This is a genomic window from Rubricoccus marinus, assembly GCF_002257665.1.
Lineage (GTDB): Bacteria > Bacteroidota > Rhodothermia > Rhodothermales > Rubricoccaceae > Rubricoccus > Rubricoccus marinus.
The window spans coordinates 1,331,499-1,386,806 of record NZ_MQWB01000001.1 but is presented as its reverse complement, the minus strand read 5'-3'; the positions used below and the strand labels follow the sequence as shown (position 1 = coordinate 1,386,806).

Sequence of the window (55,308 nt, the reverse complement as noted above, 5' to 3'; positions counted from 1 at the left end):
CCAGACTTAGAAGTGGTACGCCGTGCTGGCGCGCGAGGCGCTCGGCGGCGAACGACGTGGGGACGCCCGCGATGTCCAGCCCTTCTTCGCGGACCCGGCGTCCGAGCGCCTCAATCGCGTACGCCGTCGTGGACCCGGTCCCGAGTCCGAGCCGCATTCCGGACTCGACGAGGGCCGCGGCGGCCTCGCCAGCAGCTCGTTTGGCGGCGTTTGCGTCAGTCTTGGCGTTGTCCACAGGACTTGGCAGAGGTGAGCCTCAAGCTAGCCGCCGCGCTCGGGCCTCTGGCGCCAGAGGCCGTGCAAGTCGTGAGGAGTTATTCGAACCGGAGCGCCTCGACCGGGCGTAGCCGCGAGGCCTTTACGGCGGGGTACACGCCGAACGTCAGCGCCACGACGGTCACGCCCGCGATCGCAGCGACGGCCCAGCCGATCGGGAACGCCGGCGCACTTTTGAACACCGCCGCGAGCACGTTTCCGACCACGAGGCCAAGCCCGATGCCCACGAGGCCGCCGAGCTGGCATAGCGCCACGGCTTCGAGCAGGAACTGAACGAGTACGTCTTTGCGCGTGGCTCCCAGCGACTTCCGCACGCCGATCTCGCGCGTGCGCTCGGCCACGCTTACCAGCATGATGTTCATCACGCCGACGCCTGCCGCCAACAGCGCGATCAGCCCCACTCCCGCGCCGCCCAACGCGAGCGCTCGCGAGAACCCTTTGAGCCCTTCAGCGAGCCCGTCGCTTGCGACGACGTCGAAGTCGTTGTCCGCCTCTGGCGGGAGGCCGCGGATCGCGCGCAAGAGGCCGATGGCTTCGTCCCTCGTGGCGGCGACAAGTTCCGGCTTCGGCGCGCGGATGTCGATCTGCACGTCTCGGTTGCCAAGGCCAAACGCCGGGATGGCGCGCGTAATCGGGAGGATGACCTGGTTGTTGACGTCAAACATGCCGAAGCCTCCGCTCTCCTCGCCCAACACGCCCACGACTGTAAAACGCCGCCCGTCGATGCGGACTTCCTTGCCCAGTGCTTCGCGCCCGGCGAACAACTCGTCCTCAACGCTCGTCCCGATAATGGCCACCGACCGGCTGGCCTGGACATCGTCGGTGTTGAGGAAGCGGCCCTGCGTCACTTCCAGGCCGTTGTTGGCCGCATAGGACTCGTCGGCTCCGATCAGAAGCACGTTGGGGTCCGTTTCCTCCCCACCACCTCGGATCTGCCGTCCGCCGGTCTGCACCGAGGGGCTCACGGACGAGGCCAGCGCCGATCGGCCCACGAGGCGCTCCGCGACCTCGATCGAGATCTGCGGACGTCTGAACTCCTCCTCGGTCGGTTGCCGGTTGCTGGGCAGGCGGGAAACGGTGATCGTCTGCGAGCCCATCGAGACGAGGTTGTCCAACAGCACGCCCTCCAGCACCGCTACGGCGGTGACGGACGCGATCACGGAGAACACGCCCACCGTGATGCCGAGCACGGTCAGGACGGAGCGGAGGCCGTTGCCTCGGAGGGCTCCGAGAGACATGCGGACGATGTCGCGAGGGGCGGTCATGCTGCCGGGTTCGACGTGGGGTGCCACCCGCCAGAGGCCTCTGGCGAACGCCCCGCTTTCTGCACGGGAGAGAGAGGCGCCTCTGGCGCCGGAGGCAGGGGGCCGCGGCTACTCATAGCGTAGCGCCTCAACGGGGCGAGCCTTTGCAGCCTGCCACGCTGGCGCGAGGCCGAACGTGAGGCCCACGAGAGCGCAGATGGCGAAGGCCACGAACACCGTCCCGAGAGTGAGTTGGGCGGTAAACACTTGGTTGATGCCCAGCGCCAGAAGCCCCGCAAGCGCCACGCCGATTGCGCCACCGACGAGGCAGATCACGACGGCCTCCACCAGGAACTGGATGAGTACGGCCCGCCGCGTCGCCCCCAGCGCTTTGCGAACGCCGATCTCGCGCGTGCGCTCTTTCACGCTCACGAACATGATGTTCATCACGCCGATTCCGCCGACGAGGAGCGAGAGCGCGGTGAGGAACAGCCCGACGCCGTAGGTGGTCACGCGCAGCGTTTGGAACAGCTGGCGGAACTGCTCCTGTCGGTTGATCGAGAAGTCGTCGTCTTCCAACGGGTCCAGGCCGCGGAACAGGCGCACGAGGCCACCCAGCTCCTCCTCAGCGGCTTCTAGTTGCGACATGTCCTCCACCTTCACCTTGATGGAGATGCTGGGGTCGGAGTCGAACAGCCGCGTATAGGTCTCCAGCGGGATCACCGCTCTGGCGTCTGCGGAGGCGAGGCCCATAAAGTTGCCGCGCTCCTCCAGCGTGCCGATCACCTCGAACCGCTTGCCGTTGATGCGGATGTCCTTTCCGACGGGATCCTCTGCCGGGAACAGAGCCTCCACCACGTCTGAGCCGATCACGGCCACAGGCCGGCCCGCTCGGGCCTCTACATCGGTAAAGAACCGGCCCTCTGCGAGGTCTGAGCCGCCGGTGTCGACGTAGTTGGGCGTGCTGGCCTCCACGCCGATCCCCCCGATCTCGTCGCGACCGCGGCGGAGCGTTCCCGCCACTCCCGTGATGGGCGCGACCGCCTCGGCATAGTCCGAGCGCTGTTGCAAGTAACCCGCCAGCTCGCTCGGGATTTCGGGCCTCTGGCGGTACTTCCACCAGTCGTCGAACGAGAAGAACCACGGCCGCTGCTCCACGAACAGCGCGTCGTCCCCGATGAGCGCCATCGAGCGGTCGAACTCCCCTTCGATCCCGTTGATGACCGTGAGCGTAGCCGTCACGGACACGATGCCGATGATGATGCCGAGCGTGGTCAACAGCGCGCGCATCTTGCTAGCCAGCAGGGCGCTGACGGCGATGCGGGCGCCTTCGGAGAACTCGGTAGCCGCTGAGGGCACGGATCGGAGGGTAAACGAGGGGGACGGCCCCGGCTACGCCAGAGGTGCACAGAGGTTACGGCCGAGGCGGCGCTAGTTTCGTCACCCCCCGCCGCACGTCCGCATGTCGAAAGTCCGCGTCCTCAGCGAGTTCTGGCTTTTCCTCCGTCAGCGCAAGAAGTTCTGGCTCGCGCCAATCGTGGTCGTGCTGCTCCTTCTCGGGCTGATGATCGTGGCCGTCCAGGGCTCCGCCCTCGCGCCGTTCATCTACGCGCTGTTCTAGGCGCTACGCCAGAGGCGTCTCTCTCTGTGCGATCCGCCTCTGGCGAACAACCGTCAGGCCGCCTTCGACGCTGACGTGCGCAGCGCCAGCAGGGACGCGAGCGCCTCTTTCATCTCGGCGCGGCGTACGGGCTTGGCCAGGAACGCGTCGAAGCCGGCCGCGAGGCACTGGTCCCGGTCCTCTGGCGCGACGTGCGCCGTGAGCGCGGCGGCGGGCAGGTAGGCGAGCTGAGAGTCGGCGCGGATCGCACGGATGGCGTCGAAGCCGTCCATCCCCCCGCCGTAGTTGATGTCCAGCAGAGCCGCTTCAAAGGGCCTCTGGCGGAGCACCTCGAGCGCTTCTTCCGCCGTGGATGCCGTGACGACCTCAAAGCTGCCACGGAGGTAGAGCGTGAACAGCTGGCGGTTTTCCGGGACGTCGTCCGCGACCAGGATCAGCGGCAGACGGTCTGAGGGCGTAGGAGGAGCTGGCACCGGCGAGGGGGCGGCGAACACGAGGTCACGGGCTGTGGTGGGGGCTAAGGGTATCGCCGCTCTGCGGCCGCGCTTAACCCCGTTCACCAGTTGTTTCCGAGCGCGAGGCGTACGCGCCTGCCAGAGGCCGGCACGCGTCCACGATGGCGGGGTGCAACGCCGGCGGCGCCGCCACGAGCCCCCCCGAGAAGACAGGGTGCGACGCTCCATCAATCCCGGTGACGGTCCCCCCACCCTCGCGCACGAGCAGCACGCCAGCGGCCACGTCCCAGGGCGCGAGCCCCGCCTCGAAAAACCCATCGAAGCGGCCGGCGGCTGTCCACGCGAGGTCCATCGCCGCCGAGCCATGGCGGCGGAGTCCTCGGGTGGCGTGGATCATGGTCTCGAACGTTTCGAGGTAGCCTCTGGCGTAGGAGTAGTCCCGAAACGGAAAGCCGGTGGCGATAAGCGCCTCGTCCAGGATCTCCGTGTGGGAAACGCTGGCGGGCGTGCCATCTACGGTGAGCCCCCCGCCGCGGGTGGCGCAGAACGTCTCGCCAGAGGTCACCTCGGCCACGACGCCGACAACGATCTCGCCGGCGTCTTCCAGCGCGATGGAGACGGCATACGGTGGGACGCCGTGCGCGAAGTTGGTCGTGCCGTCGAGCGGGTCCACGATCCAGCGGCGGCCCGACGCCAGAGGCCGCGCGCCGTCCCGCCCGCCCTCTTCGGCGAGGATGGCGTCTTCCGGGAACGCGCCACGGAGGCGTTCGAGGATGACGCGCTGAGCGGCTTCGTCCACATCAGTGACGAGGTCGTGCGTGGTCTTGGTGCGGGCGTCGCGGCGGTCGAATCCAGCGGAGCGGGCGCGGATCAGCGACGCGGCGTCGAGCGCGGCCTCGCGGGCGACGGAGAGTTCGGCGGAGAGCGGCATGTCAGGAGAAGGGGACGCGCCGTGAACCGCGCCTCAGCGGGCGGGTTCTCAGAGCGCGATCTTACCGCCCATGCGCTTCCTCCCCCTCCTGATCCTCGTCCTTTCGGCGTGCGCCGACGCGCCTTCCGTCGTCCCCGAGCGGGACGCCGAGGCCGACCGCCTTCTCGCCTTCGTCTCCGGCGATGCCTGGGACGATGCCTGGAAGGCATCCGAGGGGGCGTTCACGCAACGCGTCGGTGGCTTGCAGACGGTTCTGGACTCCGTCCACAACCCGCTCCCCGCGTTCCTCTCCGACGAGCCCCCGTACCTGGACGCCTCCGCGCGAGATCAGTACACGACCCGCGTGATTGGGGACACCCTCGTGGCGGGCCAGGCCGCGCGCTTGGTAGAGGCCCGCTTTGTCGCGGACAGCCGCCGGACGCAACCCATCCGCTACGTCCGCGCCGCGGTCTCGCCAGAGGCCGGCGAACTCCTGGCGGTCGTGGTGCAGCGCGAGATGGCGTCTGCCCTTTTCGACGAGACCAGCCAGCTCCGCGCCGAGCTCGCCTCCGGCGCCAGAGGTTTGGTGCCGGGCTCAGCCCGCATCGACGCGCGGACCGACGTGCCGCTCAGCGACGCGAGGGTCTCGACGGTGCAGTGGCAACGCGCGCAATGACGCCGCTTGACCTCGCGCTCCGCGGGCGGCTGCAGACGGTTCGCCTGGGGCGCGCCCACCGGCACCACGCCACAGTCGGGAGTACGCAGTCGGCTGCCGCCGAGTGGGCCGACGCGGGCGCTCCGACGGGCGCACTCGTTACCGCGGACCACCAGAGCGAAGGCCGCGGTCGCCTCGGACGTGTCTGGGCGGACGAACCCGGCCGCGACCTCGCGCTCTCACTCGTGCTGCGTCCCAAGCTCCGCCCTGAGCACCTCGGCCTCGTGCCTCTGGCGGCGGCCCTCGCGGTATGCGACGCGATCTCAGGAGCCAACGCGCGTCTCGCCTCTGGCGTCGCGCTCAAATGGCCCAACGACGTGCTCCTTGAAGGACAGAAGGTGGCCGGCGTGCTGGGCGAGACCCGCTGGCGAACGTGCGGCTCTGGAAGCCAGAGCCCGACCGTCCTGCTCGGAATTGGCGTCAACGTAAACCGGCGCACGTTCCCACCCGAGTTGGCCGCACGCGCCACGTCGCTCGCGCTCACCTCTGGCGCCGATCTCGACCGGAGCCAGATCCTCGCCGACCTCCTGCTTGCGCTCGAACGCCGCTTCGCGCTCTCGCCAGAGGCCATCGTGCATGCGGCGGAAGCCCAGATTCCCGCGCTCGGCAACACGCTACAGGTCGGGTTTCCCGGGACGGACCGCGCGCCCTTGATCGGCACCGCGCTCGGCCTCAGCCCCAGCGGTGCGCTCCGCCTCGAAGCCTCTGGCGAGATCGTAGACGTTCACGCGGGCGAGACGACCGTTCTGCCATGAGCGATTTCCTCGCCATCGACATCGGAAACAGCAGCGTCAAAGTCGCGCGCTACGCCGATGGGCAGTGGCGCGAAGCTGCCTCCTATCCTTCCAGCCTGGAAGCGCCGGCGGATGCCTGGGGACCCCGCCTCGCGAAGCTGGGCGCTCGCGCCAGCGGCGTGTGCTCTGTGGTCCCTAATCTGGAAGCGCGGCTGGTCCCGGCACTCGCCGAGGTTACCGGGCGCGATCCGTTCGTCGTCCGCGCCAGCAGCCCCCTTCCGTTCGCGATGGGGTACCGCACGCCCCACACGCTCGGCAACGACCGCATCGCCGCCGCCGCTGCCGCGTGGCTTTTATACGGACAACCTGCGCGTCGCCCTGTCCTCTCGTTCGACGCCGGGACAGCCATCACTCTAGACGCGGTCGATCTCCTCGCGGACGGACCCGTCTACCTGGGAGGTGCCATCCTGCCCGGCCCGCACACGCTCCGCCGCTCGCTCGCCAGAGGCACCGCGCAGTTGCCCGAGGTCGAGTGGGAGCGCCCCGAGCATGCCATCGGGCGAAGCACGTCAGAGGCGATCCAGTCCGGCCTGACCGCGCTCGTGTTGGACGGCATGGCGGCCCTCTTGCGCCGGGCCGCAGCCGAGCTCTCCGCCCCACCGCTCATCGTCGCCAGCGGCGGCTGGGGCGGCTGGATCGCCAAGCGGCTAGACATGGTGGACCACGTCGCGCCGAACCTCGTCTTGGACGGAATCCGACTGTTAGCCTCTGGCGAGATGGGGCGGTACGATTCGGCGCCAGAGGCCTAGCTGTCGGCCGCAAGAAGCGTCTGCACCCGCGCGAGCACCATGTCGATCGCCACGCGGTTCTGACCTCCGCGGGGAATGATGACGTCGGCGTGGCGCTTGGACGGCTCGACGAACTCCAGGTGCATCGGCCGAACCGTTCGGCGATACTGCCCGAGCACGGAGTCGATGGACCGCCCGCGCTCGTGCAAGTCGCGCTCGATCCGCCGCATGAGCCGCACGTCGTCGGGTGCGTCCACGTACAGCTTGATGTCCATCCGCTCCCGAAGCTCCTTTTCGGCAAGCACGAGGATCCCTTCCACGACGACGACCGGCATCGGGTCAACCCGCTCCGTTTCCTTTCGGCGGCTGTGGTTCGTGAAGTCGTACGTCGGCTTCTCGACGGCCTCGCCCGCTAGGAGCTGGTCGAGGTGAGCCACCATGAGCTCCGTTTCGAGCGCGTCCGGGTGGTCGAAGTTGAAGCGGCCGCGCTCCTCTGGCGCGAGGTGCTCCAAGTCGCGGTAGTACGCGTCGTGGTCCAGAAGCGCGATGCGGCGGGGCCCGAAGGCCTCCAGCACGCGCTTCTGCACGGTGGTTTTACCGGAGCCGGAGCCTCCGGCGATGCCGATGACGACAGACATGATGGGTTCGAATCGGGGCGCAAGAGGCCCGGTGGGTTGAGCCTCTGGCGGGCCTAATCGTCGTCTTCCTCGCGGGCCTTTTTGGCCGCTGCGGCTTCAGCCTCCGCCTCGCGGCGGGCCTTGCGGCGGGCGGCGCGGCGCTCTTCCCAGCCCGGGCTGGAGACCATCACGATGGTCCCACCTCCGGTCTCCTCGTCGATCTCCGAGTTGCCGAAGTCGACCTCGAAACCGTCCGGAGCCTCCCACTCATCGATGTCCTCGATGGTCTCAGGCAACTCGATCACGATGTGGTGTACCAAGGCGCCCCGAAGCTCCTTCAGGCCGTGCGAGACCGCCTTGCGCTCCCCGCTCTCGTCTTCGCGGTAGAACTTGACGTGGAACATCCGGGCGTAGGTCTCCTCGTCATCCCACGCCGCCGCGTGCGCGCCGGGAAGCAGATTCCATACGACTTGCCCCTCCAAGAGCTCGTTCAGCCGCTTCGAGATCAGCGGCTTCCAATACGACGAGACCTTTCCGATCTCGTTGACGGACGCGTCCATCTTGAGCCGGTAGTTCGGGATCAGGTCGTCCGGGCGCAAGAGGCCAAAGAGGCCGGAGAAAATGACGCCGTTCTCCAACAATCGCCGCTGAGCCCCGGTCGGAAGCTCGGGGAATTGCATCGCGGCGTACATGACGCCCGGGTTGTACCGGTCGATGGCAGCAATCAGGGGGCTCCGGTAGAGCTCCCCCGTCACGTCAACGGCCTGCTGCAGCGTGTCCCCCTTGACGCCGAAGAGCGTCTCCAACTCGTCAGCTTCGCCGGCCTTGACCTGCTTCTGGAGCGCGTCGATCAGTGCTCGACGCTCCGCGTTGAACTCGTTGAAGTAATTGAAGGTGTTCGACGAGCGGTAGTCGAACATGTCCGGGGCCAATGGATTGCCGCCGGTCTGCTTCCCCTCGGAAGCAGGAAGGAGGATGGAAAACCTCACGTAAAGCTAGGGGGTGGTTGTGGCGGCGCCAGAGTCGGCGGGACGGTCGGATGCGGGGCGGCGCGAGCGCGCGTCGGCGATCAGCGCATCGGCTTCGTCGAGAAGACGTGCGGCTTGCTCGCGGGCGTCGGCAACCAGGGCGTCGGCCCGTTCACGAGCGGCGCTGGATTCTCCGTCAGAGGTCTCCAGGCGGTCGAGCAGGCCGGAGAGATCGGCGGCCCACCGGTCGAGGAGGTAGGCAACGCGGCGGCGGAGTTGGCGTCCTTCATCGGGCGCGAGCAGCAAGCCCAGGGCGAACCCAGACGCGCCGCCGACGAGGAAGCCCAGAGTGGTCGAACGGACGGTTCGGCTACGGGTGCTCATGGCGAAAGGCGGGTGAGAGAGGGAGTGCGAAGATAGAACGTCGGGGCCCGACGGGCCCTCAGCGAGATCCCGAAACGAGGAAAGGCCGCATCCCTGGGGACGCGGCCTCTCGACGGGCGAACCGCCCGGCCGAAGCCGGACTAGCGGTTCTTCTTCTTGTGGCGGTTCTTACGAAGCCGCTTCTTGCGCTTGTGCGTCGCGATCTTGTGGCGCTTGCGCTTTTTTCCGCAGGGCATATAAAGAGGGGTTGGGTGGAGTATCGAGCCTAGCCGTGCAAATCTAGGGCCTCTGGCGCCAGAATTCCAACACCATGCCTGTTCTACCCCCTGCCTTCATGCGACCGCGCCCTAGACGCGCCCTGAGGGACAGCGTCAGAATGGCGCGTGGGCAGTAGCGTACACGTGACAGGACAGCGCAGGACAGCGGTGTCCACGGTCGTGGGCAGACATGTCTCCTCAGCCCTACCGTCAGCCGCCAGAGGCTTTCTGGCACGGCGGTTGCCTGCTAGCCGGGAGCAGCGCAGGAGGGTGAACAACTCCTGATGTTGCTCGAGCGACACATGCGCAATCAGGGCTTCGGCCCGCGCATCGTCGGGCGGACACGTTTGGGTGAGCGTGTCCGCCCGGCTCTTTTTTTGGCCCTGCGCGAAGGTGGTTCGTGCGGCTAGCATGTTGGAGACCTCCAGGAACCGTTGTGCTCCGTTTCGTTTTCGCGCTCGCGTTTATCGCCACCGGGTGCGCCCCCTCGCTCGCGCCCACCTACCGGGACTACCGGATCTCGCCAGAGGCCCAGCCGACCGCTACGGCCTCGGCTCAAACAGAGGCTTTGCCCCTAGCCTCTGGCGACGCCGCGCTGGAAGAGGAGTTGGTAGCGGCACTGCGCGAAGCCGGCTGGGCCGTCGTACCGCCCGACGCGGGGAACGTGATTTCGACCGACGTGCGGCGAATCGAAACGGGAGTGTTCTCTACAGTGGAAGCGTCGCTGGACCTTGCGCCTCTCAACGGCCGGTTCGTGCGGGTGTACGTTCACGCCGTGCGCCGGAACGTATTCGGCAGCCGATCCAAGTTGCCCTACCTCACGCGTGGTCTGCGCAATCGTGCGCTCGACGATGTGACGGCTGCGCTCGCTAACCGCGGCCTCGTAGCCCTTGATGCGCCCCGCGAGCGCGATGAAGAGGCGACGGACTAAGCGGGGCACGCAACACCGCAACGCCCCCCGCGTTGTAGGTTGTGTAAGACGGAGCACGCCTCTGGCGCTCGGTCCGCTCTTTTCCATACTGGGGATGACATGGTTTCGACGGGTGAGCAGGTCGGCAGGCTGCATGCCGGGGGGTTCTCGATACCCCCGTGACCCTCATCGAGAACTAGAATAGTTGCAAACGACTACTCTTACTCGCTCGCGGCATAACCAAACCCGCTAGCTGTCTCCGCCCGGATTTGCCTATCGGCCCGGGTAGAGGCACCATACTTAGATAGGATGCGCGCGGAGGTTCCGGCTGGACCGAAGCGCAAAGGACAATCAGCCTGCGCTTTCGGAGACGCTCGTCAGCGGCTCCATCTCGGAGAGCTAAGACTTAGAACAGCTGACTACGCATTGTAGACGCCTGGACTGGCGGCTCGCTCGGACCTGGGTTCGAATCCCAGCATCTCCACTGTAACGGCCTCGTCGCTCGGACACCTGTCCTTGCTACGGGGCCGTTTCCGTTTGTGGTTCATCGCGGCGCAACCTTCGAAAACAGGCGCTTCGCCTCGGCCCCCGACTGGTAGTCCGTCGGACATCTCACAGCCAGAGGCCTAAGGGTTTTCCTGACCCTTCCGTTTCAGGCGATCGCCTGTTATGCCCGTCGGGTTCTGGTGTCTACCTCAGCGTGAGGAGCCTCAGGGCTTCTGCGAGGCGCGCGTCTCGGCCGTGGTGGGACGAGACGCGCGCCTCTTTTCATTCGCCTGAAACCAGTGGTGGTCCTGGCGCCCCCTGCAACCGGCCTGGCCTCTGGCGGCGAACCCAGAGACGATCCATCTACCCCGGGGGAGGTACGCGCGAACGCCTACGCGAAAACGCGCCAGAGGCTCAGTAGCTCAGTGTGCGCTCAATCGCGGCGCTCAGGCGAGACTCCGCGGTGTACACCTCGTTCTCGATCTGCTTGGAGAACGCGATGGGGAGGTCGGCCCCGCCGATGCGAACGGGCGGAGCGTCGAGATGCGCGAACGCGGCCTCCGCGATCTCTGCCGCGATCTCGGCGCCGAAGCCACCCGTTCGGGTCGCCTCATGCAGGACGATAAGCCGACCCGTTTTCTCCACGCTCGCGAGTACCGCCTCTCGGTCCCACGGCACGAGCGTCCGGAGGTCAATTACCTCCACGCTCGCGCCCGACTGCAGCCTCTGGCGCTCGGCCTCGGCTTCGGCCCAGACGAGCCCCACGCCCCACGTGACGAGCGTCAGGTCCTCCCCTTCCCTCGCGATCCGCGCCGTCCCGATGGGCGTCACGACTTCGCCAGAGGCGACCGCCCCGCGGAGCGAGCGGTACAGCTTTTTGTGCTCAAAGACGAGGACCGGATTCGGGTCCTCGATCGCCGCGCGCAAGAGGCCCTTGGCGTCCTGCGGCGTGCCGGGGACGACGACCTTGAGGCCTGGGACGTGGCAGAACCAAGCCTCTGGCGACTGAGAGTGAAATGGCCCCGCGCCGATGCCGCCACCGAATGGCGCGCGGATGGTGACGTTGAGAGGCGAGCCCCAGCGGTAGTGCGTCGTCGCGAGGTTGTTGACGATCTGGTTGAAGCCACATGAGATGAAGTCCGCGTACTGCATCTCCACGACGGGCTTGAAGCCGTCCAACGCGAGGCCCATCGCGCACCCCAGCGCGCCGTTCTCGATGATGGGCGTGTTCCGCACGCGGTCGGCGCCGAAGCGCTCAAGAAAGCCCTCGGTGACCTTGAACACGCCGCCGTACTCGGCCACGTCCTGCCCCATCACGAGAACGGTCTCGTCGGCCTCCATTGCGTCACCGAGTCCCGCGCTCACGGCGTCGATAAAGCGCGCCTCCTGCGTCCCGCCAGCGGCCACCTCGCGTGATGCGTGCGGAGCGAAAAGTGCCCCGTGCTCCCTCTCGGTCGTGCTGACGCACTCGGGCTGTGTTAGCGCCCACTCGGCCACGTCTTCGATCTGCGCGGCGAGGTCGGCGTCGATAGCGTCCAGATCGGATTCTGGCGTGCCGGCATCGAGGAGCCTCTGGCGGAGGCGGAGCACGGGGTCGCGGTAGCGCCAAAGGTCGAAGAGGTCATCGGGAACGTACTTCGTCCCGCTGGCCTCTTCGTGGCCGCGCATGCGGAACGTCTTCATCTCCAAGAGTGCCGGGCCTCCCCCATCTCGCGCGCGATCGGCGACGGTTTTGACAATGGAGCGGACGGCGAGCACGTCGTTGCCGTCCACGATGTAGCCCGGCATGCCGTAGCCCGCTGCGGCCTCGGCGACGTCCTCGACGGGGAGTGCGTCGGCAGTGGGCGTGGAGAGGCCGTAGCCGTTGTTTTCCACGATGAACAGGACCGGCAGATTCCACGTCCCGGCCAGGCTCAGCGCCTCGTGGAACTCGCCTTCGCGCGTGGCGCCCTCGCCCACGAATGCGGCCGCGACGGCGCCCGAACCGTTCATCTGTGCCGCGAGGCCGAGGCCATCGGCGACGGGCAGCATGGCCGCCAGGTGCGAGATCATGCCGACGATCCGCTTCTCCGGCAGACCGAAATGGAACGTGCGGTCGCGGCCATTCGTGAAGCCGCCCTCGCGGCCCATGAGTTGGCAGAACAGGCGAGGGAGTTCAACGCCGCGCGTGGTCCACACGCCGAGGTTGCGGTGCATCGGCAGCAGCCAGTCTCGCTCCTCCAGGCCGCTGGCGACGCCGACGGCGATGGCTTCCTGCCCGTAGCCGCTGAACCATTTCGAGATGCGGTTCTGGCGGATCAGCCGCAGCATCTTCTCCTCCACGGTCCGCGGGAGCTTGAGCGCGCGGTACAGCGCCAGAGGATCGGTGGGCGCCTCGGCGGCGATAAGGGCGGTGTCGAAGACGGGCTCCATGCAGGGGCGCGGGGCGGGCGCGAAGAGGGAGCCGCAAGGTCCGGGCGCGCGCCTCTGGCGTCAACCCGGCACGAGAGGTTCGCGGAATGCGGACGCTGGGCCGCTCCGCTCAGGGCGTTCCTGATTGGCACCTCAGGACCGAACCGGCGTGCAGGAGCCGAGGTTTTCGACTGGCCGCTTCAGGCGTCACAATCTCTCGCGGAGGTGACATACATGCGGCACACACCTGCCGGATCATCCCGTCCCCTCTCGCTCGTCCGCGTTGCTGTGATTGCGCCTGCCATTTTCCTCGTCGACGACCACTCCCTCACGCGCGCCGGACTCCGGCTCGCGCTCGCAACCGGGCTGGGCGCGCGGATCTGCGGCGAGGCCTCTGGCGCCGAGGAAGCGTATGCGGGAATCGAGCGCCTCCGGCACGCCGGCCAAACGGTCGATCTGGTGGTGGTGGATGTCACGCTCGCGTGCGGGAACGGCTTGGACTTGGTTCGGCGGCTGTGCGAGTCCCAGGGACCTCCCGCGCTCGTGGTCTCGATGCACCCGCCAGAGGTGTACGCATCGCGCGCCCGGGAGGCCGGCGCCCGGGGGTTCCTTTCCAAGTCGCTGGATGACGAAGGTCTGATTGCCGCCGCGCGCACCGTGCTGGCGGGCCGCACCGTGTTCGGCCCGGATGTCCCGAGTGTGCCGTGCGAAGGCATCGAAGGCCTCTCGGACCGCGAGCTAGAGGTGTTCTGTTTGCTCGGCCGGGGGTACGCGCCTCGCCACATCGCCGACGCGCTCGATCTGAGCGTGAGCACGGTCGAGGCCTATCGCCAGAGGATCCGGTGGAAGCTGGGGATCTCCTCGGCGCCGCTGCTCACGCGTCACGCGGTGGCGTGGACCCTGGAACAGGAGCGGGCGCAGCGGGCCCCGCTTGATGCGGAACACGCAGCGTGATCATCGCGCCGTCCCCTGGGATCGATGAGATCGTGACGCTTCCGCCGACGAGGCCCATCCTCGCGCGCATCCCCGCGTGACCCAGCCCCCCTGGCGTGGACGACGCGTCGAACCCCTGACCCGCGTCGTGGATCTCTACATCGGTGTGGGTGCCCGTGTCTCGGACGCAAACGGACGCGCTCTGTGTGCCGGAGTGCTTCACGGCGTTGAATACTGCCTCGCGGACGCACTGCACCAAGAGCCCCACGGCCTCTGGCGTGAGGTTCTCCTCTGCCGACCGGATCGCCTCGTCGGACTCGTCCACATCGACGCGGAAGTTGTAGAGATCGTTGGCCTGCTCGCAGAGCGCGCGGAGTGCGCCGCCGAAGGTGCTCTCGCCAGAGGCCGGTGGCGTGAGGTCGATGGCCAGGCCGCGCGTCCGCTCCAGGGCTTCGCCTGTCCAGCCGCGCAGGCGCCTCGCTTTCTCCGCGAAGGCGGTGTAGCCGGCGTCCACCAGCTCGCGCACGAGCGCACCGATGCCGAGGTGGACGCCGTATAGACGCTGCTGCACGTCGTCGTGCAAAATGGAGGCGGCGCGGCGGTAGCTCTCCGTCTCGGCGTCGGCGAGTTGGGCTGCGAGGTGCTGCACCTGGGCGGTCCGCTCGGCCACGCGCACTTCGAGGGTCTGGCGCAAAGCGCTGAGCGCGTCCTCTGCGACCTTCCGCTCGGTCTCGTCGCGAAGGATCTTGGCGTAGCCACGAAGCTCGCCGGACTCATCCCGGAGCGAGATCATCATGCCGTTGGCCCAGAACCGGGAGCCGTCCTTGCGGACGTGCCAGCGCACGTCTTCAGCGCGGCCATGCTCTCGCGAGCGCGCCATCTCGGCCTCGGGCACGCCAGAGGCCCGCTGTTCGGGCGTGAAGATGACCTCCCCAGACATGCCGATGGCCTCGGCCTCGATCCATCCCAGCACGCGCTCGGCTCCGGTGTTCCACAGCGAGATCCGCGCGTCCGTGCCGAGCGTGAAGATGGCGTACTCGTGCGCGTTCTCGAAGAGCAACCGGAGGTGCTCCTCCTGGGGATGCGGGGCGCCAGAGGCGGGATCGTCGGGCATGGGTCAGGGAGTGGGCCTCTTGCGTTCGAGCACGTCCAAGCGGTAGTCGGCTGTGCGGTGGCCGCTGAGGCGGACCCACGCATCCGCGCCCACAAAGGCATCGTGGACGGCGTCGCCTGTGAGAGGATAGTCCGTCTCGCCGGTCCAGTGCACGAGAAGCAAGTGGCCGCCCGGCCGCACCGCTCGGGCGCACCTCTGGCGTAACTGCTCAAAGTCCGCTGTGCCGAGGTAGTAGCCGACCTCGGAGAGAACGACGAGATCGAACGTGCCCTCCGGCCACTCGCCAGGGACGACCATGCGCTCGATCCGGACGCCAGAGGCGTCGGCGGTGCGCCTGCGCGCCTGCGCGAGCGCGTCCGGTGCCACGTCGACGGCCTGGAGGCTGTCGCAGCGCTCGGCGAGGGCGCGCGTGAGGACTCCACCCGCGCAGCCGATCTCAAAGGCGCGGCCGTAGTGCGCCAGAGGCAGGGCGGCAAGCGTCGCGGCGTACTTCGCGGCCTCGTACGGGCTCGTCGCAAAGCGCCAGGGGTCGGGATCGCTGGCGTAGAGCCGCTCGAAGTAGGCCGGCGCGATGGAGCCTCTGGCGTCCCGCTCGGGAGCCGTCGGCGGGAGCTCAGGCATCGGTGGGGTCCAGAAAGAGCTCCCAGGGCCGCTCAAACCGCGCGAGGACCTCGGGGAGCAGGATGAACCCGTCAGGGTCGTCGTCGATCAGCCGCGTGGTTTGCGAGCGGTGGGCGGCGACGGCGCGGGCCTTTTGCGCGAGCACGGGCGAGATGTCGAGCCGCCACGCGCGCGCCTCTGGCGCCAGAGGCGCGGCCTCGCGGGAGGCCCAGGCCCAAACGGGGTATTCCAGCCAGCGCACGCCGAGGTGAACCCGCGCACGAGCGAGTTGCCACGTCGCCTCGTGGTCGCAGTGCGGATCGCGACGCCAGGGCACGAGCAACGTATCGGGCGCGAGCGCTCGGATGGCGTCGGCGAGATCGGCTGCGGCGTCCTCGAACGCGAGCGTGTCGGGCGCGGGTAGGCCGCAATCTGGGAAGCGCAGAAACCGCACGCGGCCGGCGTGGCCGAGCTGCGCGACGGCCTCTTGCGCCTCCGACTCCCGCAGGACTCGCAAGCGGGACGGCGGGTACGCCGCCGACGCGTGTGACCGCGTGCCATCTGTCACGACGATGACCCAGGCCGGAATACCCGCCTCAGCGAGAAGCGCGAGGAGCCCGCCGCAGCCCAACGATTCGTCGTCGGGGTGCGGCGCGAGGACGACGACGCGCCCGAGGTCTCGCACGGCCTCTGGCGCGAGAAGCGGGAGCGCCTCGGGATCGTCGAGCAGCGTAGCGGTGTGGGTCATCGCGCCGAGCCTCTGGCGAGGTGGGGCTGCTCCAGCGCCGCGGCGCCCGCCGCGTCCAGCGTCGCGTCTGGCGCGGGCTGACGGAGGTAGAGCCGGAGGTCGCGGCCGATGCGCTCAACGGGCGAAGGCGGCAGCAGGCCGCGAGCGCCCACGCTGCGGTCAACGAGTTCCATCACGTCCAGGCACACGCGTTCGATCGCCGTCCGCGTCATCTGCGCGTACGCGACAATGGCCTCTGGCGAGGCGTCGCCAGAGGCATAGCGTGCAGACACTTCGCCCGGCTCCTCGGCGCCGCAAGAGGCTTCGTGGCGCTCCCACAACCGCGCGGCGCCTAGCAACCAGAGCGCGCCGGTCTCGATGGCGATGGCGGCGCGACCCATTCGCGCGCGTTGATGCGGGTCGGTCGTCCGCTCCGTCGCGCGCAAACCCGACGCCGCGGCGTCGAACAGCGCGCGTGCACCGCCGAGGTGGACGGCCGCGAACCGCACCGAGCCGCCCGTAAAGTCGGGCTCGCGCGTGTAGTCCCCAGGACGGCCGATCAGCGCCAGAGGCTCGACGCGTAGGCCCTCAACGTCGATGCGCCCGCTTACCGAGCCGCGCATGCCCTCGGCGCGCCACGAGTCGGGATCGGCGCGGTCGGCGTGGTTCTCGAGTTCGAGAAGCACCATCTGCCACGAGCCGTCGGGCCAGGCGCCATTCGCGAAAGCACGCGTGACGTGGCCCACGCCGGAGCAAAACACCTTCGCGCCACTCAGACGCGCGCCGCCGCCCGGTAGCGGGTCCAGGCGCACGCCGTCCGCAGCCTCGGTATTCCACACGCCGAAAATGTGTCCAGCCCGGGCATCGGCAGCCGCGTGGGCGCGCTGCTCATCCGTCCCGTAGGCCATCACCAGGTCCAACGCGTTGACGTGCCCCTCGTAGACGCGCCCGACAGGCAGGCTCCCTCGCCCCACCTCTTCCAGCACGCGGTAGAGCGCGTGGCGCGAGCCTCTGGCGCCGAGCCCGAGCCCACCCAGTTCCACAGGCAAGGTGGCGGTCATGAGCCCGGCCTCGTCGAGAAGGTCGAAGGCTTCGGTGGGGAAGGCGCGCGCGGCGTCGCAGGCGGCGGCCGTCTCCGCGATTGGGTCGGCGACCTCAGCGGCGGTGTGGATGAGCGCCTCTAGCGCGTCGCCAGAGGCGGTTTCAGGCGGAAGCGTGAGCGTGGAGGTCATAAGGGCAGGCAGCGTGCGTGGCGGAGCCGCTCGGTGAGGGGCAGCGGGCGGAGCCGCGCGATGCACGCGCGGAGTCCACGAATGGCTCTGGTGATCGGTTCTCCCTCGACGTCCCCTCCCGCCTCTGGCGTGACCAGAAGCGCCAGAGGCGGGGGTGCGTCAGGGTGTGCGGCGCGGTAGAGGCCCAACGCGGCCAGGCGGCGCTCGGCGGCGGACGCCGCTTCTACGCGCGGCTCGTCTCCGCGTCGGACCACGTCCGCCCAGAACCCGAACGCGTCTGCCAGCCCCCCATCGGCCCGGCCCGACGTGCGAGCCGACGTGAACACCCGCACATGTGGGCTGTGCCGCAGCCGGTACCCGCCGCCTACGAGCGCGTGGACGAGCGCGACGTCTTCGGACGTCGTGGCCACCGGCTGCCCGCCGACGGCGGCATAGACACCCGCGGTTACGGCGAGGCTCGCGCCGAAGTGGTGGTGGTGGCGCGGGATCGGATCGTGCGCCTCTGGCGCGTAGAGCCCCCGCACCTCCTCTATCGCGCGGCGGTAGGCAAGATCCAGGAGGTACAGCCTCCGTACGCCCGGCGCGAGCGCGGCCCGCTCCTCGCGAAGCAGCAGTGCCCGCCCGCCCACGGCATCGGCGCCAGAGGCCAGCTCGGCCAGGGTCGCCGCCACCCAGTCGGGCGCGGGGACCGTGTCGGCGTCGGTCGAGAGGATCGCTCCCTCGGGGCGGCCCACATCGTGGAGCCGCGCGCACGCAGCATCGAGCAGCACGCGGCGAGCGTGGCCCACACAGGCGACCTCTGGCGGGAACGTGAGCGAGACGGCGCGCACGTCCAGCGACGGGTACCGCGAGGCCGCGTCGGCGACCGCTTCGGCCGAGCGGTCGGTGCAGTTGTTGAGCAGCACGAGAACGTCCAGCGTCCCAGGCGCCAGAGGCTGGTCGTGGGCATCGCGCTGCTCTGCAAGGGCGCCGATCAGAGCAGGAAGCCGCCGTGCCTCGTTGCGCGCAGGGACCACCACCGAGGCGCGCAGCCGCGCGTCGGGCGCGCCGAAGACGCCGGGGAGCGCCCGGTCGAACACGAGATCTTGGGGAGCCGTGCTCGTCATGAGAAACTGGGTGCGGCCTCTCGCGCGGGAGGCGCCAGAACCTGAGGCCGCGTCACGCGCCTCTGGCGCGCGAGTTCGTCCGCCAGAGGCATGTGGACAGGCCGCGTGCCATCGGGGCGGAGAAAGCCGAGAAGGCCGTTGGGGCACGCGCGGTCGTCGTCCCAACCGGGGTGGTCCGCGATGGGGTACCAGCACAGCCCCCGCACGTCGGCACCGAAGACTTGCGCAGCGAGGACCTCGCGCGCGACGTAGCGCAGCCACTCGGCGCGAGCGTCGCCCTCGGTCCCGGTCTCGGCCACGATCACCGGGCGGCCGTAGCGGCTACCCACCTCGTGCACGATCTCGCGAAACGGCCGGTAGAGAGGATGCCCACGCTCGATAGGTGGGCCGCCGTGGATCCACTGGTTGGTCGGGTAGAAGTTGACGCCGAGCACGTCCAGCACGTCCTCGCTCCCGCCGATCTGCGGCCACAGGCGCCCCGCGAGCAGGTCCCACGCCTGGAACTGCGCGAGCCGGTGGCCTTCGGCGTCGCCAGAGGACTCGGGCCGCGCGGGATCGGTCGCGACGTGGATCGCGGGCTCGGCCCAGAGGAGACGCGCGCGAGGGTCCACGCTCCGCACCGCGTCCACGGCGCCGAGCGCGGCGCGCGCGAGTTGCACCTTTAGTTCGAAGCCGCGGTGGTGCGCGAAGGGCGGGAAAAACGCCGCGTCGCCCCCGGCCCACGACCAGAACGAGATCTCGTTGATGGGGCACCACCACGGGATCTCATCGCTCTCCTCGCGCGCGATGCGGGCGGCCTCTCGCGCGAACGCGGCAAACCGTCCCACAAAGGCGGGGCGCCAGAGGTCGAGGCCATCTGGGACGCCGTAGTGGCAGAGGTCCCAGATCACCTGCGTGCCCGTTTCCCGCGCGGCGCGAAGCTGGCCGATCCACGAGGACCAATCGTAGCGTCCGGGCGTGCGCTCGATGAGCGGCCACCGGAGCCCGTCGCGGACGGTGCGGATGCCGTGGGCCTGGAGTTGCCGGTAGTCGCCAGAGGCCGCGCGGTCGTGGCCGGACGCGCCGACGACGTCCACGCGGACGCCATCGGCACGGCGGTGCGAGGAGCACTCGAAGCCGCCCATCCAGAAGCTGTTGAACGGGGCACTCACGTCAGGGCGCGTCGATCTCGCGTGCGTCGCCGTCGCCAGAGGATGCCGAGAGCGGCTCGGGCGCGAGGGCCTCTGGCGCCTTGAGCGTCTGCGGCGCGAGGTCCTCCGCGGCTCGCGTCGATGGCGCAGCGCCCAGGCGGGCCTTGGCCGTGCCGGTCGGGCGCGGGGCGGGCGCGCGCTCGCCAGAGGACTCGGCTTCCAGGCGGTCGTAGACCGCAAGGGCCTGCGCCGTTACCTGGTCCATGTTGTAGTACTTGTAGGTCGCTAGGCGGCCTACGAAATGCACGCGCTCCTCGGCCTCGGCGAGTGCGGCGTAGCGGCGGTACAACTCGGCGTTCTCGGGCCGTGGGATCGGGTAGTACGGGTCGCCCTCAGCACGTGGGTACTCCGTCACGACGGCAGTCTTGGGATGCTCCTGCCCGGTGAGGTACTTGAACTCCGTGATCCGCGTGTACGGCTGCTCGTTGGGGTAGTTGACGACCGGCGCACTCTGGAACGTCTCGCGGTCGTGTGTGGCGTGCTCGAAGTGGAGCGAGCGGTACGGCAGCTTACCGTACCGGAAGTCGAAGTACTCATCGACGGGCCCTGTGTAGATCAGGCGCTTGAACGGCGTGGTCTCGCGGATGTCCCGAAAGTCCGCTCCCAGCAGCACGTGGATGCTGGGGTGGGCGAGCATCTTCTCGAACATCCGGGTGTAGCCGTGGAGCGGCATCGCCTGGTAGGTGTCCGAGAAGTACCGGTCGTCGCGGTTGGTGCGCGTGGGCACGCGGGCGGTCACGCTGGCGTCCAGCTCGGAGGGGTCCAGGCCCCACTGCTTGCGGGTGTAGCCGCGGAAAAACTTCCGGTACAGCTCCTCCCCCACGACGCTCACAACCACGTCCTCACTCGTGCGGATCTGCTCGCGCGGCTCCGCCACGGACTCCAGAAATCCCTTCACCTCGTGCGCCGTCAGGCTGGTGCCGTAGAGCGCGTTGATGGTGTCGAGGTTGATCGGGATGGGTACGAGTTGACCGTCCACGCTTGCGCGGACGCGGTGCTCGTACGGCCGCCACGCGGTGAACTGCGAGAGGTAGGTCCACACGCGCTCAGCGTTGGTGTGGAAGATGTGGGGGCCGTAGCGGTGGACGAGTAGGCCGTCGTCGTTGTACTCGTCGTACGCGTTGCCGGCGATGTGCGGACGGCGGTCCACGACGAGCACGCGCTCTCCGAGCCCGTTGGCGAGCCGTTCGGCGAGAACGGAGCCGGCGAACCCGGCCCCGACAATCAGAGTGTCGTACATGAGTTAGCGAGCGGCGCCAGAGGCCTCTGGCGTGAGAGCGGCGGCGGGATGGGACGAAGAGGCATCGGGCGCGTCGCCAGAGGCAGCCCCGCACGAGGTGCCGTCGAGGAGCACGGCCATGCGACGGGCCGTCGTGTCCCAAGACGTTTTGGCGAGCACGGCGCGCATGTCAGCGACGTTGGCCTCGCGCTGCTTGGGGCTAGCTTTCAGCGCAGCCTCGCAGGCTTGGATAAAGGCCTCTGGCGTGTCGCCGAGGTACACGATGTCGCCATACGGCTCGGCCACGTCCGTGATGGGCGTGGAGACGATGGGCCGCTCGGCGGCCATGTACTCCAGCGTTTTGGTCGGGCTGATGAACTCGGTCGAGCGGTTGCGAGCGAACGGCAGCAGGCACACGTCCCAGCCGGCGAGGTAGGGCGGCAGCTCGTCGTAGGTCCGTCCGCCGAGCCAGTGGATGTTGGCCGCCTGAGGCAGCGTTGCCGGGTCGATCTTGACGACGGGCCCGACCATCACGATCTGCCATTCGGGGTGCGCTTCGGCGAGCGCGCCCACGAGGTTCGCGTCCAGACGTTCGTCGATCACGCCGAAGAAGCCCAGCCGGGGGTGCGGAAGTGCTCGCTGGTCCTCGGGCTCGTCCAGCGCAGGCGCCTCGGGGCGGGCCTGGCCGAAGTGGGCCGCGTCCACGGACGACGTGAAGCAGTGCACGTCGGCGTGGCGGTCTTTCTTCGCGCGGTACAGGCTGGGGCCGCCGGTAAAGACCAAATCGGCGCGGTCCAGCAGCAGTTGCTCGCGCTCCAACAGCTGCGGCGGCGCGTGGTCGAACGCGGAGAGCTCGTCCATGCAGTCATAGACAACGGTCTGCGCGTCGAGCGCGTCGATCAGGGAGACCGCCAGAGGCGTGTACACCCATACGTCGCAGGCGCCGACCTCGCGGGCGAGTTCGTCCACGAGCGGCCGCATTGCCTGGAGTTGCCCATCGGTGAAGCCGCCCTCGTGGAGCGGCGTATGCGGCCGGAGCACGGTCACGCCAGAGGCGGGCCGCTGGCGCTCCCAATGGGGCTCACCCTCAGAGTGGACGGGCTCCTCGATGACGAAGACGGGACGGGTCGCGGCGAGGCGCGAGAGGACGTGCTGGGGGCGCTGGTAAACGAAGTCCCACCGGAGGTGGGAAAGCACGACGAGGGGACGGAGCGGCACGGCGAAAGGGAGGATCCGGAGGGGCAGGCGGCCACGTTTGGCCGGTCCCATAGCCTACCCGATGCGGCCCCGAGGCGGTATCCCAGGATCCACCTACGGCCTGCCCCGAGGTCCATTCCTCGGGGCATTGTGGCACCTTCGCCAGAGGCCTCTTGCGTCCACCCGAGGGTGTTTCTGGCGGGCTCATCCGCGCGAGTCCTCTTGCGCCAGAGGCGACGATGCTTCGTGTCCCGGCCGGGTAAAGTGGAACGCGCCCCACACGTCGCCCCAGCTGTCGCCGGAGCTCGAAAACGCCTCGTGATATCCGCGGTACCAGAACCGGCCGGTAACGGCGAGGCTGTCTGAACGCTCGATCACGATTCTTCCTCCACGCGACGAGACCGGCTCGAACTGACGCCCCCGAGCGTCCCGATATGTGGCTCGCGTGCCGGAGCCTGAAGCTTCAGGCCTATACCCGAGTTCAATCACCCCGCCGGACTCTACATCTAACCACTCGTAGCCCCCTACATGGGAATACGGGCCGATACGTAGGAATTCGGCCGCGCCCTCCTCCGCAGCGCCGCACCGCAGATCCTGACCGCTTACAGCCAGCGCCACGGCTCCGGTTCGGACCCGCTCAGCCTCGCCGTCTTCAGCAGCACGCACAACGCAGCCGTTCGGATTTGGAATGTCAAGTTGGGCCGCCTTCTCTTCGAGCGTCTCCCCCGTAGCGAAGAGGTCGCAGCCTCCCAGGCACACGCAGGCGAACAGGAGAACTGCCCCGAGCCGCCGAGCCATCATTGACCTTTCCCCAGGACCGTCGTCTTGATCGTCTGCAGGAGGATCTTCGCGTCCATCTGCAAGCTGAGGTTCTCGATGTAGAACAGGTCGTATTTCAGCTTCTGGCGCACGTCCTCAATGTCCGTGTCGTATCCGTGCTTGACTTGCGCGAGGCCCGTGATGCCGGGCTGAACGCGGTGGCGGCGGGAGTACAACGGGATCTCGTCCGCCAAGCGGTCCACGAAAAACGGCCGCTCCGGGCGCGGGCCGACCAGGCTCATCTCGCCGCGGAGCACGTCCCAGAACTGAGGTACCTCGTCCAGGCGCGTTTTGCGCATCCACCGCCCCAGCGGCGTGATCCGGCTGTCGCCAGAGGCTGCCCAGACCGGGCCCGTCTCGCGCTCGGCGCCGTCGACCATCGTGCGGTACTTGTGGATGGTGAACGTGCGCCCGCCCTGCCCCACGCGCTTCTGGCGGTAGATGGCGCCGCCCGGCGAGGTCAGCGAGACGAGCGCAGCGAGGCCCAGCCAGAGCGGCGCGCCGAGAAGGAGCACGAGGGCGCTCACGACAATGTCCGCGATACGCTTAGTCCGCTTTTCCCATGCCGGAATGGGCTCCGGGAAGACCTCGATCAGTGGGAGGCCGTAGATGTGCTCGGTCCGCGCCATGCCGCCCACGGCGGCGTAGAAATCGGGCACGAGCTTGAGGCTGACCGAGCGGCCATCGCAGACGCGGAGCACCTGGTCCAGCGTGTCCACGTCCTCGGACCCCAGTGCGATGAGAACGTCCTGCACGCCCAGACGATCAATCAGGCCGGGAAGCTCGGCGATGGCGTGCGAGGGCGCGCCAGCGGCCGTGACCTCGAGCGCGCCGGCAGGCAACGCGTCGCCCGAGGGGAGCACGCGCACGCCGGCCTCTGGCGGGAGCCCGGCGCCAGAGGCGCCCGACATCGCGAGCACGCCGACGGGCGTGGGGTCGTGCGTGAGGCGGACGGCGCCGACGAGTTCGATGCCGGCGGCGGGGTATCGCGCGAGGTCGTGGTAGAGCGTTTCCACGCGGTCGCTCCAGCCCACCACGACGGCGCGGTGCCGCCCGTGACCGCGCAGGATGAGCGCCTTCTGAACCCCACGCACAACCATCCGCCCGACCGCTACGAATCCAAGGACCGAGGCCCCGTACAGTGCGACCGCCTGCCGCGCGCTCCCGGGCGAGAGCCGGTCCAGGTAATAGCCGAAAAAGAGCACCAGCGAGCCGAAGGTGACCACTTTGAGCAGCGTTACCAGCTCGTCGAATCGGCCTCTGGCGTAACGGTCGGCGTAGAGCCCCGCGAAGGCGAGAAGGGTGATCCAGCCCAGCGCTAGGAGCGAGCCCTTCGCGAGGGCCGAGACGCCCATCGGCTCGACGGCCATCCAATCCCACCGCTCGCACGCGGCCCGGAAGGCCACCCACGCAGTGCCGAGCCCGAGGGCATCGACCAGAAGGAGAGCGGAAAGCTCGACGCGACGAGACACGGAGTACGCGACAGGAAAGAGAGGCGTAACGAAAGTGTCGAGCGGCGCGATGGGGTGACGAGCCATGAAAGTAGAGAGCCGCCCTTCTATCCGCAACCGGGGCACACGAGCGTGCCCTCCCCTACCAACGGGTCTCGCGGCGCCAGAGGCGGCTCTAGCTTGCGGGCATGTCCACACGCCGCTTCCTCGCCCTCGTCCTCGCCAGCGGCGTCCTCGTCGTCAGCGGCCTCGGAGCCTCTGGCGCGATGGCGCAGACCGGCGCCGTGGGCTCGCCCGAGATCGTCCCGGCCGAACACGGCGTTTACGCCCTTCTCCACGCGCAGCGCGTGGCCGGCCGGCTCCCAGGATACCGCCACGAGGTGCTGCCTCTGGCGCGCGGGACGGTCCTCGCGCACCTCGACAGTCTGCGCGACCAGCCGCTTGCGCCCGGAGCGCGACGCTGGGTAGACGCGTACCGCCGCGAGTTCGCGCCGCCGCTGGAGGCCGTCCACGCGTTCGTGGGCGACGGCGATGCGGGCCTGCTCGACATCAGCGCCGAGCGCTACCTCGCTTTCGTGCGGACCGACGACGGGGAATTCCGCATCGGCGCCAGAGGCGGAATCCAGGGCCGGACCTCGCGGGGCCTTACTGCCACGCAGCGGCCTCTGGAAGCGGCCAGCGGCGCGGCGCTCCTGCCGGAGCTGTCCCTGGGAGGCCACTGGCGCGACGTTGTTGGCTTCACGAGCCACACGTTCAACGGCCTGCAGGTGACGGGCGACTCCCGCGTGCTCCAGGCCGACCCGGACTTGGAGCCGCTCTACTACGTCAGCGTGACGGACGTGCCGCCGGGCTCGTTCGACCGCGCGACGGCTTCAGTCCGCGTCGCCAGAGGCCCGTTCTCGGCCGAGATCGCCAACGAGCGCCTCCGCATCGGGCCGAGTGCTTCGCAGCCGCTGATCCTAGCCTCTGGCGTGGACTACTTCCCGTTCGTGCGCGCGGGGATCGAGACGCGGCCGGTCCGCTACCAGTTCGTCCACGCGGCGCTGAGCGACCAAAGTCGGTTCGTGGCCGAGGACGGCGACTTCTTTCTCCAGAGCCCGGAGCGCTACTTCGCGATGCACCGCTTCGAGGCGCACGCGCGCTGGGGCAGCGTCGCGTTTACCGAGGCGGTGGTGTACGGGCAGCGCGGGCCAGAGATCGCGTACCTCAACCCGGTCTTCCCCATCAAGCCCGCCGAGCACGCGCTGTGGGACCGCGACAACTCCCTGTTCGCCGCCGACGCCGTCCTGAGGCCTCTGGCGGGCGTGGAACTCTACGGGACGTACCTCGCCGACGACCTCAACTTCTCGCGCATCGGCGAGACGGTGAACAACAACAACAAGTGGGCGGCGCAGGCCGGTGCGAGCGTGGCGGCCCTTGGCGCGACGGCGTTCGCGGAGTACACGCGCATCGAGCCGTTCGTGTACACGCACCGGTTCGTGGCCGACGGCTCGTACTTCAACAGCTACACCCACAACGGATTCGGACTCGGCCATCCGCTGGGCCCCAACGCAGACCAGTGGCTCGCCGGGCTGGAGGCGTGGCTACCGGGCGGCTTGCGCGCCAAAGGCGCCGTCCGCTACGCGCGCCGCGGCGAGAACACCGTGGACGCCTCTGGCGCCCCGGTGATCGTCGGCGGCGACGTGAGTTTGGGCGCGCAGCCCGACCCGTTCGTCAAGGACTTCCTCTCGGGCGAGGTGTTCACCGGTCCCGGCGTCGAACTCGACGTGACGTGGGAGCCCGTCAACAGCCTCCAGACCCGCCTCTTTCTGGACTGGCAATCCTGGGACCCCGGCGAGGACCGCTTTTTCCTGCGGTTTCAGGCGAGCGTCGCGCTGTGACGCCAGAGGCTCTCGTGGCGCGCTACGGCTGGAACGCGGCGTCGGTGCAGGCGCTCAACCCCGGCCTCTTGCGCTGGCAGCGCGAGGGCGCCTTTGTCGCCTACGCCCGCGCCCGGCAGTGGCCCGGCGGTCCGGCGGTGTGGCTGGGGGCGGGCGAACCCATCTGCGCGCCCGGCGCGCAGCACGACGCCGCCCAGGCGTTCGCGCGCGATGCGGCATCCGTCGGCGCGAGTGCGGCGTGGTTCGGCGCCAGCGGCCGGTTCCGCGAGGCCTGGACGGGAGCCGAACTGGTCCTCGGCGCTCAGCCCGTCTGGGACCCTGCCGACTGGCCCGAGATCCTCTCGCGCAAAGCCTCGCTCCGGCAGCAGATCAACCGCGCGCGAAACAAAGGCGTGACGGTCGCGCCTCTGGCGCCAGAAAGGGCGCGCACGCTCGAGCCGATCCGCCAGTCGTGGCTCGCGCGCCGCGGCCTGCCGCCGCTCGACTTCCTCGTGCAGACGGACGTGCTCCGGGCGCCGGGACCGCGCCGCTTTCTGGTCGCCACGCGAGGCGAGCGCCGCGTCGGCTACCTCGTTCTCGCGCCGGTTCCGGCCCGCGAGGGCGTCTTCGTGGAATGGATCATCCAAGCGCCAGAGGCGCCCAACGGAACCGCCTCACTCCTGCTGGACGCCGCCTTCCGCGAGGCCGCCGCCAGCCCCGGGCGCCGATCCGAGAGCGCAGCGTTTCTCACGCTCGGCATGGTGCCGCTGTCCACGCACGCGCCGCCCACCGACTCGCCACCGCCCGCTCACCTCCGCGCACTCCTGTGGTGGATGCGCGCGCACGCGCGGCGCTTCTACAACTTCGAGGGCCTGGAGCGATTCAAGGCCAAGTTCGAGCCTCTGGCGTGGGAGCCGCTCTACCTCCTCGCGCCAGAGGCGCCGATCGGCTTACCGCTCTTACACGCCGTCGCAGACGCGTTCGCGGGACCGCGCTCGCCAGAGGCGCTGATCGCGCAGGCGCTCGCGCGGGCCGCCGCCGATGAGGTCTCAGGCGTCCGCCGCTCGCTCCGCCAGAGGCTTAGCGGACGTTAAAGGTCGCCTGCGTGGTCTGGTTCACCTGCGAGGCCGCGCCGGGGAGCCGCTGCGCGCGGCAACGCCGGAGGTACGGGTCGATGTGGGATTCCAGCGCGCTGTTGCGGCCTCTGGCGCGCGCGCTCACGAACTGGCCCTGCGGGTTGAACGTGATGTTGAACGTCAGCCGTCCGCCCACGCCCGGAGGCGCGTCGGGAATGCTGGGGCAGTCGAAGCTTCGGTTGCCGAAGTTGAAGCCGACCTCGGCGGGCGCGTCGCCGCCGGACCCGGTGCGGGTGCCGGTTTCGGCATTGCCATCGGTGCTGCTCTCGCCCCCACCGGTCCCGGTGGTACGCGTGGGCTCGGGCTGGCGCGGCGGCGTCGGGTTGGCCTCTGGCGTGCGCGTGTTGCTCGGCGGGCTCGGACGGCGGACGGGCGCGTCCGGCGTGGGCGTGTTGCGCGCGATGGGCGGCGTCTCGCGCGGCGTGTTCGTGCGCGGGCGCTCCGGCGTACGGACGGGCGAAGCCGAGGGCGGCGCGGGCCGCTCGGGCTCGGGCTGCTCACGCGCTTGCGAGCGCTCCCCTGCCTCCGCTTGCTGCGGTGGTCCGGTCAGGACCGGCCGGATCGGCACGGTTCCGAAGTCCATCTCCACCAGGCGCACGTCGGCCGGCTCCAGCGCCTCCCGGCTTTCGGCCGCGACGGTGAAGAACAGCAACAGGAGCAGAGCGTGGACGCCGAGGCTGACGCCGAGGGCGGTGAGATCGTCGCGCGACATGGGAAGGCGGGAAGCGTGCGGGCGTAACGCCAACATACGCCTCTGGCGTGCCTCTCCTCTCACCTCTGGCGCCAGAGGTCCCGTTTAGCGGACCGGCCGCGCGAACCTCTCGCCGGTGAGCGTGAACCGGAGCGAGATGCGGTGCGAGACGCCGAGATCGCCCTGCACGCCCGCGAAATCGCCGAAGCCGTAGTCCACGTCGAAGCGGCCCGCATTGAGGCCTACGCCGACCGACGGCGTGATCTGCGTGCCGAAGCGCTCCGATGTAGTCACGTCCGAGATGCCGGCGCGAAAGGCGATGATGCCTTTGTAGTCCACCTCGCCGCCGATACGGGGCCGGAACGAGACGCCTCCAGCGTCCACGACGTTTGCGCTCTGCCCGTCGAAGCCGAGGTCCAGGTCGGTCGCGAGTGTGACCCCGATGTCGTCAGAGAGCGGGAGCGTGGTGGCGGCTCCCAGCCGCGCCAGAGGCAGCACGACCTCTGTCAGGCCAACGGGCGAGTCCACGCCGAAGGTCTCCTCGAAGCCCTCGAACTCCGCCTCGTTGACCGACCACGACTGCACCATCGTGGTCACGTCCTGAAGGTTTGCGCCGAGGCGGAAGCGCCCTACCTGGTACTGCGCCGCGAGGTCGAGCGAGTAGCCCCACGCCGTCGCGAAGTCGCCGATGCCACGGCGGATCACTTTGAAGGACGAGCCCACCGTCAGGTTCTCGCGCAGGCGCTGCGAGGCCGAGATGTACACCGCGTTGTCGGCGGCGGAGAACAGGTCGATCTGGCTCTCGGCGTCGGGGTTGGGGAGCCCGGTATCCGGGTTGAAGGCGCGGAGCGTGCTCGCGATGTCGTCCACGCCGCTGCGGACAAACGACACGCCGACGGTCGTCTTCGGCGTGATGGGCCACGCGATCGCGCCGTAGTCGAACGCGACGAGCCCGCCAAAGCGCTCCGTGTGCATGTACGCGATCTCCGGGTTGCGCAGCCCGTCCAGGCCCGCGGCGTTCCAGTAGCCCGCCGTCACGTCGTCCGCGTGGGCCACGTACGCCCCGCCCATGCCCAGCGCGCGCGCGCCCACGCCAGAAGCCAGGAAGTCCGCGCCGTACTTGACGACCTCGGTTTGAGCCTCTGGCGAGACGGAGGAAACGACGAGGACAGCCAGTGCGGCCAGCGTCCGCGAAAGGAAGCGCATCATGGGAACGCGGGGTTCAGGAGCGAAGCCTTGTCGGGACGGGTCGGGGTCGGGTGCGGCTCCAAGGTCGGGACGGAGCGGGCTCGCGACAAGGGCACGCGCGAGCGCACCGGTTTTCTCGCACACACTCCGCACAGATGGGGCGTTTGGGGTCCTGGGTCCTGGGTCCTGGGTCCTGGGTCCTGGGTAAAGCTGTCCCGCGCTGGCCTCTGGCGCCAGAGGATTCCTGGGCACCACTGGTGAGGTCCCCTCTCCCCTCGGGAGAGGGACAGGGTGAGGGCCGGTTCGATCGCCAAGGCCTCTGGCGGGACCCGGAGCCATCCTGAGCGCCGGGCGTGTGCGACACGCCCCTACAGGAGGCCCGACAGAGTGCCAGATGCAGAGCGGACAGTGCGCGACGCGAGAGGCCTCTGGCGGAACACACCATCTGGCGCCCGCTCATCTCGCCAGGGGCTAGCTCGGGAATCCCGCCTCTTGCGTGACGCGCTCGGCCTGCATCACGTGGCGGATCGCGTGGAGGCCCATCGCGTCCAGGAATGCGCCGAGGGGCAGCTTCATCAGCTTGAGAAACGGCGAGCGGACCTTGATCGCGGCGAGGTCCAGGCCGTCGGCGGCCTCGCAGACAGCGACGAGGCGGTCGGTGTAGCCGTCGAACGACGCCATCGCGCGGGCCTTGTCGATGGCCGACTGCGTGCCGGTCGTCGCAGGCGGCTTCATCGGCCCGCCCGTCGGAATCGCGCGGCTGCCGGGACGGACGGCGTCGGTGAACTTGCGGGCGACGAACCCATACGTGAAGGGGCCGCTGGCGCGGGGCGCCTCGCGAGAGGCGGCGTCCTCAAAGGCCGGGAGGTAGCCCTTCGCGATCGTGTTCAGGTGCACGATGCACTCCCCGACCGACCACGACTTCGGGCTCGGCTTCCAGTTGAACTGCTCGTCGGTGAGGCCGTCCGCGATGCGGTGGGCGTCAGTCTGAGACTGCCGGTAGGCGGAGGCGTAGGACGTGAGTTGGTCGGTCATGGCTGGCTGCGGCGGAGGCGGGCGGCAAAGGCGCCGTCGGTCCCGTGGACGTGCGGGAGCGCGGCGTAGTTGCCCTCTGGCGTGCGCATCGCGTCCGGCACCTCCCCGCCGATGGGCTCGTGCGAGAACTCAGGGTGACGGTCCAGGAAAGCCGCGACGCGCGATTCGTTCTCCTCGGGCTCAAGCGAGCACGTGGAATAGACCAGCAGCCCGCCAGGACGCACGCGGGCGGCAGCGGCGTTGAGCAGTCGGTCCTGGAGATCGGTCAGATCGCGCAGATCCTCCGGCATCCGGCGCCAGCGCATATCGGCGCGCTTGCCGAGAACGCCCGTCCCGGAGCAGGGCGCGTCTAGCAAGACGCGGTCATAGGTCTCGGCAGAGTCCCAGGTGATCAGGTTCGTCGCCAGAGGCTCGACGATCGTCGCCCCGTGCGCCTCGGCCGCCGTGCCGATCAGCCGCGTCTTGTTGGCGTGCAGATCGACGGCGACGACGCGGCCCTGGTTGCCCATCCGCTCCGCGGCGTAGATAGCCTTGCCGCCAGGGGCCGCCGTGCCGTCCAAGATGCTCTCGCCCGGCTGCGGGTCCAGCACGCGCACGACGAGCGACGCCGCCTCGTCCTGTACTGCCGCCTCGCCTCTGGCGAGCAAACCGCCCTGGATCGCGGGACCGAGGCGTTCGACGGTGAGCAGGTCATCGCTCCAGCGCGAGCGCTCGGGATCGGCGCCAGCGGCGAGCAGCGCGTCGTGTAGTGCCTCTGGCGTGGTCGAGAGCCGGTTCGCGCGGAGGCTGTAGCGTGGGATGGCGTTGTCGGCGTCGAGGAGGGCGCGCGTGGCGTCGGCGCCGTAGCGGTCCAGCCAGCGGCGCGTGAGCCACGTCGGGTGCGAGAGGCGCGTGGCGAGGTCCAGCGCCTCGTCGCCAGAGGCCGGCTCGGCGAGAGCGCCGGCGTCGCGGGCGCGGGCGAGTTTGCGAAGCACGGCGTTTGCTAGGCCAGCGGCGCCTTTATGCAGGAGCGCTTGGGCCACGTCGACGGCCTCGCTTACGGCCGCATGCGCAGGCTTCTCTTCGATCAGAAGTTCGAACGCGCCGATGCGGAGCGCCTGCTGCAACTCCACGTCCAGGCTCGCGAACGGCTGGCGGAGGAACTGCTGCAGCGACCAGTCCAGCCAGCGGCGCCAGCGGCTCACGCCGGCTACGAGCGCGAGCGCGCGCCGCTCGGCCTCTGGCGCGGCGCCCTCGCGGTCGATCCCGAGGCGGGCCACAAAGGCCCCTTCTTCCTCGACGCGCAAGAGGCGCTCGGCGGCGAGCAGGCGGGCGGGGTCGGGACGAGGCATGGCGGCGGAAGGTCGCGGAGGAGGAAACGTGCGGCGAGGCTACCCGTTCTCCGCCACTCCCGCCCCCCTCTCCCCCTCTCTTCACCGCTTCCATGCCCACCTGCGACACCTGCGGCAACGACTACGCCCACGCTTTTTCCATCACCACCCACGACGGGCAGGTCCACACGTTCGATTCCTTCGAGTGCGCCATCCACGCCCTCGCGCCGCGTTGCGCGCAGTGCCAGGTCCGCGTGATCGGCCACGGTTTGGAAGCCAACGGAGAGGTCTACTGCTGCGAGCACTGCGCGTCCAAGGACGGCGTGGACGGCCTCCGCGACAGCCTGGACGACGCCTGAGGTGACGCGGCCTCTGGCGCCAGAGGCCGCGATTGGCGTGGTGATGTTTGGCGGACTACTGCGCCTGAGTTCTACCGCATGGCTCGGACGCAGAAGCGATCCCCGCAGTGCAATCGACTGTTGTGCTCCCGCAACTGCAAAGGGCGTGACGTAGCAATGACTATTTGGCGAACGGATGATCCCACACCACAAGCCATCCGAGCCCAATAATGCCGAATGCGGACAGGAAGGATGGCCACTCTAGGCCACCTGTGAACGCTGTTCTACAAGGACGGATGTAACGGCTTCTTCTGTTGGATTCCGGCGGTGGACGCTGCGTCGTCACGGTCCCTCCCACAGAGAAGGGCTGCGTCGGAGTTCGTCACTTGCCGTACAAGCACCTACCGTTGGGAAAGGACGCAGACCTAGCGCTGACACGATAGCGTGTAGTTCACGGCGCGCCTCACTGCCTTGCAGGTGGAGGTCTACGAGAGTTCCGTATTGGCAATCGGCTTCCTGCCACGAACGGGTATAGCCCAATTCCCACCATCCCCAGTAGGCTCGGACCTTCGCGAGCAAACGCTGCTTTCCCGTAGTCGTATCCACCGTCCTAAGCGAAGTGAGGTCACGGGCGAGTTCGTACTCCATCCGCCGGAATAGCGAGATATGAGTGTGGACGAGATCGATCTCTTCTATTGTTGGCTGACCATTCCCGCTGTCAGTACGAGCGTGGCGCAAGCGCCTGATTCCAGCTTGGATTTCTAGGAGCACCGCTATAGCGGACCTTGGATCTGCCTCGCCGGCCCTGCCGAGGTCGGGCGCTTCCCACTCCGAGGCTTGTACTCCAACATCGCGCAGGAGCCGAATCGGACTGAGAACACCGTCAAACTCTGAGTTCAGGGAAGCAGCGCCGTCAATGCTTCTGCCTAGGCCCGGCTCCGCAACGACCAACAGGGTGTCGCCAACTCCGTAGCGCTCCGAGAAATCCCCCAACGACATGAAAGCTCGTTGGCATTGGCTACCTAGTAGAGAACGCGTAACAGCGAATCGCTCCGAGGAGGGCGTCGCGTGCGTGACGGACGTGGGCGTTATGATGAGCACCCCGGCGGGAGGCCTCTTGTCAACGGGTCCGTCGCGATATGGGTGGTACTCACCAGAGCGAAGCGACGAGTCCGCCGCGATCGCTACTACCCGGCCTTCGAAGACAGATACGGACTCCGACAGCTCAATAGCAGGCAGGTAGGGGACATCACAAGCGAACGCCGGGCTAGCGATCAGCGAGGCCAAGAAGAAGAGACGGACCATCGAACAGAGCGGCTAGACAAGTGCTGGCAGGTATTTAGCCAGACTATTCCGGCTGCACCCCGCATATAGTACACAGTCCTACCTCTGGCGCCAGAGGCCTCTGGCGACCTATGCCAGTTTCCCCAACGCCGCGCTCGCCGCGATCTTGAGCGGGTCTACCGCCGGCGCCAGAGGCGGGTTGTAAATCAGGTCCACGTCCTCCGCGAGATCGCGCGCCGTAGCCCCATAGCGGATCAGCGCCACGAGCACGTTCGCGCGCTGCGCCGCGTACTCCGCCGCGACGATCTGCCCTCCCAGGATGCGGCCTCTCGCGCGGTCCACGATCAGCCGCACGTCGATGGGCTTGCTGCCGGGGAAGACCTTCGTACGCGTCGTGTGGCGGATCTGCACCGCCAGCGGCTCGAACCCGGCCTCTTGCGCCTGCTCCTCGCTGAACCCGGCCGCTGCGGCTTCGATGCCGAACGCCTTGACCGCGACCGAGGGCGTTACGCCGCGAAACACGTCTCCGCCCGACGTGCGGGTGCGAGCGCTCACGGCGTTACGCGCTGCCACGCGCGCGGTCCGGCGTCCGGTTGGCGCCAGCGGCCAGTGGATTTTGGCTCCGTCGATGATGCGCGGCACCTCTACCACATCGCCGCAGGCCCACACGTTGCGAAGGTTGGTCCGCATGTGCTCGTCCACCGCAATCGCGCCGGTCTTGCCCAACGTGACGCCAGCGGCCTCGGCCAGTTCGGTCCGCGGCTCCACGCCGACGGCCACAACGACGGCCTGGCAGCCGATGATCTCGCCCCGGTCGGTCCGCACCGCTTCCACGCGGCCGTCGTTGCCGGTCAGGATCTCGGTCGGCTTTTCCGCGCGAACTGCCACGCCAGAAGCGTGCACGGCGCGGTCGAGCTGCCCGGCCACCTCTGGCGCGAGGGACTTCGCGAGAACGCGGCCCTTCGGGTCCAGGATCGTCGCGCGCAGGCCGCGGTCGCGCATCGCCTCCGCGACTTCGAGCCCCACGTAGCCACCGCCCACGACGACCACGTGGCGAACCGGCTCGGTCTCCAGCCAGCGCTTCAGGCCTCTGGCGTCGAGAAGCGAGCGGAGCGTGAACACGCCAGAGGCGGACTCGCCGGGCACGCCGAGCGACCTGGCGCGGGCGCCCGTCGCGAGGATGAACCGGTCGAAGCGCTCCTCGCGCGTCGCGTTGTATGCCGTCGCCTCCACAGTTAGGCGCCCGGCGCGGGCGTCCAGGTGGGTCACGCGATGGCGGACGAATACGTCGATCCCGCGCGAGCGTGCCAGCTCCTCTGGCGTCAGCACGATCAGGTCTGGCTTGCCGTCCAGCCGGTCCGCCACGAAGTACGGCATCTCGCACGCGCCCACGGAGACGTGCGGCGAGGCCTCATAGAGCACGACCTCGGCCTCTGGCGCCTCGCGCTTGGCTTCGGCGGCGGCGGCGGGTCCGGCCGCGAGTCCGCCGATAACTGCGATGCGCATATGTGTACGTAGTGGAGGGTCGGGAAGCTACCGACGCCGCCGCCGAGGAGCCGCCGCTGGCGCCAGAGGCTAGTCCTGCGCGAGGCCGTCCACGACGGCGTCGTGCGGCACGCCGTCCGCGTGCTCGTGGCTGGCGGGCTCCAAGTGGCTCGTGATCTGCACGCGGCTCTCGGGGAACAGCGCCCGCTGCCGCGCCTCCACGGTGGACGCGCGCCGGTGCGCCTCCTCCAGCGAGAGGTCGTCGTCGAAGAGCAGGTGCTGCTCCAAGAACACGCGGTCGTTGACGCGGCGGTGGCGGACGTGGTGATACCCGTCGATCTCGCCAGAGGCTGCGAGGAGGTCCAGCACGCGCGCAGTCTCGGCCTCGTCGGCGGTGTCCATCAGGCCTCTGGCGGACTCGCGCATAAGCCGAGCCGAGGTCCACAAAATGTTGAGCCCCATCGCCAACGCGACCAATGGGTCCAGCCATTCGATATCCGTCACGAGCACGAGCGCGACGCCAACGAGCACGCCCAGGCTCGTCCACATATCGGTCAGCACGTGGTGCCCGTTGGCGACCAGGACCAGCGCGTTGGTGCGCTTGCCCGTGCGAATGAGGTAGAGGCCGAGCACGAGGTTGATCGCGCCCAGCACGCCCGTGATGAGGAGCCCCGCGCCCAGGTTCGAGAGCTCCGGCCCAGCGATAAGCGCCCCCACGGCTTCCCACGCGATCGCGAGGCCAGCCACCATGATGAGCGCGCCCTCGGCGCCCGATGAGAAGTACGCGATCTTGCCGTGCCCGTACGGATGCTTCCGGTCGGCAGGCTGCCGCGCGTACCACAAGCTAAAGCCCGCCACGGCCGTCGCCGCGAGGTGGATCACGGATTCGAGCGCGTCCGAGAGGATCGCCGTGGAGCCCGTGAGCACGTACGCCCAGATCTTCCCGACGAGCATCACGACCGCGACAGCCAGCGACGCCCGCATGGCCCACACTTGCGCGCGCTCGGCCTCTGGCGAGGTCTCGTGCTCCGCCAGAGGCGTCTCAGGGTCGTGGGCGTGGCCGGCGTGAAGTAGCATGCCGCTTCCACCCGCCCCGCCGCCTCGGGTTTCTCACCCCCTGCCCCTCCATGACTCTCGACCACCTCGGCATCGCCGCCGATAGCGCCGCCTCCGCCCTTTTTGAACGTCTCCTCGGCGCCGCGCCGTACAAGACGGAAGTCGTCGGCACGCAGGGCGTCCGGACGATCTTCTTCGGCGACGGAGGCGAAGCGGGCGCCGCTCCCAAGCTCGAACTCCTGGAATCCGTCGCCGAGGGCTCGCCCATCGCGAAGTTCCTCAGCGCCAGAGGCCCGGGGCTCCACCACATCGCGTTCGAGGTGGACGATCTGGAGGTCGAGATGGCACGCGTGAGCGGTCTCGGCATCCGCCTCCTGAGCGACACGCCGCAGCCCGGGGCCGACGGCAAGCGCATCGTGTTCCTGCACCCTAAGGACACCGCCGGCGTACTCGTCGAGCTCTGCGCCTCCACGCCCGACGTGCCGAGGCCTCTGGCGATTCCATGGGAAGACCGCGAGATGCACGGCTGGACGGTGGGCTCGCCAGAGGCCCCGCCACTCGTCGCGCTGCACGGCGCGATGGGGACGGCGGATCAACTCGGCCGCTTCGCGCCCGTCTGGGCCGAGCACTTCCGCGTGATCGCCCTGGACCTGCCCGGACACGGCGCGAGCCTGGACCCCGAGCCGATGACGTGGGCGCGGTTCGCCTCTGGCGTGATCGCCGCGCTGGACTACCTCAAGCTAGAAGACGTGCGGCTGTTTGGCTACTCGCTGGGTGCGGGCGTGGCGCTGGAGGTCGCGCGCCAGAGGCCGGTCTCGCGGCTCGCGCTGCACGCGACGAACACGCAGTGGACCGAGCGCGAGGTGGCGCGCATGACCGCGGGCCTGACCGACATGCCTGCAGGCGTCGAGGCGCACATGGCGGCCTCGCACGGCGGCCTCTGGCGCGACGCCGTCGAGCGGATGGTCGCGTTTTCCGAAGGGCTCCCCCATGACTGGATCGACGACGACGCGCTCGGGGCGATCACGGCCCCGGCGCTCGTCAGCATCGGCGACCGCGACGGTTTGTTCGAGGTAGAGCACGCTCTGCACCTCGCGCGCGCGCTTGGGGACGCACACCTGTGGGTGATCCCGGGCGCCGAGCACGCCCTCTCCACGCTGGACGCGGACGCGTTCGCACGGACAGTCGCGGCTCACCTCCTCTCACAATGAAAGGGTTTCTCCTGACCCTGACCGTGCTCGCAGGGTGCGCCTCCCCGCCCGCTCCCTCAAAGGCCTGGCCGGCCACCGCACCTTCCTATTTCACGCCACTCCTCACCGACGGAACGGTCCACCCGGAATGGATCGGTGAGGTGCCTCAGGACACACCGCGACTGGTGCTCCCGGATACGCTGCCCCTCCCCCGCCAGAGGCTCGGTGCGGTCGTGGCCTCTGGCGATACGTTGCGCGCCAACGTGGTCGCGGATGTCGCGGGCTACGAGTTGTGCCCGCCGTGCGAGCCTGGCCTACAGTGTGAGCCGTGCTGGCCGGACCGCATCGTGCTACGAGCGTGGATAGAGCCGTACGCCGCACAGACCCTCGCGTGGTTCGAGATGCCTCCCGCGTCCTACGAAACGCTCCGCGCCTTCCAACGCGTTGTCGCAAGCGTCGAGGTACGCCGCGAGGGCGATGGCGTGACCTACCACCTTCTCGGCATGACCGACGTGCCGGGCGCCGCTACGCCATGATCCGCCCCCTCCGCCGCGCCGAGGCCTCTGGCGCCGCGCGCCTCGCCGCGCGCGCGTTTTCCAGCGATCCGCTCTTCGCCTACCTTTACCCCGACGAAGCCTCGCGCCAGAGGCGCTTCGCGACCGAGCACGCCGCGTACATCCGGCGCATCTACCTCCCACACGGGCGCCCGGTCGCTGCCATCGACGGAGCCTCTGGCGAGATGAGCGGCATCGCGCTGTGGCTTCCGCCAGAGGCCATGGGGGCGCTGGATAGGGCGGAGCGCGCGTGTCTCCCCGCCCTCCGCCGCGCGGCAGGTCTCCAGGACCTCGCGCGCGTCCTCCGTGCTTACGATGCCTTCGACGCCGCCTTTCCAGAGAACATGTGGTTTTACTACCTCGGCCTCCTCGCCGTCGCGCCAGAGGCGCAGGGCCAGGGCGTCGGCTCGGCCCTGCTCCGCGAGGGCACGGACCGCGCCGACCGTGAGGGCGTCGCGTGCTACTTGGAAACCGGGACCGAGACCAACGTCGCGTTTTACGAGCGCCACGGCTTCCGCGTCACACACGAGATCCCGCTTCCCGATTGTGGGCCGACGCATTGGGGCCTCTGGCGAGATCCCGCCTCTGGCGGCGCGTGACGCCAGAGGCGAGGTCGGTCTGGAAGAGACCGCCAGAGGCATGCAAGCTGCGTGCTAGAAGCGGACGCGGATGCCCGCCGTAGCGGGGACGGACTGGAGGCCGAACACGCCCGTCCCGGCATCGCCCATGTTGCCGCCGAGGCGGATCGGGATCATGAGAGGAATCGAAACGTCGGTGCCAAAGGCCTTGAAGTTGAGATCCACTCCCACGAGGGCGCCTACCTCGGCGCACTGCGCGTTGGGGTTCGGGCTCGGCTCGCGCGCCGAGCAGACGGAGCCGTACGCGCCGACGGTCGGCGTGATGGAAAACGTCCGCCCGAGGCTGACGGAGTAGCCAAGCGTCGCCTCGGAGTTCAGACCGACCGACTGGAGCCCAAACGAATCGTCTGCGATGCCATCGGCGAAGACGCCCGTCACGCTCGTCCCCAGATACCCTTCAAACGGTCCGACGGGTGCCGAGAGCCCGACGCGGGGCCCGAGCGCCAGAACGGGCGAGGTGCCGTTGAACCCATTGTCGCCGCCGAACGCGCGGAACCCTACGTCGACGTGATCGGAGAGGCGAACGCCAGCTTCAAGCCCACCGATCACGGCAGAGCCACCGCTGCTGGAGTACCCGTAGCCAAACACAGGGCTAACGTAGTAGCGGGTGGTGTCGGCCAGAGGGCTTTGAGCGCTCGCCACCGACGCGAGCAAAAGCGGGATGGCAACAGCAAAAGAGAGACGCATATCTAGAGAGGGTTTGTGGCCAGGAGCGTTCCCAGCATGTGTTCCCATACGGCCCACTCGGTCGGTCTCGTATGCGCCTCTAGCGCTAGAGGCGCATAAACGTACGTGCATCCCCAGCGTTTACATCGTGATGTTCTGTACGCATTTCATCCCCACGATGAACGCGTACCAGGACAGGAACATGCGCCTGACACATCCCCGTCACCGCCGGGCACGAGGTTGGCCGGTCGGCGTACACCCGCCTCTGGCGCCACCGCCAGAGGCCACCTCCCCCCGCGCTGCCCCCACATGAACGACGCGCTCGCCGACAAGATCAAGCACCTCCCGACGACCTCCGGCGTCTACCAGCACAAAGACGCCGAGGGGACCGTGCTGTACGTCGGCAAGGCCAAGAACCTTCGCAACCGCGTCCGTTCGTACTTCCAGACCGGCCGGCCGCGAGAGGCCCGCATCACGGCGCTCGTGCAGAAGATCGTGGACGTGGAAGTCATCGTGACCGATACCGAGGCCGAGGCGCTGATCCTGGAGAACAACCTCATCAAAGAGCTCCAGCCGCGCTACAACGTCCTGCTCAAGGACGACAAGACGTACCCGTACATCTGCATCAAGAAGGAGCGCTTCCCCCGCGTGTTCCCCACGCGCAACGTGCGCAAGGACGGCTCGCTCTACTTCGGCCCGTACACGGACGCCAAGGCGATGCGGCACGTGTTGGCCACGATCAAGGACCTCTTCAAGCTCCGCTCCTGCTCGCTTCCGCTCAACCCGAAGGCGATTGAGGCCGGCAAGTACTCCGTCTGCCTGGACTACCACATTCAGAAGTGCGCCGGCCCGTGCGTGGGCTACGAGACGCCCGAGCACTACGCGTCCTCCATCGAGCAGATCAAGCACCTGCTCAACGGCAAGACCGACGAGTTGGTGGCGCTGCTCAAGGATGAGATGATGCGCCTCGCGAGCGAGAAGGAGTTCGAAGAAGCCGCCACCTACCGCGACCGTGTGGCGGCGCTCACGAAGTACAGCAAAAAGCAGAAAATCGTGAGCGATCAGGAGATCGACCGCGATCTGTTCGCCGTCTGCGTCAACCGCGAGGAAAACGTCGGCGTGGGCGTGCTCTTCAAGGTCCGCGAGGGCAAGATCCTTGGCCGCCAGCACAAGATCCTCCGCCCCGTTGACGACGTGCCGGACGAGGAGCTGATGCAGCGGCTCGTGGAGGCGCACTACGCGCAGGCCACGTTTTTCCCGGACGAGGTGTACCTCTCGGTCGCGATGGACGCGCCAGAGGCCGTCACGCAGCTCTTGGCGGAGGGCCGCGGCAAGAAGGTGCCGGTTCACACCCCTCAGCGCGGCGAGAAAGCCAGCCTCTTGCGCATGGTGGAGGCCAACGCGGAGCTGCTCCTGGGTGAGTGGCTGCGCCAGAAGGAGAAGCGCGACGAGGACTATATCCCGAAAAGCGTGCTCAGCCTCCAGCGCGACCTCCGGCTCAAAAAGCCGCCGCGACGCATCGAGACGTTCGATATCTCGCACCTCGGCGGGACCGGGACCGTCGCCTCTTGCGTGGTCTTCCAGGACGGCAAGCCGCGCAAGAGCGACTACCGCACCTACAAGATCCGAACCGTCCCAGACGGCAAGCCCGACGACTTCCAGTCCATGCGCGAGGTGGTGGAACGCCGCTACGCGCGCCTGTTGGAGGAGAACGGCCCGTGGCCGGACCTCGTCATCATCGACGGTGGCAAGGGACAGCTATCCAGCGCGGTCGCCAGCCTCCAGCGCGTGGACGTCTACGGCAAGTTCCCCGTCGTGGGGCTCGCGAAGCGCCTGGAAGAGGTCTTCTTCCCCGGCGATAGCGTCTCCACGATGATCCCGCGCACGTCGTCCAGCCTCCGCCTGATCCAGCGGTGCCGTGACGAGGCGCACCGCTTCGCCGTCACGGCCCAGCGCAAGCAGCGCCGCATCAAGGACCTCCGCAGCGAGCTTCTGGACATCCCCGGCGTCGGCGCCAAGACGACCCAAAAGCTCCTCACCGTCCTCGGCAGCGCGAAGGCGGTCCGCGAGGCGCCAGAGGCGGAGATCGCGGCCGTTACCGGGCCGGCAGCGGCGCGCAAGATCCGCGCGTTCTACGACGCGCCAGAGGCGGACGCCGCCGAAGCCTCTGGCGAGACGGCAGGATCGGACTGAGCCCGCATCCTGGCTCGGGCTGTTGGCCTCGCAGGAGACATCAGCAACGGGATCTCAGAGTTCGATGCCCGACGCTAGGAGACCGCCGGGGTTCGTCTGCGGGATCGCTGTGCGTCGTGGACGCACTCAGCACCAGCGGCGGCGTCGTACGCAACGCATGCGTGATATATGGAGCTTGAAACCTGGACGGGACCGAAAGCGCTTCCGGCTGTAAGCATCGCGTTAACAACGGCCTCTGACGTCTCGTCTTCGTGACACGTTAACGGAGTGGGCGGTACCTAGACTCTTCTGGAACGGCCTCCGCAAGAGGCCTCCGCACGCTACACCGCTCCCGATGGCCCGCCTCGTCTCCGCCACCCTTCTTACCATCGCCGCCCTCGCGCTTATCCTGAACGCCAGCGGCGAGCCCGAGCAGCAGGCGCAGAGCGCGCAGCCGGACACCGCCGACGCCATCGTCCTCGTCGCGGACTGACGCCAGAGGCCCGATAGCGCCTCCCCCCTTGCCGCCTCGCTAGAGGCACGGCCGCTTCACCCCGGCCTGCAGCCCGGTCGCCGTATGGTGGCCGGGCTGCGGTCTTGAAGGCGCCTCTGGCGTCATCGCGGTCAGCCCTTCGCGCGGACACGGCGAGCACGACATACGCGCCAGAGGCCGGATCTCCCCGGTTGCCTTCCGCTGCACCGGCTGCGACCTTCGGGCGCCCCTCTGCCGCACGCCGGCGCGCCCATGCTCAACTACATCTGGGCAGGTCTGATCGTTCTCAGCCTGCTCTTCGCCACCGTCTCCGACGTGGGCGACCTCACGCGGGACACGTACCGCAACGGCCAGGCGGTGCCACTGGCGGTGGAATTCCCCGGCGGCTACGACTCCGGCGCTCCGCGTCAGCCTGCGACGATCCGGCTGGACTCGACCGCGCTGGGCTCATTCTACGGCCTCGATGCGCCTCTGGCGGTCCAGGAGACCTACACCGGCACGCTGCTTCAGACCGAGGCCGGAGGCCGCGAGCTCCGCTTCGCCGCCGACGCCGACCTGCCCGGTCTTCTCGCGACGATCCGCGACGAGACGAACCCGCGCGACCAGGTGCTCCAGGGCGAGCTCGGGGGCGGGGAGCTCACGGCGCCAGAGGCTGATTCGCTGGGAGCCGCCGGGGTGGAGGTGCTGAACACGACGATCACCTTCGCGCCCGTGCGCTTTGCCAAGATGCGTGCCATCTCGGCGGCGGCGCTGGAGTTCGCCGAGGTCGCGGTCGAGATCGCGCTCGGACTGATCGGCGTCCTCGCGCTGTTCCTCGGGCTGATGAAGATCGCCGAGCAGGCGGGCATCGTTTACGCGCTCGTCAAGCTCGTGCGGCCCCTCCTGAAGCCGCTCTTTCCCGGTATTCCGGACGGACACCCCGCGATGGGCATGATCGCGCTCAACCTCGCGGCCAACATCTTCGGGCTGGGCAACGCGGCCACGCCGTTCGGCATCAAGGCGATGGAGGAGTTGCAGACGCTCAACCCCGAGCGCGATACCGCGACCGACGAGATGGCGATGCTGCTCGCGATGAACACGGCCTCGGTCCAGCTCGTGCCACCGGTCCTGCTCATCGCGCTGATCGGACTCGAGATTAACGAGGTCTACTTCGCCATCGTCTTCACGACGGCCGCCTCGCTCACGGTCGCGATCCTGACTGCGAAGGGGCTCTCCAAGCTCCGCCGCTACCGCGAAAGCGACCCGCGCCGCCCGGAGAACCTCGCGACATTCACGCCCGCGCTCTCGCCAGAGGCCGCTGGCGCCTCCGCCTCTGGCGCCACCTCTAGCCCCGACGCGTGATGGACACCTTCCGAGAGATTATCAGCGTCCTGTCCGTGTTCGTGCTCCCGGCACTCATCGTCGGGATCCCGCTGTACGGGCTGTTCAAGCGCGTGCCGGTCTACGAGAGCTTCGTGGACGGCGCGAAGGAGGGCTTCGCCCTCGCCGTGACCATCATCCCCTACCTCGTCGCGATCCTCTTCGCGATCGGGATGTTCCGGGCCTCTGGCGCGCTGGACTTCCTGGTGACAGCACTCACACCCGTCCTGGCCGTGATCGGCGTGCCCGCCGAGGTGCTCCCGATGGCGATCGTGCGCCCGTTGACGGGCTCGGGGTCCGCCGCCATCGTGGCGGACTTCGCGACGCAGTACGGCGTGGACAACATCCTGACCCGCATCGTCGCCACGATGTTCGGCTCCACGGAGACGACGTTCTACGTGATCGCGGTGTACTTCGGCGCCGTCGGCATCAAGAAGACGCGCCACGCGCTTCCGGCGGGCCTGATCGCGGACGCCGCGGCGATGCTCTTCGCGGTCTGGATCTGCCTCTGGCTGTTCGGCTGATCGGAGACGCGGCCTCTGGCGCCAGAGGCCTGACCTGCACCTCTGTACCCGTTGGGGCGTCCTGTACCCGGCACTCGAACGGGGGGCGAGGCAAGCCTCGCCCCTACGGGATGGGCTCGCCTCTGGCGCCAGAGGATGTGCCCCCTTCCCTTTTCTCCTATGTGCGTCCTCTTTCTCGCGATTGACCGGCACCCGCGGTGGCGCGTCGTCCTCGCGGCCAACCGCGACGAGCACTACGCCCGTAAGACCGCCCCGGCAGGCCTCTGGCGGGATGCGGGCGGAAGCCATAGAGGAATCATCGGCGGTCGAGATTTGGAGGCGGGCGGCACGTGGCTCGGCGTTACCGAGGACGCGCGGTGGGCCGCGCTCACGAACGTGCGCGATCTGCCCTCCCACGGCGAGAACCGGCGCTCGCGCGGGGACCTCCCCGCCGCGTTTCTCCGCGAGGGCGCCTCGCCAGAGGCCTTTGCACGCGAGGCCTTTCGGCAGCGGGAGGCGTTCAACCCGTTCAACCTGCTCACCGGTGCGGGCGCCGAGGTCTGGTACGCGTCCACGCACACCGCCGCGCCCGAGCGCGTGCCGCCCGGCGTCCACGGCCTCTCCAACGCAACGCTGAACACGCCGTGGCCCAAGGTGACCCGCGGGAAGGCACAGTTGGAGCGCCTGCTCCACAGCGCCGACCTCACCCCCGACGCGCTGTTCGCGCTGCTTGAGGACGCCGAGCCGGCGCCCGACGCAGACCTTCCCGAGACCGGCGTCGGGCTGGAGTGGGAGCGCATCCTCTCCCCCATCTACATCGCCTCGCCGGACTACGGCACGCGCGCCAGCACCGTCCTGCTCTTGGACCGCGACGGCGCCGGCCACTTCGTAGAACGCACGACGGCGCCAGAGGCCTCTGGCGTCCGCGAGCGCGCGTTTACGATCGGCGGCGGAGCGCTTTGAGACCTTTGGGCGTGAGCGCGTAGACGTCCGCCAGAGGCTCGGCCAGATCCAGCAGGCCCTCGGCGAGAAGCCAGTCCGCGAGCGCGTTGCGGCGGCGCGGCGAGGTGTCGGGGAGCCAGGAGGCACGCGGTTCGTCGCGCTCAACAGCGCCCAGAATCGTGATCAAGTCCGACTCGTCCTCTGGCGTGACCGCTGCGGGCCGGTGGCGGCCGAGGCACACATCGCACCGACCGCAGCGCGAGGGCGCGGACTCGCCGAAGTAGGCGAGAAGGTGCTGACGCCGGCAGCCCACGCTCTGTGCGTACCGCACGACGTGATCCAGCCCGCGCGAGGCCCGGCGCTGGCCTCTGGCGAGCGCCGCCGCGTCGATGGGAGCCGACGTGGCGCGAGAGGCGGCCCAGACGAGGTCCACGCCCGCGCCGCGCGTCGTGGAGACGATCTCGCGCTGCTGCAGAAAGTCCAGGCCCGCCAGTACGCGCGGCTCCGAGAGTTCGGTCGCCCGGGTCAGCTTTTCCAGGCGCACGTCGGCGCCGTCGCCGAAGGCTTCTGGCGGGAGCGTGCGGAGAAGCGCGGTGATGAAGCGCGCCAGAGGCGGCTTCTGCATCTCGGCGTAGGCCAGGAGCGCGGGCGCGGTCTGGTGGACGCGAACGCGAACGCGGTCGGGCCGGGCATCGCGGATGCTCCACGCGCCTTGCTCGGCGAGGTGCTGGAGCGCCGCACGCGCCAGAGGCTCGGGCACGCTCGCGAGCGTCGCGAGGCGCGAGGGATCGACGCGCGTTGGCCCGTCGGGCTCGGAACCGATGGCGAGGCCTGCGAGCGACCCGGCGGCCTCGTACACGGCCTGTACCTGCGCCGGGCTTGGGTGGCTGTTCGCCGCCATCGCACGTGGGAGCGCCTCATCGCGCGGGCCGATCACGAGCGCGCAGTACGCCCGCTCGCCGTCGCGCCCGGCGCGGCCGGCTTCCTGGTAGTACGCCTCCACCGTTGGCGGGAGCGCCGTGTGCACAACGGCCCGCACGTCCGCCTTGTCGATGCCCATGCCGAACGCGCTCGTCGCCGCGATGACGCGTGTTTCACCTGCGATCCAGCGCCGCTGCACGTTTGTACGCGCCTCTGGCGCCAGACCGGCGTGGTACGCCTCGGCGCTCATGCCAGCGGCAGCGAGGCGGCGCGCCCACTGCTCCGTCGCCTTGCGCGTGCCGGCGTAGATCAGCCCCGGCCCCGGCACGCCCTCGAACACGTCCAAAACCGTCTGGGCCTTGTTCTCGGCGTGGAGGACGCTCCACACCAGATTGGGCCGGTCGAACCCGCGCACGACGAGTTCGGGGTCCTGCAACTCCAGTTGCGCCACGATGTCGCGCCGGACCTCTGGAGTCGCCGTCGCCGTCACCGCAACGACGGGCGACCTCTCGCCGGAGGCCGTTGTGAGCAGGCCTCTGGCGCTCGCGATGCGGCGATACGCCGGCCGGAAGTCGTGGCCCCACTCCGAGATGCAGTGCGCCTCGTCGATTGCCAGGAGCGAGACCGGCAGGCGCGGCGCGCGGGACTGGAACAGGTCGGTCTGAAGGCGTTCCGGCGTGAGGTAGATCAGCTGGTAGCGTCCGAACTCCGCGTCGGTCCACAGCTGCTCCTGGTCGCGGCGCGAGAGGCCGCCGTGCGCCATCGCGGCGCGGACGCCTCTGGCGTGGAGGGCGTCCACCTGATCGCGCATGAGCGCGATCAGCGGTGAGACCACGAGCGCCACGCCCGGACGAACCAGCGCGGGCACTTGGTAGACCAGGCTTTTGCCGCCGCCCGTCGGCAGAACGGCGAGCACGTCACGGCCCTCGCAGACCGCGCCGATGGCCTCGGCTTGGCCCGGCCGGAATGCGCTGTAGCCCCACCTCTGGCGGAGAACATCGAGGGAGGCGGCGGGAGCGTCGGGGATCACGCCGGAAGCTAGAACGAGGCGCCAGAGGCCGCCGCGGCGTCCCGAATGAGCAGGTCAGATAAGTTGGAACTAACTATGTTAGAGGGATCGCGAGGCCGTGTCTAGCGTGTGCCTCTGGTAAGGCTGGTGACCGAAAGGAAACCGGTTGTGGTGGCAGCCGGCGTAGTTCTGGGCTCGTGGTGGGGCCAATGAGAGCTGCGCCGGCTGTCTTTTTATACGGCCCGCACATCGCGGCCGAGGCCAGGCAGGGCGCAGCATCTCGGTAGCTTCCCGCTCGCCCCACCGCTGCCCGTGTCTGCCCCGCTCGTCTCCGTCGTCATCGTCACTTGGAACGGGCTGGAGTTGCTACAGCGCTTTCTCCCCTCGGTCCTCGCGACGGACTACCCCGCGCTCGAGATCGTCGTCGCGGACAACGCTTCTGGCGACGGCACGGCAGAGTGGCTGGCGGAGCACCACCCCAAAGTGGTCGTCGTGCGCCACGCGGGCAACCTGCTGTTTGCCGGCGGCAACAACGAGGCCGTGGCCCACGCCAGAGGCGAGATCCTGGTGTTCCTCAACAACGACGTGGAGGTGCCGCTGGACTGGCTGCGGCCTCTGGCGGCAGCCCTCGCCGAGCCGGGCGTGGCGGCGGTCCAGCCCAAGTTGCTGCAACTGGACCGCGCGACGTTTGAGTACGCCGGCGCGTCGGGCGGATTCCTGGACCGCTTCGGCTTCCCCTTTACGCGCGGCCGTATTTTCGACGCGCTGGAGCCCGACGCCGGTCAGTACGACGATGCCCGCGATGTGACCTGGGCGACGGGCGCCGCCCTCGCCGTCCGACGCGAGGCGTTCCTCGACGCCGGCGGGTTTGACGCCTCGTTCGGCATGCACATGGAGGAGATCGACCTCTGCTGGCGCCTCTGGCGGATGGGCTGGCGCGTGCGCGTAGCGCCCGAGGCTGAGGTGTACCACCTGGGCGGTGCGTCGTTGCCACGCGGAAACGCGCGCAAGACGTATTTCAACTACCGCAACGGGCTCGTCATGCTGGCCAAGAACCTGCCCGCGCCAGAGGCCCGTCGCGTTCTCCGCGCCCGCCGAGCCTTCGACGCCGCCGCCGCGGCTCGCGCCCTCGCCTCTGGCGACCTCGCGACTGCCCGCGCCATCCGCGAGGGCTGGCGCGACGCCCGAGCACGCATCGCGACGATCACCTCGCCCCCCGCAGGTGAACCACAGCCGCCGCTCTACCAACGGTCCGTCGTGCTCGATCACTTCGCTCGGGGGAAGGATCGCTTTGCCGACCTCGCGGCCGACGCGTTCCGCGATCCCGCCTCTGGCGCTAGAGGCTAGCCGCGAGCGCGTGCGGGCCCCGGCCACAGGATCGCGGCGATGGACACCAGCACGACTACCATGCCCACGATCGCCAGCGGGAGCGGGAACTCCTTGAACAGGAACACCGCGAGGACAGCGGAGACGAGGGGTTCGAGCAGCGACAGCAGCCCGAGCGTCGCCGCCGGGATGTACTTGACGGAGTACGCGAACGCACCGTGGCCCAGCAATCCCGGCCCGAGCGCCATCACCAGGCACAGTCCCAACGTCGGCCACCCGACTGCGAGGCTCACGCCAGAGGCCAGCGCCACGAGCGTGACCAGTCCCAGCACGACGACGTTCAGCGGGAAGAAGTACGCCGCGAACCCGAGCCTCTGGCGCACGCTCCGCCCTACGAGGAGGTAGAGCGAGATGGCGAAAGCCGCGCCCAGCGCGAGGCTGTTGCCCAGCAATGCGCGCGGAAAGACGCCGCCTCTGGCGTCCGCGAGACCGATCAGGACCGCCCCCGCGACGCCCATCAGAATGGCGAGCCAGGCGCGGACGCCGGGCCTCTCGCGGAAAAACAGCGTTCCCAGGATGGCGATAAACAGCGGGCTCATCGTCACCAGGACCGTCGCGCTCGCCACGCTCGTGTGCGCCAGCGACGCGAACCAACCCAGAAAGTGGATGCCCAGCAGGACGCCTGCCGCCCCCACCAGCGCCACATCGCGCCCGGTCACGCGCGCGTAATCTGCCCGCGCGTCTCGACCGAGGCCAACCGGGAGCAGCAACGCGACCGTAAACGTGAGGCGCCAAAAGACGAGGACCCGGAAGTCCAGCCCGCTATCGACGCCCGCGAGGCGAATCAGAATCGCCGAGGCGCCCAGCGTCGCCAGTCCGACCGAGAGCACGGCCCAGACGCGGAGCGGAACGCCAGAGGCCGTGGCGCTTGCCTGCGCCTCTGGCGCCGCACCGGGCTGCGCCGGAGCGTCCGCCAGAGGCCTGCCCATTAGCGGAGGCGGTCCATCGAGCGCACGAGCGCGATGTCCTTGTCCACGCCGCGCTGCGCGAGACGCAGGATCACGTACGCCAGGACCGGCGCGAGCGCGAGCAGGATGCCGCCGGTCGCCAGAGGCGCGTCGCCTTCGCGGAGGAAGAGGCCTCCAACGGCGACCGCCACCACGAGGAGGTCCACGACCTGCGCCGCCTGGATAATGCGCCGCTGGCGCTTGCGGTCCTTGTACAGCACCGCCGCGATAAACGCGATGGCCGCGGCGATGGCCGCCAGCACGAGCCCGGCCGTTCCCAACCACGCCATGTTGGCCGCGATCGGCGCCGCCCACGCGTCGGCGAAGACGGCGAAGAGCACGAGCAGCGTGCCCGCGACGAGGAGGTAAAGCGTTTGGATGCGCTGGATCATGCGTTCACGATCTGGGCCACGCGGGCCGCGAGGTGGTCGGCGAACTCGGACGTGGAGGCGGTCCCGCCCAGGTCGCTCGTGAGGTGGGTGTTCTCCGCGTACACATCGTGCAGCGCCGTCGCGACGGCGTCCGCGGCGGCGTTCTCGCCGAGGTAGCGGAGCATCATCTCGCCGGAGCGGATGATGGCCGTCGGGTTAGCGATGCCCTGGCCCGCGATGTCAGGCGCCGAGCCGTGCACGGCCTCGAACAGCGCGTGCTCCTCGCCGATGTTTGCCGATCCCGTCACACCGAGCCCGCCGACGAGCCCGCTCATCAGGTCCGATAGGATGTCCCCGAACAGGTTGGAGGTCACGATGGAATCGTACTCCTGCGGCCGGATGACGAGCTGCATCGCCATGTTGTCCACGATCCGGTCGTCGAACTGGATCTGCGGGTACTCCTCGGCGATCTCCTTGCCGATGCGAAGGAACATGCCGCCGGTCTCCTTGAGGATGTTGGCCTTGTGCACGAGCGTGAGCCGCTTGCGACCGCGCTTGATGGCGTCCTCGAAGGCGTAGCGCACGATGCGCTCACAGCCCTTGCGGGAGTAGCGCGCAACGGCGTCCGCGATGTCGTTGCGGTCGTCGCGGTACTCGATGCCGGTGTAGAGGCCCTCGGTGTTCTCGCGGTAGAGCATCAGGTCGATGCCCTCGAACGGCCCCTTGGTGTTGGGCAGCGTGACGCACGGCCGAATGTTGGCGTAGCAGTCGAAGCGCTTGCGCAGCGCCACGTTGATGCTGCGGAAGCCGCTGCCGACGGGCGTCGTGAGGGGTCCCTTAAGCGCGAGCTTGGTCCGCTCGATGCTCTCGACGGTCGCGTCCGGAAGCGGGTTGCCCGTCGCCTCGTACGCGCCCAGCCCCGCCTGCTGCTCGTCCCACTCGAACTCGACGCCGGTGGCTTCGAGGACGTGGACGGTAGCCTTGACGACTTCGGGACCGATGCCGTCGCCGTAGATGAGAGTTGCGGGGGTAGCCATGTTGCGTGCGAAAGGAGTGTGCCGCAAGCTACCGAGGCCGTTTCGCCAGAGGCCGCGCCGCAGATGGAATCCGCCCGAAGTCCCCGGCCTCTGGCGCGGCATCCGGAAGCCAGCGGCGCGCCGCTGGGGCGCGCGTCACCTCTGGCGCCAGAGGCGTTACTGGTCCTCGATTTGGCGCTCCCTCCGCTCCGAGGGCGACTCCTCGACGAGTTGTTCGGCGGCCTCCTCGACGGCTTCGTCCGCCTGGTCCACGTCCTCGCGGTTCTTGTCCGGTGCCTCCTGAAGTGGACGGACAGATGGGTCGATCGCGAGCTCGATCATCATGGGGAAGTGATCGCTCCCGACGTTGCCCAGCCGCTGGATCTCGACGAGCGCGAGGTCGTCGGAGTGGAACACGTGGTCCAGCGGGTAGCGGAGCCACCAGTGGTCCGCGTGGAACGTGGAGAACAGCCCGCGGCCGATCCGCGGATCGAGCAGGCCGGAAAGCTTCTGGAACAGCGTCGTGCTCCGGCTCCACGCCACATCGTTGAGGTCCCCCGCGACGAGCGTAGGCACGTCGAAGGTGGCGACCTCGCGCCCGGCCATGACGAGTTCGGCGTCGCGCAGGCGCGAGTCCTGCTGGATGTCCGGCCGCGGCGGGCGCGGGTGCAGGATGAGGAGCTTGATGTGCTCGCCAGAGGCCAGCTCCAGCGTCGCCTCAATGCTGGGGACGGTCTCCTCCACGAAGTGCCGGACCTCATGGTTGACGATGGGAAGGCGGCTGCGGACGAGCATGCCGTAGGTGTCGTCTTGCGGCACCTCGATAGCGTACGGCAGCGTCTCTTCAAGGCCTCTGGCGGTCTCGGCCCACCACTCGTCGGTCTCCACCGCCGCCATCACGTCGGGGTCCGCATCGCGGATGACCTCAAGCCAGCGCTCGCCGTCGCGGTTTTCCATCAGCACGTTCGAGATCACGAGCCGGATGCGGCGGTCCGGGTCGGCGTCTGGCGCGGCGCGCACCACCTGCTCGCTCCACACCTTCGTGTACGGCAACATCCGGTAGACCTGGTACGCCACCGCAATGCCCAGCAAGGCAAACGTGACCCACTCCCACCGCTTCGGCTCCGCCATGCCAATATTGACGAGCCCGAACAGCCCCAGCGTAACCAGCGCGCCGACGGTGATCTGGGCACGGGGGAAGTCGAACATCCGCACCCACCAGTACGGGGCGCGGATAAACGGCAGCGCCGTCGCGATCACCCACACGGCTGCTAAAATGAGGAGGAAGACTTTGAGAGCGGAGACCATACGAGCAGAGAGGGGCACCTTCGGACCCGCCAGAGGCTCTGCCGTTCCGCGCAGCCGTTTAGCCCCGATAGAACTGCTTTCCAGCGAGTTGGCGCACCAGGCCTCGGAACTCCAACTTCAACAGGTAGACGAGTGCCGTCGACGTGTCCACGCCGGTCTCGGCGCAGATCGTGTCCAGGTGCCGCGGCTCCGTCCTCAGTGCGTTGAACAACTTCCGCTCGCCAGCGGTGAGGTCCGGCGGGGCCTCTGGCGCAGGTGTCGCGCCGTTGGCGCCAGAGGCCTCGGCTGCTCCTAGAGCCGCGCCAGAGGCCGGGAGTAGTGGCGCGAGATCCTCCAGGATGTCGGCGGCAGAGGTCGCGAGGGCGGCGAAGCCGCGCTGGATAAGGCGGTTGGTGCCTTGCGCCTCGGAGAAGATGGAGACCGGGAAGGCGAACACCTCGCGGTTCTGCTCCAGCGCCATCATGGCCGTCAGCAGCGCGCCGCCCGAGACGCGTGCCTCGGCCACGACCGTCGCGACGCTCAAGCCCGCGATGATGCGGTTGCGGCGCGGGAAGTTGCCGGCGTCGGGCTTCGTCCCGAGCGAGAGCTCGCTGACGACGGCGCCTCTCCCCTCTTCGAGGATCTGCCGGACGGTGTTGGCGTGGCGCGAGGGGTAGATCCGGTCCACGCCCGAGCCCAGGACGGCGATCGTCCGCCCGCCAGAGGCCAGGGCGCCCCGGTGCGCCTCGATGTCGATGCCGTAGGCCAGCCCGCTCACGACCGTCACGCCGGCGTCGGACAGCTCGCGGCCCAGGCGGTGCGCCGCGCGGCGGCCTTCGTCGCTGGCCTTCCGCGTGCCGACCACTGCCACGGCCCGCGCGTCCTCTGGCGTGATCTCGCCGCGCACCCAGAGAAACGGCGGCGGATCGTAAATCTGGCGCAGGCGCTCCGGGTAGCCGTCGTCTGCGAGCGTGAGGAGCGTTGCGCCCAGCTTCTCCGCCGTCGCGAGCTGCGCGTCGGCGTAGGCCCACGGGTCCGCCCGCGCGATGGCCCGCGCCGTGCCCTTTCCGATGCCGTCCACGCGCGCCAGCCGGGCCTCTGGCGAGGCGAACACCTCGGCGGCGCTGCCCAGCGCCGAGAGCAGAGCCCGTGCGCGTCCCGACCCCACACCAGGAACGGCCGCGAGGGCGATAAGAGCGCGCCGCTCGTCCAGTTCGGAGTCGGGGTTCGCGAACAAGTTCATGGCGCTAGAGGCGGGTGCAGAGCGCTCCAAACTCCACATGCGAGGCCTCTGGCGCCAGAGGCCGCCGGTTAGGCCTCTTCGCGGTCCTTCTCGATCCGCTTCCAGAGCGCTTCTTTGAGCGGCCCCAGTCCGGTCTGCGCGACGGCAGAAACGGGCAGCACCTCAATGTCCTCGGGAAAGCGCGTGCGAGCCTGCGCCACCCACTCCGGCGCCAGTTCGGGCCCCACGATGTCCATCTTGGTCAGCGCCACCATGCGCGGCTTGTCCAAGAGGTGCGGGCTAAAGGCCTCCAGTTCCGCCAGAAGCGTGCTGTAGGCCTCGCCGGGCTTTTCCTCCTCGGCAGGGATGCAGAACAGGAGGACCGCGTTGCGCTCCACGTGCTTGAGAAAGCGGATACCGAGCCCCTTTCCATCGCTCGCGCCCTCGATGAGCCCGGGGATGTCCGCGATCACGAACGAGCGCCAGTCCCCGAGGTAGACCATGCCGAGGCTGGGCTCCAGCGTCGTAAACGGGTAGTCCGCGATCTTGGGCTTGGCGGCGCTAAGCGAGCTCACGAGCGTGCTCTTGCCCGCGTTCGGGAAGCCGACCAGGCCCACGTCCGCCAGAAGCTTGAGCTCCAGCGTGACCTCTCGCTCCTCGCCCTCGGTGCCGGGCTGCGCGTACTGCGGCGACTGCCGCGTGGCGCTTTTGAAGTGCACGTTGCCGCGCCCGCCCAGGCCGCCCTTGGCGAGCATGATCTCCTGCCCCTCCTCGGTGATCTCACCCAGGACCTCGTCCGTCTCGCCGTCCTTCGCGACCGTCCCGAGCGGGACGCGGATCAAGATGTCGGTGCCGGACTTGCCGGACTTCTGCGCGCCTTGCCCCGGCTGCCCGCTTTCCGCCTTGTGGTGGCGGTTGTAGCGCAGGTCCAGCAGCGTGTACAGGCTGGGATCGCCGACGAGGCTTACCGAACCACCCGCGCCGCCATCGCCGCCATCGGGGCCGCCGCTGGGCTCGTATTTCGCGCGGCGGAAGTGCGCGCTGCCCGGCCCTCCGCGGCCGCTCTTGACGGAAATGGTGACGTAGTCGACGAACTTCATACGGCCTCTGGCGGGATAGGCGCTCAACCTAGCGCGAGGCCGCCGCGCGAACCGGCGAGACGGGGTGAGGAACGCGCCCGCCAGAGGCGCTGGCCTCTGGCGGGAACCCACGTGCGCCTACGGGCGCCAGACGAGCCCGACGCCCAGCCGGCCCGCGCCGTAGTCCGAGCCGTCGAGGTCGTTGAACTGCACGTTGCCGATGCGGAACGTGTTGATCTGTCCGCCCGAGAGGTCCAGCGCGGCCTCGATGGCGAGCGAGCGCGAGAGGAAGAACTCCGCGCCGGCGCCGAGGGTCAGGCCACCGCCTGCGATCTCGGGGTCGTCGTCGGAGTCCAGGCCTTCCACGTCGAATACGGCAGCGGTCCCGTTCAGGCCCACGCGAACAAACGGGTTGATGCTGTTCGAGGGCAGGAAGCTGAACTGCGCGCCGATGTCGAAGGCGCCCAGCGCGTACTCGTCGTTGATGTTCTCAAACGGTCCGCCCTCGGCATCGATGCCCGCGCCTTCGAGCGCGACGAACGCCGTGACGGTCTTGGAGAACCCGTAACCGAGGCGGAGACCGAGGCCGCCGCCGCCGTCTACCTCGTCGCCCGCGTCGTCCACGGTAAAGCTGGCGCCGTAGAGCCGGGGCGTGATGGAAAAGCCTTTGGTGCGCGCCTGCCCATAGGCGGGCGCGGCAGCGAGGAACAGAGCGAAAAGGACGATGCGCATGGCGGGAAAGCTGTGAAGTGGTGTGCAGGACGTGCGCCAGAGGCCTCTGGCGCAAGCGCGAGCCGCGCACGGTAGGCATCTTCCCACTCCCGACGCATGAAGCATGAAAGAGGTTACGATCTACACCGACGGCGCCTGCTCCGGCAACCCCGGCCCCGGCGGCTGGGGGGCGCTGCTCCGATACGGCCAGCCGCCCGTCGAGCGCGAGCTTTCCGGCCACGAGACCGCGACGACCAACAACCGCATGGAGCTCGCCGCCGCCGCCGAGGCGCTGGAAGCGCTCAACGCGCCTTGCCGTGTCCGCCTCCACTCGGATAGCGCCTACCTCGTCAACGCCTTCAACGACCGGTGGCTGGACGGCTGGCAGCGCCGCGGCTGGAAAAAGGCCGACAAAAAGCCCGTCCTCAACCGCGACCTCTGGGAGCGGCTTCTGGCGCAGAACGAGCGGCACGAGATCACGTGGGTGAAGGTCAAAGGCCACTCCGGTAATGAGCTCAACGAGCGCGTGGATCAGCTCGCCGTCCGCGCCCGCGAGGTCGCGCAGATCGAGCTCATGGGCTGATCCTCTGGCGGCGCTGCCGCTCGGTCCAGACCGCGACACGCTCTGCCTCTGGCGCCAGCGGCGGGCTGAATTGCGGCCGACTTTCCCCGTTGCGCCAGAGGCCGCGCGGCTCCGGTTATCTTCCCGCATCGCCTCTACCCGCCCCCTGTGAGCACCCCTCGAAAGCGCTCCACGTCGTCGAAGACCCGGAAGAAGAAGGCCTCTGGCGGGACCACCTCGCAACAGAGGAAGCTCGAGATCCTCGGCCTCGTGCTGATGGCGCTCGCGCTGCTGCTCTCGCTCGCCGTCGTCACGCACAGCCGCGCCGACGACACCATCCTGGCGCGCGAGAGCATCGACACGCTCATGGAGCCGGGCGACAACCGGGCAGAGAACATGCTCGGCCCGATCGGCGCCGTCGTCGCGCAGTCGCTGGTGACGGACCTGCTGGGCTTCCCGGTCCTGCTCCTGCTCGGCGTTCTCTTCGCGTGGGGGTATGTGATGCTGCGCCAGAAGACGCCCATCTTCCTGCCGTTGTTCACCGGGCTCGCGTT

At 68.9% G+C, this 55,308-nt stretch carries 54 protein-coding genes and 1 other RNA gene (2 of these 55 running past the window's edge); 21 read left to right on the top strand and 34 right to left on the bottom strand.

All coding sequences use genetic code 11. The features are described from left to right. The 3 genes from rpiA to BSZ36_RS05685 all read right to left on the bottom strand — a co-directional run. Positions 1–235: the beginning of a ribose-5-phosphate isomerase RpiA gene (gene rpiA, locus BSZ36_RS05695; RefSeq protein WP_094546863.1), read on the bottom strand. 509 nt of this gene lie to the left of the window's left edge; only the first 235 of its 744 coding nucleotides appear in the window; the start codon lies at positions 233–235; the stop codon falls past the left edge of the window. A gap of 79 nt (positions 236–314) precedes the next feature. Then, on the bottom strand, positions 315–1,541 hold the full coding sequence (locus tag BSZ36_RS05690; protein ID WP_094546861.1) for an ABC transporter permease: 1,227 nt from the start codon (positions 1,539–1,541) through the stop codon (positions 315–317). Between the two features lie 108 nt (positions 1,542–1,649). Beyond that, the gene (locus tag BSZ36_RS05685; RefSeq protein WP_218827574.1) at positions 1,650–2,879 is read right to left on the bottom strand and encodes an ABC transporter permease; all 1,230 of its coding nucleotides are present in this window, start codon (positions 2,877–2,879) and stop codon (positions 1,650–1,652) included. A gap of 103 nt (positions 2,880–2,982) precedes the next feature. Here BSZ36_RS05685 and BSZ36_RS19280 point away from each other — a divergent pair, with 103 nt between their 5' ends. Continuing rightward, entirely contained in the window at positions 2,983–3,141 is a 159-nt protein-coding gene (locus BSZ36_RS19280) for a DUF5989 family protein (RefSeq protein ID WP_179271039.1), read from the top strand. 53 nt (positions 3,142–3,194) lie between these two features. Here BSZ36_RS19280 and BSZ36_RS05680 read toward each other — a convergent pair whose 3' ends face one another. Both BSZ36_RS05680 and BSZ36_RS05675 read right to left on the bottom strand, forming a co-directional pair. Continuing rightward, the gene (locus BSZ36_RS05680; RefSeq protein WP_179271038.1) at positions 3,195–3,614 is read right to left on the bottom strand and encodes a response regulator; all 420 of its coding nucleotides are present in this window, start codon (positions 3,612–3,614) and stop codon (positions 3,195–3,197) included. Between the two features lie 73 nt (positions 3,615–3,687). After that, the gene (locus BSZ36_RS05675) at positions 3,688–4,527 is read right to left on the bottom strand and encodes an inositol monophosphatase family protein (protein ID WP_094546857.1); all 840 of its coding nucleotides are present in this window, start codon (positions 4,525–4,527) and stop codon (positions 3,688–3,690) included. A 70-nt stretch (positions 4,528–4,597) separates the two neighbouring features. Between BSZ36_RS05675 and BSZ36_RS05670 the strand changes: the two genes are divergently transcribed. The 3 genes from BSZ36_RS05670 to BSZ36_RS05660 are packed head-to-tail and all read left to right on the top strand — an operon-like array spanning position 4,598 to position 6,764. Continuing rightward, positions 4,598–5,182 carry a hypothetical protein gene (locus BSZ36_RS05670; RefSeq protein WP_094546855.1) on the top strand — a complete coding sequence of 195 codons (585 nt, stop codon included), beginning with the start codon at positions 4,598–4,600 and terminating at the stop codon, positions 5,180–5,182. Further along, complete coding sequence (locus BSZ36_RS05665) at positions 5,179–5,976, top strand: biotin--[acetyl-CoA-carboxylase] ligase (RefSeq protein ID WP_094546853.1); 798 nt, start codon at positions 5,179–5,181, stop codon at positions 5,974–5,976. Before BSZ36_RS05670 ends, BSZ36_RS05665 begins: the two co-directional genes overlap by 4 nt. Then, a complete protein-coding gene (locus BSZ36_RS05660) occupies positions 5,973–6,764 on the top strand; it encodes a type III pantothenate kinase (protein ID WP_094546851.1) in 792 nt (263 codons plus the stop codon). The genes BSZ36_RS05665 and BSZ36_RS05660 overlap by 4 nt, the downstream gene beginning before the upstream one ends. Here the strand turns inward: BSZ36_RS05660 and udk are convergent. From udk to BSZ36_RS05645, 3 genes are read right to left on the bottom strand one after another with little or no spacing between them, the layout of a single operon-like run. Then, complete coding sequence (gene udk, locus BSZ36_RS05655) at positions 6,761–7,381, bottom strand: uridine kinase (RefSeq protein WP_094546849.1); 621 nt, start codon at positions 7,379–7,381, stop codon at positions 6,761–6,763. The genes BSZ36_RS05660 and udk overlap by 4 nt on opposite strands. A gap of 53 nt (positions 7,382–7,434) precedes the next feature. After that, entirely contained in the window at positions 7,435–8,349 is a 915-nt protein-coding gene (locus tag BSZ36_RS05650; protein WP_094546847.1) for a YaaA family protein, read from the bottom strand. A gap of 6 nt (positions 8,350–8,355) precedes the next feature. After that, positions 8,356–8,712 (bottom strand): YtxH domain-containing protein, encoded by a 357-nt coding sequence (locus BSZ36_RS05645; RefSeq protein ID WP_094546845.1) that lies wholly within the window; start codon positions 8,710–8,712, stop codon positions 8,356–8,358. 693 nt (positions 8,713–9,405) lie between these two features. Here BSZ36_RS05645 and BSZ36_RS05640 point away from each other — a divergent pair. Next, positions 9,406–9,900: a hypothetical protein gene (locus BSZ36_RS05640; protein ID WP_094546843.1), complete on the top strand. Its 495-nt coding sequence runs from the start codon at positions 9,406–9,408 to the stop codon at positions 9,898–9,900. Between the two features lie 90 nt (positions 9,901–9,990). Continuing rightward, positions 9,991–10,366, top strand: a transfer-messenger RNA (tmRNA) gene (gene ssrA, locus BSZ36_RS05635). Between the two features lie 413 nt (positions 10,367–10,779). On the opposite strand, the gene BSZ36_RS05630 is transcribed toward ssrA, so the two are convergent. Then, on the bottom strand, positions 10,780–12,777 hold the full coding sequence (locus BSZ36_RS05630; protein ID WP_218827572.1) for an alpha-ketoacid dehydrogenase subunit alpha/beta: 1,998 nt from the start codon (positions 12,775–12,777) through the stop codon (positions 10,780–10,782). A gap of 267 nt (positions 12,778–13,044) precedes the next feature. Between BSZ36_RS05630 and BSZ36_RS05625 the strand changes: the two genes are divergently transcribed. Further along, positions 13,045–13,710, top strand: a complete 666-nt coding sequence (locus BSZ36_RS05625) for a response regulator transcription factor (protein WP_179271037.1) — start codon at positions 13,045–13,047, stop codon at positions 13,708–13,710. Here the strand turns inward: BSZ36_RS05625 and BSZ36_RS05620 are convergent. From BSZ36_RS05620 to BSZ36_RS05580, 10 genes are all read right to left on the bottom strand, one after another. Next, positions 13,631–14,803 (bottom strand): PAS domain-containing sensor histidine kinase, encoded by a 1,173-nt coding sequence (locus tag BSZ36_RS05620; RefSeq protein WP_094546839.1) that lies wholly within the window; start codon positions 14,801–14,803, stop codon positions 13,631–13,633. The two genes, BSZ36_RS05625 and BSZ36_RS05620, sit on opposite strands and share 80 nt — an antisense overlap. 3 nt (positions 14,804–14,806) lie before the next feature. After that, positions 14,807–15,424 carry a class I SAM-dependent methyltransferase gene (locus tag BSZ36_RS05615; RefSeq protein WP_094546837.1) on the bottom strand — a complete coding sequence of 206 codons (618 nt, stop codon included), beginning with the start codon at positions 15,422–15,424 and terminating at the stop codon, positions 14,807–14,809. After that, positions 15,417–16,151 carry a PIG-L deacetylase family protein gene (locus BSZ36_RS05610; protein ID WP_094546835.1) on the bottom strand — a complete coding sequence of 245 codons (735 nt, stop codon included), beginning with the start codon at positions 16,149–16,151 and terminating at the stop codon, positions 15,417–15,419. Before BSZ36_RS05610 ends, BSZ36_RS05615 begins: the two co-directional genes overlap by 8 nt. After that, entirely contained in the window at positions 16,148–17,362 is a 1,215-nt protein-coding gene (locus tag BSZ36_RS05605) for an acyl-CoA dehydrogenase family protein (RefSeq protein WP_094546833.1), read from the bottom strand. The genes BSZ36_RS05610 and BSZ36_RS05605 overlap by 4 nt, the downstream gene beginning before the upstream one ends. After that, positions 17,359–18,468 (bottom strand): glycosyltransferase family 2 protein, encoded by a 1,110-nt coding sequence (locus BSZ36_RS05600; protein ID WP_094546831.1) that lies wholly within the window; start codon positions 18,466–18,468, stop codon positions 17,359–17,361. The genes BSZ36_RS05605 and BSZ36_RS05600 overlap by 4 nt, the downstream gene beginning before the upstream one ends. Next, positions 18,465–19,592, bottom strand: a complete 1,128-nt coding sequence (locus tag BSZ36_RS05595) for a beta-glucosidase (protein ID WP_094546829.1) — start codon at positions 19,590–19,592, stop codon at positions 18,465–18,467. The genes BSZ36_RS05600 and BSZ36_RS05595 overlap by 4 nt, the downstream gene beginning before the upstream one ends. Positions 19,593–19,620: 28 nt before the next feature. Then, the gene (glf, locus tag BSZ36_RS05590) at positions 19,621–20,898 is read right to left on the bottom strand and encodes a UDP-galactopyranose mutase (protein WP_094546827.1); all 1,278 of its coding nucleotides are present in this window, start codon (positions 20,896–20,898) and stop codon (positions 19,621–19,623) included. A gap of 3 nt (positions 20,899–20,901) precedes the next feature. Continuing rightward, a complete protein-coding gene (locus BSZ36_RS05585; protein WP_218827570.1) occupies positions 20,902–22,095 on the bottom strand; it encodes a glycosyltransferase in 1,194 nt (397 codons plus the stop codon). A 183-nt stretch (positions 22,096–22,278) separates the two neighbouring features. After that, a complete protein-coding gene (locus BSZ36_RS19275) occupies positions 22,279–22,452 on the bottom strand; it encodes a hypothetical protein (protein ID WP_179271036.1) in 174 nt (57 codons plus the stop codon). Positions 22,453–22,871: 419 nt separating this feature from the next. Further along, positions 22,872–24,365, bottom strand: coding sequence for a sugar transferase (locus BSZ36_RS05580; RefSeq protein ID WP_094551185.1), 1,494 nt, complete (start codon positions 24,363–24,365; stop codon positions 22,872–22,874). Between the two features lie 167 nt (positions 24,366–24,532). Between BSZ36_RS05580 and BSZ36_RS05575 the strand changes: the two genes are divergently transcribed. Together BSZ36_RS05575 and BSZ36_RS05570 are read left to right on the top strand one after the other, a co-directional pair. Continuing rightward, positions 24,533–26,224, top strand: coding sequence for a hypothetical protein (locus BSZ36_RS05575; RefSeq protein WP_094546823.1), 1,692 nt, complete (start codon positions 24,533–24,535; stop codon positions 26,222–26,224). Continuing rightward, positions 26,221–27,297, top strand: a complete 1,077-nt coding sequence (locus tag BSZ36_RS05570; protein ID WP_179271035.1) for a phosphatidylglycerol lysyltransferase domain-containing protein — start codon at positions 26,221–26,223, stop codon at positions 27,295–27,297. Before BSZ36_RS05575 ends, BSZ36_RS05570 begins: the two co-directional genes overlap by 4 nt. On the opposite strand, the gene BSZ36_RS05565 is transcribed toward BSZ36_RS05570, so the two are convergent. The 4 genes from BSZ36_RS05565 to rsmB all read right to left on the bottom strand — a co-directional run bounded on the left by BSZ36_RS05565 (position 27,284) and on the right by rsmB (position 31,584). Beyond that, entirely contained in the window at positions 27,284–28,051 is a 768-nt protein-coding gene (locus tag BSZ36_RS05565; protein WP_094546819.1) for a hypothetical protein, read from the bottom strand. The genes BSZ36_RS05570 and BSZ36_RS05565 overlap by 14 nt on opposite strands. Positions 28,052–28,135: 84 nt before the next feature. Continuing rightward, the gene (locus tag BSZ36_RS05560; protein WP_218827569.1) at positions 28,136–29,239 is read right to left on the bottom strand and encodes a PorV/PorQ family protein; all 1,104 of its coding nucleotides are present in this window, start codon (positions 29,237–29,239) and stop codon (positions 28,136–28,138) included. Positions 29,240–29,689: 450 nt separating this feature from the next. Further along, on the bottom strand, positions 29,690–30,253 hold the full coding sequence (locus BSZ36_RS05555) for a DinB family protein (RefSeq protein WP_094546817.1): 564 nt from the start codon (positions 30,251–30,253) through the stop codon (positions 29,690–29,692). After that, positions 30,250–31,584 (bottom strand): 16S rRNA (cytosine(967)-C(5))-methyltransferase RsmB, encoded by a 1,335-nt coding sequence (gene rsmB / locus BSZ36_RS05550; protein WP_094546815.1) that lies wholly within the window; start codon positions 31,582–31,584, stop codon positions 30,250–30,252. The genes BSZ36_RS05555 and rsmB overlap by 4 nt, the downstream gene beginning before the upstream one ends. A 92-nt stretch (positions 31,585–31,676) precedes the next feature. On the opposite strand from rsmB, the gene BSZ36_RS05545 reads away from it, so the two are divergent. Further along, a complete protein-coding gene (locus BSZ36_RS05545) occupies positions 31,677–31,922 on the top strand; it encodes a hypothetical protein (protein WP_094546813.1) in 246 nt (81 codons plus the stop codon). A 1,392-nt stretch (positions 31,923–33,314) separates the two neighbouring features. On the opposite strand, the gene BSZ36_RS05540 is transcribed toward BSZ36_RS05545, so the two are convergent. Continuing rightward, the gene (locus BSZ36_RS05540) at positions 33,315–34,691 is read right to left on the bottom strand and encodes an FAD-dependent oxidoreductase (protein ID WP_094546811.1); all 1,377 of its coding nucleotides are present in this window, start codon (positions 34,689–34,691) and stop codon (positions 33,315–33,317) included. A gap of 69 nt (positions 34,692–34,760) precedes the next feature. Then, on the bottom strand, positions 34,761–35,747 hold the full coding sequence (locus tag BSZ36_RS05535; protein ID WP_218827568.1) for a cation diffusion facilitator family transporter: 987 nt from the start codon (positions 35,745–35,747) through the stop codon (positions 34,761–34,763). A gap of 50 nt (positions 35,748–35,797) precedes the next feature. On the opposite strand from BSZ36_RS05535, the gene mce reads away from it, so the two are divergent. The 3 genes from mce to BSZ36_RS05520 are packed head-to-tail and all read left to right on the top strand — an operon-like array spanning position 35,798 to position 38,069. Further along, entirely contained in the window at positions 35,798–36,937 is a 1,140-nt protein-coding gene (gene mce, locus BSZ36_RS05530) for a methylmalonyl-CoA epimerase (RefSeq protein WP_094546809.1), read from the top strand. Further along, positions 36,934–37,452, top strand: a complete 519-nt coding sequence (locus tag BSZ36_RS05525) for a hypothetical protein (RefSeq protein ID WP_094546807.1) — start codon at positions 36,934–36,936, stop codon at positions 37,450–37,452. The genes mce and BSZ36_RS05525 overlap by 4 nt, the downstream gene beginning before the upstream one ends. Beyond that, a complete protein-coding gene (locus BSZ36_RS05520; protein ID WP_094546805.1) occupies positions 37,449–38,069 on the top strand; it encodes a GNAT family N-acetyltransferase in 621 nt (206 codons plus the stop codon). Before BSZ36_RS05525 ends, BSZ36_RS05520 begins: the two co-directional genes overlap by 4 nt. A gap of 54 nt (positions 38,070–38,123) precedes the next feature. Here the strand turns inward: BSZ36_RS05520 and BSZ36_RS05515 are convergent, their stop codons facing one another. Further along, entirely contained in the window at positions 38,124–38,795 is a 672-nt protein-coding gene (locus tag BSZ36_RS05515; RefSeq protein WP_094546803.1) for a hypothetical protein, read from the bottom strand. Between the two features lie 288 nt (positions 38,796–39,083). Between BSZ36_RS05515 and uvrC the strand changes: the two genes are divergently transcribed. The 5 genes from uvrC (at position 39,084) to BSZ36_RS05495 (ending at position 44,264) form a co-directional block, all read left to right on the top strand. Beyond that, positions 39,084–40,967, top strand: a complete 1,884-nt coding sequence (gene uvrC / locus BSZ36_RS05510) for an excinuclease ABC subunit UvrC (RefSeq protein ID WP_094546801.1) — start codon at positions 39,084–39,086, stop codon at positions 40,965–40,967. A gap of 334 nt (positions 40,968–41,301) precedes the next feature. Next, positions 41,302–41,439 carry a hypothetical protein gene (locus BSZ36_RS19270; RefSeq protein WP_179271034.1) on the top strand — a complete coding sequence of 46 codons (138 nt, stop codon included), beginning with the start codon at positions 41,302–41,304 and terminating at the stop codon, positions 41,437–41,439. Between the two features lie 252 nt (positions 41,440–41,691). Beyond that, positions 41,692–42,780: a nucleoside recognition domain-containing protein gene (locus tag BSZ36_RS05505; RefSeq protein WP_094546799.1), complete on the top strand. Its 1,089-nt coding sequence runs from the start codon at positions 41,692–41,694 to the stop codon at positions 42,778–42,780. Further along, the gene (locus tag BSZ36_RS05500; protein WP_094546797.1) at positions 42,780–43,322 is read left to right on the top strand and encodes a spore maturation protein; all 543 of its coding nucleotides are present in this window, start codon (positions 42,780–42,782) and stop codon (positions 43,320–43,322) included. The genes BSZ36_RS05505 and BSZ36_RS05500 overlap by 1 nt, the downstream gene beginning before the upstream one ends. A gap of 159 nt (positions 43,323–43,481) precedes the next feature. After that, positions 43,482–44,264, top strand: a complete 783-nt coding sequence (locus BSZ36_RS05495; protein WP_094546794.1) for an NRDE family protein — start codon at positions 43,482–43,484, stop codon at positions 44,262–44,264. On the opposite strand, the gene BSZ36_RS05490 is transcribed toward BSZ36_RS05495, so the two are convergent. After that, positions 44,239–46,194: a RecQ family ATP-dependent DNA helicase gene (locus BSZ36_RS05490; RefSeq protein ID WP_094546792.1), complete on the bottom strand. Its 1,956-nt coding sequence runs from the start codon at positions 46,192–46,194 to the stop codon at positions 44,239–44,241. The genes BSZ36_RS05495 and BSZ36_RS05490 overlap by 26 nt on opposite strands. A gap of 291 nt (positions 46,195–46,485) precedes the next feature. On the opposite strand from BSZ36_RS05490, the gene BSZ36_RS05485 reads away from it, so the two are divergent. Next, positions 46,486–47,520 (top strand): glycosyltransferase family 2 protein, encoded by a 1,035-nt coding sequence (locus tag BSZ36_RS05485; protein ID WP_218827567.1) that lies wholly within the window; start codon positions 46,486–46,488, stop codon positions 47,518–47,520. On the opposite strand, the gene BSZ36_RS05480 is transcribed toward BSZ36_RS05485, so the two are convergent. The 7 genes from BSZ36_RS05480 to BSZ36_RS05450 all read right to left on the bottom strand — a co-directional run bounded on the left by BSZ36_RS05480 (position 47,517) and on the right by BSZ36_RS05450 (position 54,213). Then, positions 47,517–48,488 carry a DMT family transporter gene (locus BSZ36_RS05480; RefSeq protein WP_094546788.1) on the bottom strand — a complete coding sequence of 324 codons (972 nt, stop codon included), beginning with the start codon at positions 48,486–48,488 and terminating at the stop codon, positions 47,517–47,519. The two genes, BSZ36_RS05485 and BSZ36_RS05480, sit on opposite strands and share 4 nt — an antisense overlap. Beyond that, positions 48,488–48,898, bottom strand: a complete 411-nt coding sequence (locus BSZ36_RS05475; RefSeq protein WP_094546786.1) for a DUF4293 family protein — start codon at positions 48,896–48,898, stop codon at positions 48,488–48,490. Before BSZ36_RS05475 ends, BSZ36_RS05480 begins: the two co-directional genes overlap by 1 nt. Next, entirely contained in the window at positions 48,895–49,914 is a 1,020-nt protein-coding gene (locus BSZ36_RS05470) for an isocitrate/isopropylmalate dehydrogenase family protein (RefSeq protein ID WP_094546784.1), read from the bottom strand. Before BSZ36_RS05470 ends, BSZ36_RS05475 begins: the two co-directional genes overlap by 4 nt. A gap of 156 nt (positions 49,915–50,070) precedes the next feature. Beyond that, complete coding sequence (locus tag BSZ36_RS05465) at positions 50,071–51,201, bottom strand: endonuclease/exonuclease/phosphatase family protein (RefSeq protein ID WP_094546782.1); 1,131 nt, start codon at positions 51,199–51,201, stop codon at positions 50,071–50,073. A gap of 58 nt (positions 51,202–51,259) precedes the next feature. After that, the gene (dprA, locus tag BSZ36_RS05460) at positions 51,260–52,423 is read right to left on the bottom strand and encodes a DNA-processing protein DprA (protein ID WP_094546780.1); all 1,164 of its coding nucleotides are present in this window, start codon (positions 52,421–52,423) and stop codon (positions 51,260–51,262) included. A 68-nt stretch (positions 52,424–52,491) separates the two neighbouring features. Further along, complete coding sequence (gene obgE / locus BSZ36_RS05455) at positions 52,492–53,502, bottom strand: GTPase ObgE (RefSeq protein ID WP_094546778.1); 1,011 nt, start codon at positions 53,500–53,502, stop codon at positions 52,492–52,494. A 117-nt stretch (positions 53,503–53,619) separates the two neighbouring features. Further along, positions 53,620–54,213, bottom strand: a complete 594-nt coding sequence (locus BSZ36_RS05450) for an outer membrane beta-barrel protein (protein ID WP_179271033.1) — start codon at positions 54,211–54,213, stop codon at positions 53,620–53,622. A 103-nt stretch (positions 54,214–54,316) separates the two neighbouring features. Here BSZ36_RS05450 and rnhA point away from each other — a divergent pair, with 103 nt between their 5' ends. Continuing rightward, a complete protein-coding gene (rnhA, locus tag BSZ36_RS05445) occupies positions 54,317–54,775 on the top strand; it encodes a ribonuclease HI (RefSeq protein WP_094546774.1) in 459 nt (152 codons plus the stop codon). Between the two features lie 147 nt (positions 54,776–54,922). Continuing rightward, a protein-coding gene (locus BSZ36_RS05440; RefSeq protein WP_094546772.1) for a DNA translocase FtsK crosses the window boundary here: on the top strand, positions 54,923–55,308 show its beginning. Its footprint extends 2,266 nt past the window's final position; only the first 386 of its 2,652 coding nucleotides appear in the window; the start codon lies at positions 54,923–54,925; the stop codon falls past the right edge of the window.

Coding starts and splice junctions, on each gene's coding strand:
- mce (WP_094546809.1), top strand. CDS start 35,798: ATGACTCTCGACCACCTCGGCATCGCCGCCGATAGCGCCGCCTCCGCC.
- BSZ36_RS05500 (WP_094546797.1), top strand. CDS start 42,780: ATGGACACCTTCCGAGAGATTATCAGCGTCCTGTCCGTGTTCGTGCTC.
- obgE (WP_094546778.1), bottom strand. CDS start 53,502: ATGAAGTTCGTCGACTACGTCACCATTTCCGTCAAGAGCGGCCGCGGA.
- udk (WP_094546849.1), bottom strand. CDS start 7,381: ATGTCTGTCGTCATCGGCATCGCCGGAGGCTCCGGCTCCGGTAAAACC.
- BSZ36_RS05660 (WP_094546851.1), top strand. CDS start 5,973: ATGAGCGATTTCCTCGCCATCGACATCGGAAACAGCAGCGTCAAAGTC.
- BSZ36_RS05560 (WP_218827569.1), bottom strand. CDS start 29,239: ATGATGCGCTTCCTTTCGCGGACGCTGGCCGCACTGGCTGTCCTCGTC.
- BSZ36_RS05525 (WP_094546807.1), top strand. CDS start 36,934: ATGAAAGGGTTTCTCCTGACCCTGACCGTGCTCGCAGGGTGCGCCTCC.
- BSZ36_RS05595 (WP_094546829.1), bottom strand. CDS start 19,592: ATGGGCGGCTTCGAGTGCTCCTCGCACCGCCGTGCCGATGGCGTCCGC.
- BSZ36_RS05630 (WP_218827572.1), bottom strand. CDS start 12,777: ATGGAGCCCGTCTTCGACACCGCCCTTATCGCCGCCGAGGCGCCCACC.
- BSZ36_RS05505 (WP_094546799.1), top strand. CDS start 41,692: ATGCTCAACTACATCTGGGCAGGTCTGATCGTTCTCAGCCTGCTCTTC.
- BSZ36_RS05470 (WP_094546784.1), bottom strand. CDS start 49,914: ATGGCTACCCCCGCAACTCTCATCTACGGCGACGGCATCGGTCCCGAA.
- BSZ36_RS05475 (WP_094546786.1), bottom strand. CDS start 48,898: ATGATCCAGCGCATCCAAACGCTTTACCTCCTCGTCGCGGGCACGCTG.
- BSZ36_RS19270 (WP_179271034.1), top strand. CDS start 41,302: ATGGCCCGCCTCGTCTCCGCCACCCTTCTTACCATCGCCGCCCTCGCG.
- dprA (WP_094546780.1), bottom strand. CDS start 52,423: ATGAACTTGTTCGCGAACCCCGACTCCGAACTGGACGAGCGGCGCGCT.
- BSZ36_RS19280 (WP_179271039.1), top strand. CDS start 2,983: ATGTCGAAAGTCCGCGTCCTCAGCGAGTTCTGGCTTTTCCTCCGTCAG.
- BSZ36_RS05600 (WP_094546831.1), bottom strand. CDS start 18,468: ATGACGAGCACGGCTCCCCAAGATCTCGTGTTCGACCGGGCGCTCCCC.
- uvrC (WP_094546801.1), top strand. CDS start 39,084: ATGAACGACGCGCTCGCCGACAAGATCAAGCACCTCCCGACGACCTCC.
- BSZ36_RS05610 (WP_094546835.1), bottom strand. CDS start 16,151: ATGACCCACACCGCTACGCTGCTCGACGATCCCGAGGCGCTCCCGCTT.
- rsmB (WP_094546815.1), bottom strand. CDS start 31,584: ATGCCTCGTCCCGACCCCGCCCGCCTGCTCGCCGCCGAGCGCCTCTTG.
- BSZ36_RS05545 (WP_094546813.1), top strand. CDS start 31,677: ATGCCCACCTGCGACACCTGCGGCAACGACTACGCCCACGCTTTTTCC.
- rnhA (WP_094546774.1), top strand. CDS start 54,317: ATGAAAGAGGTTACGATCTACACCGACGGCGCCTGCTCCGGCAACCCC.
- BSZ36_RS05520 (WP_094546805.1), top strand. CDS start 37,449: ATGATCCGCCCCCTCCGCCGCGCCGAGGCCTCTGGCGCCGCGCGCCTC.
- BSZ36_RS05540 (WP_094546811.1), bottom strand. CDS start 34,691: ATGCGCATCGCAGTTATCGGCGGACTCGCGGCCGGACCCGCCGCCGCC.
- BSZ36_RS05575 (WP_094546823.1), top strand. CDS start 24,533: ATGTCCACACGCCGCTTCCTCGCCCTCGTCCTCGCCAGCGGCGTCCTC.
- BSZ36_RS05515 (WP_094546803.1), bottom strand. CDS start 38,795: ATGCGTCTCTCTTTTGCTGTTGCCATCCCGCTTTTGCTCGCGTCGGTG.
- BSZ36_RS05465 (WP_094546782.1), bottom strand. CDS start 51,201: ATGGTCTCCGCTCTCAAAGTCTTCCTCCTCATTTTAGCAGCCGTGTGG.
- glf (WP_094546827.1), bottom strand. CDS start 20,898: ATGTACGACACTCTGATTGTCGGGGCCGGGTTCGCCGGCTCCGTTCTC.
- BSZ36_RS05535 (WP_218827568.1), bottom strand. CDS start 35,747: ATGCTACTTCACGCCGGCCACGCCCACGACCCTGAGACGCCTCTGGCG.
- BSZ36_RS05615 (WP_094546837.1), bottom strand. CDS start 15,424: ATGCCTGAGCTCCCGCCGACGGCTCCCGAGCGGGACGCCAGAGGCTCC.
- BSZ36_RS05690 (WP_094546861.1), bottom strand. CDS start 1,541: ATGACCGCCCCTCGCGACATCGTCCGCATGTCTCTCGGAGCCCTCCGA.
- BSZ36_RS05645 (WP_094546845.1), bottom strand. CDS start 8,712: ATGAGCACCCGTAGCCGAACCGTCCGTTCGACCACTCTGGGCTTCCTC.
- BSZ36_RS05620 (WP_094546839.1), bottom strand. CDS start 14,803: ATGCCCGACGATCCCGCCTCTGGCGCCCCGCATCCCCAGGAGGAGCAC.
- BSZ36_RS05495 (WP_094546794.1), top strand. CDS start 43,482: ATGTGCGTCCTCTTTCTCGCGATTGACCGGCACCCGCGGTGGCGCGTC.
- BSZ36_RS05670 (WP_094546855.1), top strand. CDS start 4,598: ATGCGCTTCCTCCCCCTCCTGATCCTCGTCCTTTCGGCGTGCGCCGAC.
- BSZ36_RS05565 (WP_094546819.1), bottom strand. CDS start 28,051: ATGTCGCGCGACGATCTCACCGCCCTCGGCGTCAGCCTCGGCGTCCAC.
- BSZ36_RS05480 (WP_094546788.1), bottom strand. CDS start 48,488: ATGGGCAGGCCTCTGGCGGACGCTCCGGCGCAGCCCGGTGCGGCGCCA.
- BSZ36_RS05555 (WP_094546817.1), bottom strand. CDS start 30,253: ATGACCGACCAACTCACGTCCTACGCCTCCGCCTACCGGCAGTCTCAG.
- BSZ36_RS05675 (WP_094546857.1), bottom strand. CDS start 4,527: ATGCCGCTCTCCGCCGAACTCTCCGTCGCCCGCGAGGCCGCGCTCGAC.
- BSZ36_RS05605 (WP_094546833.1), bottom strand. CDS start 17,362: ATGACCTCCACGCTCACGCTTCCGCCTGAAACCGCCTCTGGCGACGCG.
- BSZ36_RS05665 (WP_094546853.1), top strand. CDS start 5,179: ATGACGCCGCTTGACCTCGCGCTCCGCGGGCGGCTGCAGACGGTTCGC.
- BSZ36_RS05450 (WP_179271033.1), bottom strand. CDS start 54,213: ATGCGCATCGTCCTTTTCGCTCTGTTCCTCGCTGCCGCGCCCGCCTAT.